This window comes from Parasphingorhabdus sp. (assembly GCF_036964675.1).
GTDB lineage: Bacteria > Pseudomonadota > Alphaproteobacteria > Sphingomonadales > Sphingomonadaceae > Parasphingorhabdus.
On sequence record NZ_JBALTF010000011.1, the window covers coordinates 1 to 45,974 of the forward strand.

The window sequence follows — 45,974 nt, forward strand, 5'->3', positions numbered from 1 at the left end:
GGGCTAGTCATCCGCCTCGCCGCCGGCATCGATGGCAAAATGTTCGGCAACCAGGGCCCGGATATCGATCCTGACTTTCAGCCGCGCCGCGAGCAGCGCCATGCCGCTGATTTTGCGCTGCACGAACAGCAAATCGGTCGGCGGGATATGCCACGCCGCCTTGTCTGCCGCCACATCCATGGTCTGATCGCGCAATGTGCCGACGAAACCACGATCGCCAAAATCGAACCTGCCGGGGCGATTGAGTTCGCCGACAACGACATCAATCATCCTGTCGATCCGGTCGCGATGTCTGGTGATTGCTGCCGCGCCGACAAAGCCGGTTGCCTGCGCTGCCTCTCGCACCCCGTCGCGATCACCATTGAGGGCCGCGATGATCAGCGTCCGGTAACCATCAGCCAATTTGGCATCAATCCGCCTGGTCGCGCCAAAGTCGAGCAGCACAAGCTTTCCTGTTTCCGGTTGATAGCGATAATTGGCGAAATTGGGATCCGACTGAATGATCCCGAATTCAAATATTTCCCGCATCACCAGCTTGAACAGCAAGCGCATGGCTGCGTCCCGGATTTCCTGCGGCGCATCCACCAGAGTCTCGATCGCCTTGCCCTCGACAAAGCTCATCGCCAGCACCTGATCGGTGGTAAATTCATCATCGAGAAGCGGAATGACATAATCGGGCGCTTCCGCAAGCAGCGCGCCGAACTTGCTCAAATAACGACCTTCCCGGACATAATCAGCTTCCTGATGGAGCTGCTTCTTGGCCTCGGCCAACAGCGGCGCAATGTCCAATTCACCCGGCAACAGATTTGAAAGCCGCAACAAGGTCGCGACATTGTCTACATCCGCATCGATGCTTGCTCTTACGCCGGGATATTGAACCTTTATCGCCAGGTCGCGACCGTCGGGTGTCTTTGCCCTGTGGACCTGACCAATGGATGCTGCCGCAATTGGCGTGGCTCCAAAATGCGCAAATCGCTTGCGCCAATCCCGTCCCCATTGCTCCTGCAATACGCGCTGCAATTGCTGGGGCGGCATCCGGTGGGCATTGTCGCGCAGCCGCGCCATGATCTCGGTCAATTCTGGCGGAAGCATATCTCCCGCATCCAGCGAGATCATTTGTCCGAGCTTCATCGCCGCCCCGCGCAAATGCGACAGCCGGTCAGCGACCCTGGCCATATTGCCTGGCGTGAGCATCATGTCGCGCATCGCCGGGCGTTCGCCATCAGCCAGTCGCCGCGCACCTTCGGCAATCATGCCGCCCGCCACCCCACCGGCCAACCGGCCAAAATGGCTCAGGCGGGAAAATCGGCTGTGCGGGACGGCTCGGTTCTTGTGATCGCTGCTATTGTCAGTCACTATCTTACCATCCCCGGCTTCCCGGCACGCCTTTGAACGGGCCAGCGAGATTGCTGGTTATCCAGCCACCGTAAAAATCACCGGGCTGCGGGATCGCGGTTTCACCGTTGACACTGCACCGGTCAAACGGTCCGGCATAAAAAGCGACATGATCTTGCAAGATCAGAAAGTCTGCGCTGGGGCTTGGATAGCTCCAGCCAATGCGCGGCAATATGCTGTCGCCGATGACCACATCCCAATAGACTGCCGCGCCTTTCCACTCGCAAAAGGAACTGCCCTCCGCCCGGCGCAGCAGTCCGGGCGTAATATCCGATACCGGAATATAATAGCTGGGCGGATGGCTGGTCTCGAGCGTGCGCACACTGTTGCGGGTATTGGCGACAATCTGTCCGCGATGTTCGATCATGATCCGGGCCGGGCAAGGCTCGGCAACCGCCGGACGGGGATAGTGCCAGACGCTCTCTTGTCCGGGTTCGATCGGATCTGGTTGCGGCATCATGTCGGTAACCGCCTGCCAGCATAGCGGACTGTAATCTTGTTCATATTGTTCTTCTCGCCCATTGGGACATATTGCGAACTGCAATCATCTTGGTGAAAGCCCAGCCTCCAAACGCTCGGCGGACCGAATTTTCCTGGTCCTCCCTGTGACCTTATTCCGCGCAAGGCCATACGGCTGAAAGACCTATGTTATGAAAATTGCTATTGTTGGTTCAGGCCTGTCCGGCCTCGCCTGTGCGGACCAATTGGTTGCCGCCGGCCATCGGGTCAGCCTGTTTGACAAGGCCCGCGGGCCGGGAGGGCGAATGTCGACGCGGCGGCTGGACACGGTCGTTGGCCAGGTCAGCTTTGACCATGGGGCGCAATATTTTACCGCCCGCGATCAAGCCTTTCAAACAGTGGTCAACCAATGGCAGGATAACGGCATAGCGGCCCGCTGGCCCGGCGCTGGTCCGGACGCATGGGTTGGCGTGCCGGCGATGAACGCGCCGATCAAGGCGCTCGCCGCCCGGCATGATGTCACATGGTCGCTGCGCATAGATGGCTTGGTGAAAAATGATGATGGCTGGCAATTGCAAAGCGACGGCCAGATCATCGAGACCTTGTTTGATAACGTCATTCTTGCCATTCCCGCCGAACAGGCCGCTGATTTATTGGCATCGTGGGACAAGGATTTTCTGGCGGTCGCAGCGCACACGGTTTCTGCCCCCTGCTGGACATTGATGCTGGCCTTTGCCGAATCGCTGCAGACGGACAAAATAGCCGTTAGAGACGATCCCGTCATTGGCTGGGCTGCGCGCAATTCCGACAAACCCGGTCGGACAGGACCGGACAGCTGGGTCATTCAAGCCTCCCCGGACTGGTCTCTGGAACATCTGGAAGACAGTCAGGACCAGGTTATCTCGATATTGTCCGCTCGTTTGGCGGATATTTTGGGTGTTGCGCTGCCCGATCCACTGGTCGCATCCGCGCACCGGTGGCGCTACGCCCGATCGGGCAAAGCAGATCAAAACGCGCTCTATAACGAGGATTTGAAAATGGGCGTTTGCGGAGACTGGTTGATCGGTCCGAGAGTCGAATGTGCCTGGCTATCCGGGACGGCGCTGGCCAGGATAATCCTTGCCTAAAGCGCTGCCAGGGCGAGTGTGGTTACGCCCAGACCGGCAGATAATATTATCCGCAGGCGGAGCATCCAGTCCGGCATTATATTCAGGCGGTTCAGCCTGACATCCACCCACAGGGCTGCGATCAGGGCAATGCCAAGCAACGCCAGCGACGGGCCAGGCCAGGTTGAGCCGATCATCCAGGGGATGCCGCTGACCAGCGCCAGCAGACTGGGCAGGACAGCGACGCTATACACCCATCGCGGCGCTCCCGGACTGGCAACCGCCAGGCCCCACCAGAAGCCACCGAGAAAGCTGAAGATCAGAGCCGCATATAGAAATGCTGCGCTCAGCGCGATGTAACGGGTGTTTTCGTCAAACACGGCGACCAGGCACAGGATTTGCGGCAATAGTCCGGCCAATCCGAGCAGGCGAGCGGAAGGAGGAAGTTTGGTTTGCACATGATTTCCCATTAGCGGACGCGGTTCTTGGTCACCTGGGGGGCTCAGCACTTTCGTCCAACAGCAGAATCACTTCATGGCCGGACGACCAAATTCCCCAGATGCTTTCCGTTGAATAGCATGAACAGGGCCTCGGGAAAATTATCTATTCCTTCGACCACATGTTCGGGCAGAACAAGGTCACCGGATCGCATCAAATCGGAAATTTCTCTCATCGCTTCGGGATATTTTGCGGCATGATGGCTGACCACAAAACCCTTCATCATCGCGTTTCGTTCGGCGAGCCGTAGATATAATTTGGGTCCACGCACATCCGCCAGATTTTGATATTGCGAAATCGCACCACAAATCACCACACGCGCTTCCGCAGCTGCCAGATTGTCGAGCACATGATCGAGAATTTCGCCGCCAACATTGTCAAAAAAGACGTTTACACCATCGGGAGCCGCCTGTTTCAGTTGCTCGCCAACATCACTATTCTTGTAATCAATCGCAAAATCGGCGCCGAGCTCATCAGTGAGATATTGGCATTTGGCCGGCCCGCCGGCGATGCCGATAACCCTCGCGCCCCGCATTTTTGCCAGCTGGACGACAATCGATCCGACGGCGCCTGCAGCGCCTGACACAACCACGACGTCATTCTCTTGCACTTCACCGACGGCGACCAGTCCAACCCATGCGGTCAAGCCTGTGGTGATGCCCAGAGGTCCGGCAAACGCGCTTGGTGCGATACCTTCTTCCGGAACAATCCTGGTCACGGCACTGTCGGGCAAAAGCGCAAAAGTTTGCGCCGACATAAGCCCATAGACCCAGTCACCGACCGCCAGATTGTCGCTGTTGCTCTCGACAATCTGACCGACACCTAGCGCTCGAATGGTGGTGCCAATCTCGCCAGCCTCATGCATCCCTTCATCGTTCAATGTCGTCCGGATCCAGGCGTCCATCGACAGCGTATCCACTTTCGCCACAATATGATCGGCGGGGATGGCGTCGATATTGACATCCTCAACACCGAAGTCATTGATGGTTGGCATGCCGTCAGGACGTTGCTTTATGAAGACTCTGCGGTTCTGGATAGTGATGGCCGAACTCCTGCCAAAAGATGAGGGATATCCGCTTGTTTATGATCATCACCATTGGCCGCAAGTAGCATTTTGAGTAGCTGCCCGGCTCGATCTTGATGTTCGAGTCCATTGCCAGATTTGCGGCACTTGCGGGCGATAGTTTGTAAGCCGGTTTATCCTGAAAGCGGACAGTGGGACCGGTGAAATTTCAGTAAAACTACGATCGAGCGACTCTATTCCTGGTCGTCAGCATCCATATCCTTCTTGCCGCACAGGCCATCGATTTGAGCCTGGCGCTTTTGCAAATAATATTCGCGCGCCGCGACATAGGGGTCGTCTGAATTCTGGACCTTTTCCAAATCCTCGTCAAATTCCACCCGTTTGTCCAGTTCGCGAGCAACGCCAGTTGGAACGGTGAAAGCAAGCTGGTTGAATGGTTTCCCAGCAAAATGCGGCAGCAAAAAGCCGTCCAATCCACCGCCGATCAAGTCGCGAACGCTCGTTGCGCCGACGATCGGCAGAAAGAGAAATGCCCCCGGTTTGACACCATAGCATCCCAAGGTATCGGCAAAGCCATTTTTACGCTGCGGCAAGTTGATCGGTTTCCGTCGGGCAATATCAAAAAGTCCGACCACGCCGATGGTCGAGTTTATTATGAAACGACCTGCGGTTTCTGCGGCCTTGCCGGGCTTGAGCTGCAGCAGGAAATTCACGAAGACTGCGGGTTCATGGAGGTTGTTTGCGAAATTCCGCAGGCCATTGCGGATCGGTTCCGGAACTGCTTTTTCATAAGCATCCGCGGTTGGCGCAACCACGGCTGCATCAATGGCTTGGGCGATGGCGTAAGATTCGACGTTGATATTCTGCAATGGATCGCCGGGCGTGCGGATTTGCCCGGTCACAACGATCACGCCAGCCTCTGGGCTTGCCGCCGCTGCCGGTTGCATCGGCTCCACCTGTTGCACGGGCGTAGTCATCTCATCCGGTGCCAAATGAGATGTTGCTGCGAGGGGCGTTGCTTCAATGGGGGTTGCTGGCAGCAGAACCAATGCAACGGCTGCGTCAGGCGCCGGCACTATCACCAGAATTTCTGTATTTACGATCGAAACCGGGCGATCCGGTACCGCTTGATCGCTCAACATCGGTGCCGCTAAAGCGTCGTTCGACGAAGCGATCTCCGACGGTGGAATGCCGTCAGAATATGCCGGTGCGCTGGCCAGTAGCAGCACACTTATTAAACCTGCCATGCTCATCCGCCCGCCCTTTTTATGCTTTTTGTCGACTTGAGGCCAGACTTCAGGCTCCGGATTATTGGTCAGCCGTCGCTGACGGCATCACCTGCAGATGGAATATTTTCACCCGCACCAAGCATGGTCCTACACGCAGAAAGCGCAAGAAAGGAAATTACATTTACGGCCAGGCATGATTGTTTGAAAATATCTGGCTCCTTTCCGCGGAGTTGCGGGCGCTAGCGCCGTTGGGCCGGGTTGAAAAAACTTCCAGTTCATCAACAAGATCACCTTCGGCCCAGGCTGCATTTGATGCCATTTCTCCATCTCTGGCAGCCATATATGCGTGGCAGGAAGCGAGCGAAGCCGTGAAAAGCTTGTTCATCATTCAGGTCGAAGGAAGGTTGAACGCGATCGCTGCTCTTGCAGCTGGTGCCGAAGCACGACCACCAATGTTGACGGTGGAGCGGGTGAAGGGAATCGAACCCTCGTCGTAAGCTTGGAAGGCTTCTGCTCTACCATTGAGCTACACCCGCATTTCCAGATCGACCGGATGGGCCGCTATTGCCACTGCTTTTGTGGTGCGTCAATCAGGAAAGGTCGAGATTTGCCTTTGTCCTTTGGTCTTGTTGAGCAAACCATAGGGCCACAACCTGTTGCTCCGTGTCGCTCATATGCAATCCCAGTTTCGAGCGCCGCCAGAGGACATCCTCGGCGGTGCAGGCAAATTCACGATCAATCAGCCAGCGGATCTCTATCTCATAGAGGCCAGCGCCGAATGGCTGGCCCATATCGGCAATATTCTGGATGTCCTTGAGCAGGATTGCGACATCGGTGCCATAGGCCCGCACCAGTCGGTGCAGGATGGACCGGTCGAGAAAATTCCACTGTTCGGCATATTGATCGACCAGAACATCAAAACCATCCGGCGCAAAATCACCCCCGGGGAGATGCGCCTCCTTGGTCCAGTCGTCGCCGTCAACATCCAGCGCTTCCGACAGCGTCCGGATCGCCTGCAGGGCCAGCACCCGATAGGTGGTAATCTTGCCGCCAAAGATCGACAGCACCGGCGCGCCATTTTCATTGTCATAGTCGAAGACAAAGTCGCGGGTGACCGTGGCGGCGCTGCGACTGTGATCGTCGAACAGCGGCCGCACGCCGGAATAGGTCCATTCTATGTCATCCGGGGTCACCGGTATCTCGAAATATTCGCTGGCCGCGTCGCACAGATAGGCAATTTCGCCATCGCTGATCTTGGCGTCGCCTTCGGCATAGCTCCAGGGTTCGTCGGTGGTTCCGATCAGCGTGTATTCGCCTTCATAGGGAATGGCAAAGATGATCCGGCCATCCTTGTTCTGAAAGATATAGCTGTGCTCACCCCGATATTTGCGCTTCACGACGATATGACTGCCCTTGACCAGACGCAGTTTCGCCGCATGGTTGCTGCGGTCATATAAGGCCGTGACCGGATCAACCCAGGGGCCGGCGGCGTTCACCAATATCTTTGCCTGTTCGGTTATTGTCTCACCATTCTGCTTGATTTGCAGATCCCAGTGATCCGCATCGCGCTGCAGTCCCACGCATTCTGCACGGGTCCGGATGTCGGCACCCCGATCTGCGGCATCACGGGCGGTCAGCGATACGAGCCGGGCATCCTCGACCCAGCAATCGGAATAGGCGAATCCCTTTTTCAGCCGCTTTTGCAGCGGGTCGTCGCGACGGTCCTTCCGCAAATTCAGGCTCTTGGTGGCTGGCAATATATCGCGGCCGCCAAGATGATCATAGAGGAACAGGCCGAGACGCAGCAGCCAGGCCGGACGCATGCCTTCGTCTACCGGCAGAACAAAGCGCATCGGCCAGATGATATGCGGGGCCGCGCGCAGCAGGACTTCCCGTTCTTTCAACGCCTTGCGCACGAGGTTGAATTCATAATGTTCAAGATAGCGCAGGCCGCCATGGACCAATTTGGTGCTGGCCGACGAGGTATGCGATGCCAGATCGTCGCGTTCGACCAGCAGGACCTTCAATCCCCTGCCCGCTGCATCGCGCGCAATTCCGACGCCATTTATGCCGCCGCCAATAATGGCCAGATCATACATCGCAGCCGTCATAAAGTAACCGGCGATTCGCGCAATGCTGCAATGCAATATATCCGGCTATGGCTTGGCTTTTGCTTGCCTTTTGGATGCCAGCTTATAGCGTGGAATGTAGAAAAAGGAGCGGATGATGTCGGCACAGCATATATTGGTCATCGATGAAGGAACGACGTCGACGCGGGCGATGCTGTTTGGCGTCGACGGTAAATTGCAAGGCTCGCAGCAGGAAGAATTGCTGCAATATTATCCAGCGCCCGGCCTCGTCGAGCATGATGCTGTCGAAATATGGGACAAGACGCTGCGCTGCTGTCAGAAAATGATCGAGCAAGTCGGCGGCGCCGACAAGATTGCCGCCATTGGCATTGCCAATCAACGCGAAACGGTGGTCGCCTGGGACAAGCGCACCGGCGAGCCGCTTTGCAAGGCGATTGTCTGGCAGGATCGCCGGACCGCAAAAACATGCGACCGGATGAAAGCCGAGAGTCTCGAGCCGATGGTCCAGGCGAAAACCGGCCTGCTGCTCGACCCCTATTTCTCCGGCAGCAAAATCGGCTGGATGCTTGAAAACTGGCCAGAGGTGCGCGCTGCGGGAGATAATCTGGCCTTTGGAACGATCGAATCCTATCTGATCTACCGGCTGACCGGCGGCCAGCATGTCACCGACGCCAGCAATGCCAGCAGAACGATGCTGTTGGCGCTTGATGGCAATGACTGGGATGACGAACTGCTGTCGCTGTTCGATATTCCGAAACAGGCACTGCCGCAGATTGTCGACTGCGCCGGCGAACTTGGCACCACTGCCGCGGACTTGTTCGGGAGCAGCATCGCCATTGCCGGTTCCGCTGGCGATCAACAAGCGGCGACCATCGGCCAGGGATGCCTGGCGGTGGGCCAGACAAAGGCTACCTTCGGGACCGGCGCCTTCGTTCTGACCAATAGCGGAGACACGCCGCCGCAGTCGGACAACCGCCTGCTATCGACGATTCTCTATCAATATCAGGGCCAACGCATCTACGCCCTTGAAGGGGCCATTTTCGTCGCCGGAAGTCTGATTCAATGGTTGCGCGACGATATCGGCTTGCTGAAATTTGCGGGAGAGAGCGAGGAACTGGCGCGCTCGGTCGCAGATAATGGCGGCGTCTATCTGGTCCCTGCCCTGTCTGGCCTTGGTGCACCCCATTGGCGCGCCGATGCGACAGCGACCATCTCCGGCCTAAGCTTTGCTTCGAAAAAGGCGCATATCGCCCGCGCTGCGCTGGAATCGACGGCCTATCAATGCCAGGATCTGAAAACTGCCTTTTCCGCCGATGGTGTCGACTGGCACCGTCTGCGGATTGATGGCGGAATGGTGGTCAATGACTGGATGGTCCAGGATTTGGCCGACATATTGGATATCACGGTCGAGCGGCCGGAGTTTTTCGAAACCACAGCGCTCGGCGCAGCCATGCTCGCGGCGGTCGGATGCGGCATCTATCCATCGCTCGAGGCAGCCTCGGTGATGATATCGGGACTGGATGTCCATCAACCGGATATCGATCCTGAAACCAGACGTCTGCGTCTGGCGGGATGGAAGCAAGCCATAGACTCGGTTTTGGCGCGCTAGGCCCAGTCGGGGCATAAAAAAGCCCGCATGAAGCGGGCTTCTCTAAATTTTTATCGGCAACCGATGCTAAGCGTCGGAAACTTTCTTCTTTTTCTCGGCCTTCACGTCCGCCCAGATCGTCCGGTAGGACAGATAGGCGAGGATGGTCGCGATCAGCAGGAAGGCGAGAACCGCCCAGCCAGCTTGATGACGCTCTTCCAGCTTGGGTTCGGCGGTCCAGATCAGGAAAGCGGAAACATCGGCTGCCATCTGATCAATGCTGGCCTTGGTGCCATCGGAATAGCTGACCTGGTCTTCAACCGCCAACGGTGGTGCCATCGCCAGGTTCAGGTTCGCAAAATAGGGATTATAATGCAGTCCCGGTCCCGGTTGGTTGGCTTCCGGCAGATTGGCCGGTGGATCGATGTAGCCGGTCAGCAGGGAGTAGACATAAGGTGCGCCGCCTTCACGTGCCTTGGTCATCAACGACAGATCAGGCGGGATCGCGTTATTGTTGGCAGCGCGCGCAGCGATATCATTGGCGAATGGCAGAGGGAGTTTGTCCGCTGGCAAACCAGGGCGCGTGGTCATTTCCCCGGTATTCGGATCCGCGTCAGGAACGCCGATCGACCAGTTGGCAGCAATCGCCTTCACTTCGTCTTCATTATAGCCGATTTCTTCCAGATTGCGGAAGGCAACCAGACGGAGAGAGTGGCAAGCCGAGCACACTTCCTTGTAAACCTGGAAACCGCGCTGCAGTTGCTGGCGATCAAATTTGCCGAGCGGGCCGTCTGAAGCGAAGGATATTTCTTTCGCCTCTCTGTGGAACTCATGCTCCGCTGTTTCAGCAGGCGGATTTGAAAAATATTCAATTGCGCCCATGCCAGATGAGATCAACAGCCAGCCCGAAAAGAACAGGCCAATCAAGATTCCGATAATTCTTACCATTGCGACAGGTCCCTGTTTCTTAGCTGGCGGTTGTGAGTGGCTTGCCGGTTACCGATTCCGTAATACTGTTCGGCAAGGGCTCAGGCTTTTCCAACCGAGACAACAGCGGCAATATGATGAGAAAATGTGCAAAATAATAGGCGCTGGCGATCTGGCTGATCATCACGAAAGGTTCCGCTGCCGGTGCGCCGCCACAATATCCGAGCACCAAGATATCAACCACAAGAATGCCGAAGAAGATCTTGAACTTGGGCCGGAACATTCCGGAACGAACCGGTGATCTGTCCAGCCAGGGCAGGAAGAACCAGACCAGGATTGCAGAGAACATCGCCAGCACACCAAGCAACTTCGCCGGAATGAACAGGAAGTCGACGGTGAAGGCGCGCAGAATCGCATACCAGGGCCAGAAATACCATTCGGGAACGATATGAGCCGGCGTGGAGAGCGGGTTCGCCGGGATATAGTTGTCTGCATGTCCCAGAGCATTGGGCAGGAAGAACACCAATATCGTGAAGAAGATCAGCGCCACGCCGAGCGTCCAGCCGTCCTTGGCTGTATAATAAGGGTGAAACGGAACCGTATCCTGTGGCCCCTTCACATCGACGCCAGTCGGATTGTTGGAACCCGGAATGTGCAGCGCCCAGATGTGCATGATAATCACGCCGGCGATGACGAATGGCAGCAGATAGTGAAGCGAGAAGAAACGGTTCAGGGCTGCGTTATCCGGCGCAAAACCACCGAGCAACAGTTCCTGAATCGGCTTGCCGACCAGCGGGATCGCCTCGAACAGGCCGGTAATCACCTTGGCACCCCAGAAGCTCATCTGACCCCAGACCAGCGAGTAGCCCATGAAGGCGGTGGCCATCATCGCCAGGAAGATGAACACGCCGAGGATCCAAATGATCTCGCGCGGCGCTTTGTAAGAGCCGTAGAAAAGACCGCGTCCGATATGGAGATAGATGGCAATGAAGAAGAAGCTGGCGCCATTGGCATGGGCATAGCGGATCATCCAGCCACTGTTCACGTCGCGCATGATATGTTCGACCGAATCAAACGCAATATTTGCATTGGCCGCATAATGCATGGCCAATATGATACCGGTGACGATCTGAACGACCAGAAATATTCCGGCCAGAGAACCGAAGTTCCACATATAGTTCAGGTTGCGCGGGGTTGGATAGCCAGCGCCCAGACTATTGTAGATCAGCCGCGGAACGGGAAGTTTTTCGTCCATCCACTGACCGAATTCGGTTGATGGTGTATATTGTTTTGCCCAAGGAAAGCTCATTTTTCTCTGTCCTTTAGCCGATTTTCACGACGGTGTCTGATTGGAATTCATATTCTGGCACATCCAGATTTCTGGGCGCCGGACCTTTGCGGATGCGGGCTGCCGTATCGTAGCTCGAACCATGGCAGGGGCAAAAATAGCCGCCAAACTCGCCCTTGTTCTCGCCCTCGGCCGCACCCAGTGGAACACAACCCAAATGGGTGCAAACACCCAGAGTGATCAGCCAGTTTTCCTTGCCGACCTTGGTGCGTTCCTGCAGAGTCTGCGGATCGCGCAGCGATGAAATATCCACCGCATTGGCTTCCGTGATTTCGGTGTCCGTCAAATTACGGACAAACACAGGTTGCTTGCGCCACAACAGCTTTATCGCCTGTCCGCGTTCGATGGCGGACACATCAACTTCAACCGATGCGAGAGCGAGAACGTCCGCGCTCGGATTCATCTGATTGACCAACGGGAAAACGGTAGCAACCGCCCCGGCACCAGCGAAACTCACTGCTGCGATATTGATAAAGTCCCGGCGGCGAACGCCGCCTTCTTCTGCGACTGCCGTTTCAGCTGTTTCAACCGTTGCCATGCAAACAAGCCCTATGAATTAGTTATGACCCCCGCTGCCCGAATGTTCGATGCTGCTTAACAGCGATTTGAACAGGCAGTGATTTGCGCGCCTGATAGCCGTGAAGGATAGGGTTTGCCAACAGGGAATTTTCGATTGACCAAACATTCACTTGTCGGTCATGGTGAGCGGCCCATGAGGATAGCATTGTATCAACCCGAGATTGCGGGAAATTTAGGAACGATTTTAAGGACTTGTGCATGTCTGGACGTGCCGGTTGATATCATAGAACCTTGTGGATTTCCGTTCAGTGATCGCAGTCTGAAACGGGCCGGAATGGATTATTTCGAGCATGTTCGCTATACCCGGCATGCCGACTGGGATACGTTCCGTGCGACCGTTGATTCCCTTGACGCCAGGATTATCCTGCTTTCCAGCAAGGCGGATGCACCGCATCATGGATTCGCATATCGCAAAAATGATATTCTTCTGTTCGGATCGGAAGGATCAGGAGTTCCCCTGACTGTACAGGAGCAATGCGATGGTAGAATCACCATCCCGATGAAACCTGGCATGCGTAGCTTGAATCTGGCAGTTTCGGCTGGCATGGCCTTGGGGGAAGCACTCAGACAAACAGGACAATTTCCGGAATGACGACAATATTAGATGACCAGCAGCGCACGGCCCAGACCTGGTTCAAGGAATTGCGTGACCAGATATGTGCGGAATTTGAGAAAATTGAATCGGAAGCGGATAGCGACGCGACCTTTGATTATCTGCCCTGGGATCGCGAGAATCCGGACGGCAGCCCTGGCGGCGGCGGCATCCAGGGGCTGATGAAAGGCAAGATTTTTGAAAAAGTCGGCGTGAATATTTCCACTGTTGACGGCTCTTTCAGCGAAGAATTCCAAGCCCAGATCAACGGCGCAGAGGATGATCCGCGCTTTTTTGCCACCGGCATCAGTCTGGTCGCGCATATGGCGAATCCGCATGTGCCCGCCGTGCACATGAATACGCGATTCCTGTGCACGACCAAACGCTGGTTTGGCGGTGGTGCCGATCTTAACCCGGCGATCGTCTATGACGAAGATACCGAAGAGTTTCATGCCCGATTCCGCTCGGCCTGCGCGCCGCACAACCCGGAATATTATCCCCGGTTCAAGAAATGGGCGGATGACTATTTCTACATTCCCCACCGCAAGGTGCACCGCGGCGTCGGCGGCATATTCTATGACCATATCGAACTGAACAAGGAATTGGACTTTGATCGCCATTTTGCCTTCACCCAGGATGTCGGCCGGGCTTTTCTCGACATATTTCCGAAACTGGTGCGCAAACGGATGGCAATGGAATGGACCGCGGAAGAAAAACAGCAGCAGCTGGAATGGCGCGGTCGCTATGCAGAGTTTAATCTGGTCTATGACCGGGGCACGACCTTCGGTCTCAAGACCGGCGGCAATGTCGACGCGATCTTGATGAGTCTGCCGCCCGAAGCCAAATGGACCTGAAGTCGAATGGACCCGAATGATGTGACGGAGCAGCTTCAGGATGTTCCCAGGGGTCATGTCGCGACGATCGTGACTCATCTGGAGATGCTGGAAAAACCGGCTTTGCCAGAGACCAATTCCAGCCTTGTTCTGGAAAGCTGGCCCAATCCGGCTACTGAGGACTATCGCGCGCTGTTCCGGAGGGTCGGCGAACCATGGCTGTGGATTTCGCGGCTATTGATGGATCAGGCAGAACTGAAAGCGATAATTGATGATCCGGCGGTTGAAATTTCGATCGTCCGCGATGGCGCAATGCCGGTCGGTTTTATCGAACTGGATTTCCGGCAATCCGGCCAGTGCGAAATTGCCTTTTTCGGACTGGTTCCCGAGCAGAATGGCAGGGGCCAGGGCCGCTGGATGATGGAACAGGCGCTGAAACAGGCGTGGCGAGACGGGATCAGACGCGTCTGGCTGCATACCTGCACACAGGATTCGCCGCGCGCCCTGCCCTTTTACCAGCGCTGCGGCTTCCGCATTTTCAAGCAGGAAACAGGCATGATGAAGGATCCGCGCCTGACCGGCCATTTGCCCCAGTCAGCCGCGCCGCATGTGCCTATATTCAGTTGAAGACTTCGCCTACGTCGGCTTTCTTGCCGGTCAGCTCGATATAGATGGACATGATCACGACGCTGAGCACGAGCTGGAAAAGCGTCCCGGTCAGCGAAGCCACAAGATTTTCGACAAATGGCCAGCCGGTGCCGCCGGTAGCCAGACCGGCAATGACGCCGGTGACCGCTTCCATGGCACCAATGGCAATCGTGCCGACCACCACAATGATCAGCGCGAACAACAGGATGGAGAAACCATTATTCTTCGTCAACGACCAGCTTTGCTTGAGCAATTCCATCGGATTGCGCTCGCCCCGGTCGGCGATCAACGCCGGTACCAATATCAGTCGAGCGGTCAGATACAGGCCGGGAATGATGAACAGGATGAACCCCGGCAGAGTCACCAAAGCGGTCAGCAGATTGGCGATCAGATAGATCACGAACAGTTTCAGCGCGGCGACCAGGTCTTCGGCGACGGTATTGTTGCGCGACGGGGCAAGGGAAAGATAAATCGCAAGACCGCCAAAGCTGATGATCAGATTGGAGGCCATGATCGGAATGGCATTATCATTGAAATAGGCCGAATAAATGGCAACAAGCGCATTCATGTCTTCATCGCCGGTGAAAACGGGTTGAGCGACATATTGCGCGAACAACAAGGTCGGCAGAAAGAGGAAAACGCCTGCAATGGCAATCATTGCCTCTTTATGCGCGCCGAGCAGGGCCATCGCGCCATTCCAGCATTGCATATAGTTGAGCTTCATGTTTTCGTTCCCGGATCCATTTCTCGATAGCCCGCCCTTGCCACCCGGCCAGCAAAAGTGCACGAAATTTCTATGAACGGTCCCAATGACATTGAATGGCGCATTTCGTCCGAAAAGGTCGATTATCCGGAAGCGCTCGCGGAAATGGAGCAGCGCAACGCCGCGGTTCACGCGGGGGACGCGAACGAGCTGATCTGGCTGCTCGAGCATCCGCCGCTCTATACCGCCGGAACCAGCTCCGATCCGGCGGAGCTGCTCAGCCAGGCCTTCCCTGTCTACGATACGGGCCGTGGTGGCCGGCATACCTATCATGGCCCGGGCCAGCGGGTTGGCTATATCATTCTCGACCTGAAGAAACGCAACGCGGATGTGCGCGCTTTTGTCCATGCGCTGGAGTACTGGGTGATTGCGGCGCTGGCCGAATTTGGCGTCGCAGCGCGGGCGGTGGAAGGCCGCGTCGGCATCTGGTGCGATACCCCGGACGGGCAGGAAGCCAAGATTGGCGCAATCGGGATCCGCATTCGCAAATGGGTGACGATGCACGGCTTCTCGGTCAATGTTGATCCCGATCTCGGCCATTTCAGCGGGATCATCCCCTGCGGGATCAGCGAATATCCCGTGACCAGCCTGGCCCAACTGGGTATCGCGATAGAGCTTCAGGAGTTTGACGAAGCGTTGCAAAAAACGGTTGGCGGTTTCCTGAAGGCGATTGATCACGACTGATTACAGGCTATGAAACCCAAGTTACCCATCGAAGATGAGAGGACAAGATCATGATCAAACTGACGAAAATTGCCGCTGCCGCAGCGGTAGCCCTGACGATTACTGCCTGTTCCGGCAACGACGCGCCGGATGCCGGTGACGTTACCGAAACCCGGATGGACGATGTTGATGTCATTGATGGCACGATCAGCGACGACATGGTCGATGTCGATACGATCAAGGAAGTCGACGCTACCGGCGCTGAAACGGACGATACGGCGGACAAGAAAACAGAGGCGGCGTCCGGGGAGAAAACTGATTCTTCGGAAAAGCCGTCAGAATAAAATATCAGGCCAGGCCGAGAATCTTGTGATTCTGTAATGACAGGCGCCATTTTGGATGGGCCTGGACAAAGGCGATCGCCTGTTCAAGATGGGCCTGACTGGCGGCCGGGTCTGCAATCGCGTCCTTGGGTTGCAGCAACAGATTGGCGAAGCTCCAGCCCTGCATTTCCTGCCAGTCGCTGCCGTCCTGCGGCCAGACCAGTTTCAGCTCATCACCCGAGCGCTGGACCGTCTCGCTTTGCGCCTTCGGGCTGATGCAGATCCAGTCAATCGTGCGCGGAACCGCAAGCGTGCCGTTCGATTCTATGGCGATGAAAAAGCCCTCGGCGTGCAGCGCGTCGATCAGAGCCTCGTCGACCTGCAGCATCGGTTCGCCGCCAGTCAGAACCACGAAGCGGGATTCGCGCTCGTCACCCCATGTCTCGGCCGCAGCCGTGGCGAGATCGCTGGCCGTCTTGAAACGCCCGCCCCCCTCTCCGTCCAGCCCGACAAAATCCGTGTCGCAAAACTGGCAGATCGCGGTGGCGCGATCCCGTTCCAGCCCGGACCAGAGATTGCAACCGGCGAAGCGGACAAACACCGCCCGGCGCCCGGCATGCACGCCTTCGCCCTGCAGGGTCAGGAATATTTCTTTGACCGCATAGCTCATGGGGCCGCGTATCGCGTCGGGTCGATTATACCGGCTTCTTCGAACCCCTTTTGCCGCAGGCGGCAGCTGTCGCACAGCCCACAAGGCAGATTATCGGCGGTCGGGTCATAGCAGGACCAGCTCCAGGCAGGGTCGAGGCCAAGCCGGATTGCTTCCTTGGCTATGTCTGCCTTGGTCATATATTGAAGCGGTGTCCGGATGTGAAAGCCGCTACCCTGATCTCCGGCCCTGGTGGCCAGATCGGCCAGTCGCTCGAACCCCTCGATAAATTCGGGGCGGCAGTCCGGATAGCCGGAATAATCCAGCGCGTTCACACCGATGAATATATCCCGTGCCTCCCTGGCCTCAGCCAGTCCGAGAGTCAGCGACAGGAAAATCAGGTTGCGGGCGGGCACATAGGTCACCGGAATATCATCGGTAACCCCGGTCTTTGGCACATCAATATCAGCGGTCAGCGCCGATCCGCCAAAGCGGCTGAGATCGAGCGGCAAGGTGATATGTTCGACCACGCCGAGCTTGGCGGCAATTTTCTGCGCCGATTGCAGTTCGATCTTGTGCCGCTGATTATAGTCAATGGTCAGCGCAATCAGCCGATAGCCCTGCTCTGCAGCGAGCGCTGCAGACACCATCGAGTCCAGTCCACCGGACAATAATATGATCGCTGTTTTTGATTCGGAAGTCATGATGGGTCCCGCTAATGACCTTACCCGCGCGGTGCAAGTTTTGCGCGTGTATCGTGCCTAGCAACTGCCGGTGCGGCGGCCTTCGACAGTGAAGGAAAATGGCGCATTATTGCGGATACCCTGAGAGAATATCTGCACCAGACCGCTGGATTCCTTTTTGATTTCGGTAACGCCCTGGCCGGCACTTCCGCATTTATAGCTGACGCGAAGCTTCTTCGGGTCATTTTCTATAACGTAGCGGGTACAATTTGCGTTGCCATGCTGGATTTGCAGCAGCAATTCGGGATTTCCCAGGCAGATTTTTTGGCCGGGTTCGCGAGAACCCCGTTCTTTCAATGTCCACTCCCCCTGCGTGAGCCCGTCGAGCAAGGCAAAACCAGGTGTCTGTGCCGGGGCAGCAATCGCAAATCCGGACAGGACGGCGGCTGTTGCGCTGATGAATTTGATCAGTTTCAAGCCTTTCATTGATATTCTCCGTTCTGTTGTTTGCGTCGTCAATCTCTTGCAAATATTGTCATAAATGCGAATTGTGGCCTATTTCGTCTATAATTGCGGCAAATCATAGGAGGTTTTCGACAATCCTTGCTGATTGCCATATCCGCTGCGGCCCTCAGTTGTTCAGGCTGGCGCGCGTAATCATGAATGTCTTGCTGCAAAATGCGCAATCAATTGCAATATTTCCTGATTCGTCGACCATATCTTCCTTATCTTCTTTCGGGAAACGCGCGATCACGTCCCGGATATGATCTTCATTACAGCGGCATCCCTTAACGCACGGTTTACCGCTCAAAAGCCTCACTTCGTCGCTCTCGCTGAAAAGGCGCCACAAGATATCCTCCAGCGGCAGCGTGATATCGGTCAGTTCTGCTGCGCGAACACTGCCGCCCATGATCTCGACATGTTCCCATTCCGGGTGGTCCAGTTGCACATGCAGCCGTTCGCGGCCTTCTTCCCCTTCGGGAAGATGCTGCACCAAAAGCCCGCCAGCGGATATCCGCCCGGCGGTCTCGTCGACGGCAACCCGGATCAGCGTTGGAATCTGCTCTGACTGGAAGAAATAATTCTGTACCGCTTCCGCGAGACTGGCTCCTTCCAGCGGCACGATGCCCTGATTGCGGCCACGGGGCTCTGGCAGATCAAAGGTAATCGCAAGATAGCCTTTGCCAAACAGCGCCATCAGGCTGGGTTCGACCGGTTGAGCGGCGAGCCGGTCGCGATCGAATTCAACATAACCGCGCAGAGCGCCGTCCTTATAGTCACAGGCGAGCAGGCTGATCACGCCGGCTTCGGTTTGCGCCTGCAATGTCAGTTGCGACCCCTCATCCTTGAGCAAAGCGCCCAGCATGGCGGTCAGGCAGACAGCTTCCGCCAATATGTCCCGGATCATCGGCGGATAGTCATGGGCCGCCAGAATATCGTCAAGCACAGGGCCAAGCCGGACCACTCGCCCCCGGCAATTTTTCGCCGGGATCGCAAAGGATAATATGTTGTCGGTCAGTGCCATATCCACCATCAGATCTGACCAAAACACCAGCGAAGCACCGATTTTTGCGCATGAATCCGGTTTTCCGCTTCGTCCCAGACCACTGACTGCGGACCATCGATGACCGATGGCATGACTTCCTCGCCCCGATGCGCGGGCAGACAGTGCAGGAACAGCGCATCCGGCTTGGCCTGCTCCATCATCACGTCATTGACCTGATAGGGCATCATCGCGGCGAGCTTGTCGTCCGCATGTTCCTGACCCATCGACACCCAGGTATCGGTGACAACGACATCCGCGCCAGCCACCGCTTCATTCTCGTCGCGGTGGATCGAGATATTGGCACCGGCGGCCCGGGCTTGTTTTATGAACTCCGGGTCGGAATCATAGCCTTGCGGGCAACCGATCCGGACATTGAACTTCATCAGGCCGGCGGCTTCGACAAAGCTGTTGAGGACATTATTGCCATCGCCCAGCCAGGCAATTTCGAGACCCGGCAAGGCTTTGCCATGTTCGACCAAAGTCAGCAGATCGGCAATGATCTGGCAGGGATGCGACAAGTCGGTGAGGCCGTTGATCACCGGCACGCTGGCATTTGCTGCCATATCCTCGATTTTCGCATGATCGTCGGTCCGGATCATGATCGCGTCGCACATGCGGGAGAGGACCTTGGCGGTATCCGCCACGCTTTCCCCGCGCCCGAGCTGCATCGAGCCGCTGTCCATGACGATACTGGTACCGCCAAGCTGACGGATGGCGATATCGAACGACACCCGGGTCCGGGTGCTGCTCTTTTCAAAGATCATCGCCAGCGCATGATTGGCCAGAGGCTTGTCCGCATCCGGCTTGCCCTTGAGCCAGCCTGCGCGCGCCGCCTTGCGATCAATCGCATCGGATATCATGGCGGCAACCGCATCGCCGCCGGCATCGGCGAGATTGAGGAAATGCCGGCTCATGCTGCTGGAGCCACATAATCAGCCGCACCAGCGGACAGTTTCTCGATAAACGTCGCAATGTGGCTGTCATCAATATTCAGAGGCGGCAACACTCGGAACGTATTGTCCCCGGCAGCCACCGTCAGCAGACCGTGATTGTCGCGGAGATGAGCGACAAAGGATCGTGTTTCCTGTTTCATCATGATGCCGAGCATCATGCCCTTGCCGCGCACGCCAATGAACAGGTCAGGATAATTGCCGATAAACTGTTCGATCGCCGCGCGCAGCTTGTCGCCGGTCGACCGGACATTTTCCAGAAATTCATCATTGGCAACCACGTCCCAGACCGCATTGCCAGCGGCCATCGCCAGCGGATTGCCACCATAGGTGGAACCATGGGTTCCAACCACCATGCCGCGCGCCGCGTCTTCGGTCGCCAGACAGGCACCCAAGGGGAAGCCGCCGCCGATACCCTTGGCGGTCGCAACAATGTCTGGGGTGACGCCATATAGTTCATGGGCATAAAGTGCGCCGGTGCGCGCGACGCCGCATTGCACCTCGTCAAGCACCAGCAAGATGCCATGTTTGTCGGCCAGATCGCGCAAGCCCTTCATGAACTCGTCCGAGGCGGGACGGACGCCGCCTTCACCCTGAATCGGTTCGACCAGAAACGCAGCGGTTTTGTCGGTGATGGCGGCAGCAGCCCCTGCGAGATCATCAAAATCGACATATTTGAATCCGCCAAGCAACGGCGAAAAGCCGTGATGCATTTTTTCCTGATTGGAAGCCGAGATGGTTGCCATCGTCCGGCCATGAAAGGCGTTTTTGAATGTGATAATCTCGAACCGGTCGCTGCCTGCCGATTGATGATAGGCACGAGCCGCCTTGATCGCGCACTCGACGGCTTCGGCACCGCTATTGGTGAAGAACACAGTGTCGGCAAAGGTCGTGTCGACCAGACGTTGTGCGAATTTCTCGCCTTGCGGGCTGCCATAGAGATTCGAGACATGCATCAGCGTCGCTGCCTGATCCTGGATCGCCTTGGTCAGATGCGGATGGCCGTGGCCGAGCAGATTGACCGCAATGCCGCTGGCGAAATCCAGCGCCCGCGATCCGTCTTCGGAAATCAGCCAGGCGCCCTCGCCTCGGACAGGACGAAAACCACACCGAGGATATACGGGCATGAGCGGGGTAATCGTCATCTTATTTTCCTTCCAACAACGGGACGCAAACAAAATAGAAAAGGCGACCCGACTGGCCGCCTCTCGAAACAGGCGGCTCTTATATGCCGCTTCATGAAGGTGGTCAATCGTGGTAGAGTGCAGCATCCGTCATGCCGCGAACGATCGGCCTGATTGACTGTTCTGATCACACAGACAGGGATAATTCGTTTAGCGCGCCGATCGGCCTATAGTAAGTAATGCGATGGGTGACCAGCGACAGAGACGCGGCACCAACACAGGAGATGTTCACATGGATATGAAAACAACCGATTCCCCCGAAGGTTGCCCATTGGGTTTTGACGGCGGCGTCCGCGCCCTGCTCGGCAGGCAGAACCGCGACTGGTGGCCGAACCAGCTGCAACTCGACATATTGACCCAGAACGGCATTTCCCCCGATCCGATGGGCCCTGATTTCGACTATGCCGAAGCTTTCAAGTCGCTTGATTACACAGCGCTGAAGAAAGACCTGACGGCATTGATGACCGACAGTCAGCCCTGGTGGCCCGCCGATTATGGCCACTACGGCCCATTCTTCATCCGCATGGCCTGGCACGCGGCGGGCACCTATCGCACCGCTGACGGCCGCGGTGGTGCCGGCGAAGGGCAGCAGCGTTTCGCCCCGCTCAACAGCTGGCCGGACAATGCCAATCTCGACAAGGCGCGCCGGCTGCTCTGGCCGATCAAGCAGAAATATGGCGAAAAGATCAGCTGGGCCGACCTGATGATCCTCACCGGCAATGTCGCCATTGAATCGATGGGTGGCCCGACATTCGGTTTCGGCGGCGGTCGCAATGACAGCTATGAACCGCAGCGCGACATCTATTGGGGCAGCGAGGATAAATGGGTCAATACCGGAGCCGAGACCCGGATCGCCGAGGACAAGACGCTGGAAAATCCGCTGGCAGCGATCCAGATGGGCCTGATCTACGTCAATCCGGAAGGCCCGGGCGGCAATCCCGATCCGGCGCTTTCGGCGCGTGACATTCGCGAAACCTTCGATCGTATGGCGATGAATGACGAGGAAACCGTCGCGCTTACCGCTGGCGGCCATACGTTCGGCAAATGCCACGGCGCCGGCGATGCCGCTCTGCTCGGCCCTGAACCAGAAGGCGAAGATATTGCAGCGCAAGGCTTTGGCTGGAACAGCAAATATGAGAGCGGTGTCGGTGGACATGCTATCACCTCGGGCCTCGAAGGCGCGTGGACCCCGACCCCGATCCAGTGGACGATGAACTATTTCCACATGCTGCTCGATTATGAATATGAGCTGGTGCACAGCCCGGCTGGTGCACAGCAATGGCAGCCGATCGGCCAGAAACCGGATGATATGGCCCCTGCGGCGGACGATCCATCGAAAAAAGTTCCAACGATGATGACCACCGCCGACATGGCGATGAAGGTCGATCCTGCCTATCGCAAGATATCGGAACATTTTCGCGACAATCCCGACGCCTTTGCCGATGCCTTTGCCCGCGCCTGGTTCAAGCTGACCCATCGCGACATGGGGCCGAAGGTCCGCTATCTCGGTTCGGAAGTGCCGGCAGAAGACCTGATCTGGCAGGATCCGGTTCCCGCCGGTCATGTGCCGAGCGACAGCGAGATTGCCGACATGAAGCAGGCAATACTCGGCAGCGGACTCAGCGTTTCCGAACTGGTGAAAGCAGCCTGGGCCTCGGCCTCGACCCATCGCCATTCGGATCACCGGGGCGGCGCCAATGGCGCGCGTGTCCGGCTTGCCCCGCAGAAAGACTGGGCGGTCAATGATCCGGCAGAACTGGCGAAAGTCCTGACGAAGCTGGAAGAGATCAAGGGCGACAGCCCGATCTCGATGGCCGACATGATCGTGCTTGGCGGCACGGCTGCGGTCGAGAAGGCAGCGAAAGATGCCGGCATCGATATCGTCGTTCCATTCACTGGCGGTCGCGGCGATGCCACCGACGAAATGACCGATGCCGACAGCTTCGATCCGCTCGAGCCCAAGGCCGATGCCTTCCGCAACTATCTGTCGGCAAAACATTCGGTGCCAACCGAGGAATTGATGCTCGACCGGGCGTCGCTGATGCAACTCAGCCCGCCGGAGATGACGGTGCTGGTCGGTGGCCTGCGCGTTCTTGGTGCCAATGCCGGGAATATTCGGGATGGCATATTGACCGACCGGGTCGGCCAGCTGACCAATGATTATTTCGTCAATCTGCTCGACATGAAGACAGTATGGAACGTCGTCGAAACCAGCAATGACGAACAATATATCGGCAGCGATCGTCAATCCGGCGAGCAAAAGTGGACGGCAACGCGGTCCGATCTTGTCTTCGGTTCCAATTCGCAGCTGCGTGCCATTGCCGAAGTCTATGCCGAGAACGGCCATGAACGGAAGTTCGTCAGCGACTTTGTCGCCGCCTGGACCAAGGTCATGAACGCCGACCGCTTTGATCTGGCCTGATATTGGCTGACTGAAATCAATCGAATACCCGCAGAAACGGCCCGCTGGAAAAATTCAGCGGGCCGTTTTTGTGGCAGCTTGCAAGCATCGATGATCTATGCCGATCCGGCTTTCGCGGCTTCCCAGTTCTGGCCGTCAAATTTTGTGATGGTCGGGGTCAGCCCGTGACCGTCATCAAGGCAGTGATAATTCACGCTCCAGCAATCCGGATGGGACCTTGGCTGATAGAAGCTTTTGACGCCGCAATATTGGCAAAACAGATGATCCGCCTGCCCGCTGCCAAATCTGTAGCTGGTCAGATCATCTGCGCCCTTCAGCAAGCTGAATTCCTGATGCGGGACGAACATATGCAGAAAGCCGGTCCGCGCGCAGATCGAGCAATTGCAGTCGAGCATTTCCGGGGAATTTTCGACAGAGGCTTCAAAGCGGACAGCGCCGCAATGGCAACCGCCGGTGACCCTGGCCTTCACTCGGCTTCACCCGGATCGGCCATTTCCCGAGGCCGCGGCTGAAAGCGCAATGATAGCGGCGTGATGTAACCACTGTTGTTGATGCGGATGCGAACAATGCCCTGCAATTTTGCATTGGCCAGCTTTGTTTCATAATCGCCAGCGGCTTGCTGCGGCACGTAAATCCGGTCGCGGATCAGCCCGTCATCGCCTTCTTCGCTCCACGGATTTGCATTTGCCGTTGCATCGCAGACCGACGCCGATGATGGATCCGGTACAGTCAGGTCCTGCACTTCCACGCTCTCGATAGCTGGCGCAGTTCCGATGATGCACAGACTTGTCTGCGATACCGACCATGCCGGAACCTCATCCTCCTGAACGGCGGGCCAGTCGTAGCGAAACTGCACATAATGTCCGCGCAGCAAATCCCGCGGGTCATAGCCGGCAATCGGCACATCCCACTCGGTCCCCTGATCCGATTCTCTTTCCGCCAGCAACCAGATCAGGCCAAGCCCGACCAGCGGCAGCAGCAACGCCAGCGGCAGGAAGAAGCGACGATAGCGGTTCATTGGTCGCCTCCATCACTGGTCTGCTGGGCAGCCGGTGCTTTGCTCGGAGCGAGCGCTTTGGAAATGCGATAGGCGATAACGGCAATGGCAATGGTGATCGCACCCGCGAATATCAGCCCGAGCCCGCTGCTCAAAAGATCTGATGCCAGTTCAAAACTCAAAACGATCAGGCGCAGCGCCATGATCGCGACGACCGCCTGGAACAGATTTCTCCGTCCGGAATATATCGCGCTCCAGCCAATGGCAGCCCAGAATGCCATGAACAATATCGCGTTGACCAATGGCTCGGCAGATTGTGTGATGCTGCTGACGAAACTTATGATGGCGGCAGCGATCAGAATCACGGCCATGCTGATGCCGGAGGCGGAGCGCTTGAAGACATAGATGAATATCGCAGCAGCGCTCCATAGCCCCAACTGGATGGCAGCGACCGTAGCGATATTATCTTCTGATCCGGAAAAACCGCCTTCGGTCAAGCCATCTGCTATTAGTTTGAGCGTCACGCCGGCAACAAATGACGCCAGCGAGAATTGGCCAACTTGCTTCCAGAAATCCTGTCGGGAGCTGATTTTCATCACGAAAATCGCGACGAGCAGCGCCAGGATTGGCACGCTGGTGATGACTGCGATGTAGATCGACGGCGGCTCACTGATCTGTTGAGAATACCAGCTCAAATGCGCGATAGCGGTGCCCAGAAGCCCCACCATCCAGAGCAGGGAAATCAGCCAGCCCCGGCCCGCCAGCAGCAACAGCGGCGAAAATAGCAACAGCCAGGTCGCCAACGGCTGCCATAATGGCGAACTGGTTTGATAGACCTGGCCGAGATGGCCGAAAAAAGTCGCGCCAAGAACCGCCAGGATGAACAGCAATACATCCTTCAAATATAGGCCGAGAAAGCCTTTGCGTGGCTGGAGGAGAAAAATTGCTGCGGCAATGCCCGCGATCAACAAGCCGTGAACCGCGAGGCGGACCATCCCCGGAATGTCGTCCCAATTGGCTGCAACCAGGGAGACTATGCCCAGGCCGATAGCCAGAGCGCCCAGTCCAATCAGCGACCAGAGCCCCAGAGGCCGTGAACGATCGGCTTCATATTCCCGGATGCGCCGCGCTGTGTCCGCGTCGATCAGACCCGCATTCAGCCAAATTTTTACTTTTCTGTCAGACAATCGCTAATCCCTGCTGCACCAAAAAAGCTACGCGAGACTGGAAGCTAAGGCAAGTTCAGCTGTCACAAGCAGCTTCTGCCTGCGGTTGCCGGATCAATCCCGGACCTCGGTGGTATGGATGTCAATCCTGTTTTCCAATGTCCGGTGGACCGGGCATTTCTGCGCGATTCCAAGGAGCTTTTGGCGCTGCTCTTTGGTCAGGTCGCCTTTCAGGGTGATGGAACGATCGATCACATCGATCCGGTTGTCCTCATTGTTGCAGCTGCGGCAGTCTTCGACATGTTCGCGACTATGTTCGAGCACGATATACACGCCCTCCAGCGGAATGCCCTTGCGGTCGGCGTACATTTTCATCGTCATCGACGTGCAGCTACCCAGCGCCGCGAGCAGCAGGTCATAAGGCGATGGACCGCTATCTGTGCCGCCCAATGACTCGGGCTCATCAGCAAGAAAGACATGTTTGCCAACCCGAACCGTCTGCTGGAACTTGCCGCTGGCGGTCTCGACCGACACGAGAGAGGGATTGGTGGCCATGATTATTCCACCGTGACCGATTTCGCGAGATTGCGGGGTTGATCAACATCGGTGCCCTTGATCACTGCGACATGATAAGCGAGCAACTGAACCGGCACGGCATAGACCAGCGGTGCGATCAGCGGATGAACTTTCGGCATTTCGATGGTGGCCATGCAGCCTGTTCCGGCTTCGGCAATACCTTCGGCGTCGGAGATCAGCACGACCTTGCCACCCCGGGCCATGACTTCCTGCATATTCGAGACGGTTTTTTCGAACAACGGACCGGATGGTGCCAGCACGATCACCGGCACGGCTTCGTCGATCAGGGCGATCGGGCCATGTTTCATCTCGCCCGAGGCATAGCCTTCGGCATGAATATAGCTGATTTCCTTGAGCTTGAGCGCGCCTTCCAGCGCCAGCGGATATTCCGGACCACGCCCCAGATAGAGGACGTCCCGCGCAGGCGCGATGAGATGCGCCATATTGGCAATATCCTCATCATGGGCCAGCGCGGCGTTCAGCGCCGCCGGAGCTTCGGTCAGATGCCTGACCACATCGCGTTCCTCGTCCCGGGTCATCTTGCCCTTCACCACAGCGAGATGCGCGGCAAGCGCTGCCAGAACCGCAAGCTGACAGGAGAATGCCTTGGTCGAGGCGACGCCGATTTCCGGGCCAGCATGGGTGGGTAGCAACAGATCCGCCTCACGCGCCATGCTGCTGGTCGGAACATTGACGACCACCGCGATCTTCTGGCCATTTTCTTTCGAATGGCGCAGCGCCGCCAGCGTATCGGCGGTTTCGCCGGATTGGGAAATAAACAACGCCAGACCGCCTGGTTCGTAAACCGGATCGCGATAGCGAAATTCCGAAGCGAAATCCAAATCGACCGGCACCCGGGCAAAGGATTCAAACCAATATTTGGCAACCATCCCGGCATAATAGCTGGTTCCGCAGGCAACGATGGTGATCCGCTTGATATCGCGCAAATCGAAATCCATTTGCGGCAGCGCCACTTGCTGTTCGAGAGAGCGGATATAGCTTTGCAATGTTTGCGCGACCACGGTCGGCTGCTCGAAAATCTCCTTCTGCATGAAATGGCGATAATTGCCCTTTTCGATAGTCGCAGCGGATACGCCGGATGTGGTGATTTCGCGCTCTACCAGAATATTGTCCTTGTCATAGATGGACGCGCCATCCCGGGTGATGACCACCCAGTCGCCTTCTTCGAGATAGGCAATTTTCTGGGTCAGCGGTGCCAGCGCCAGGGCGTCGGAACCGAGATACATCTCGCCATCGCCATAGCCGACCACCAAGGGCGATCCGAGCCGCGCGCCGATCAACAGGTCGGGCTGCGCGCGGAAGGCAATGGCCAGGGCAAAGGCACCGCGCAATAAAGGCAGTACCGCTTTGACCGCCTCTTCCGGGGATTTTCCCGCTTCAACCTGTTCGCTGACCAGATGCGCCACCACTTCAGAATCGGTCTCACTCTCGAACGAGCGACCGCGCGCGCTCAGTTGCTGACGCAGGCTCTTGAAATTCTCGATAATGCCATTGTGCACCAGCGCCACTTCGCCGGTGGCATGGGGATGGGCATTGTTGGTGGTGGGCGCACCGTGGGTCGCCCAGCGGGTGTGCGCAATCCCGATATTGCCCGCGGCATCATCACTTTTCAGCACCTGCACCAGATTGGCAAGCTTGCCCTCCGCCCGGCGGCGGATCAGCTGGCCGTCGTGCACGGTGCAGACACCGGCGCTGTCATAGCCGCGATATTCCATGCGCTTCAAACCGTCGACGAGACGATCCGAGACAGCTTCCTTGCCAACAATTCCAATAATTCCGCACATGGCTTTTCGGGCTTTCTTCTAAAGTGTATAGGGTACGCGGATTCCCGGCATATTGGCCGGAAAATCCTTTACATTACGAGTTACCAATACGCGGCCGCGCGTCATAGCGGTTGCGAGGATGATGGCATCGGGCGATTTGAGCCGGGGTCGCTGGCGGCGCAACTGGGCAGCGCGTTCAGATATTTCTTCGTCAATCTCGTCGATTCCGAAACCGGACAGAAGGATCAAGGCCCTGCGCAGCTGCTCGTCGGTGCCTTTCGACAATGTTTCAATCCAGACCATGCGGCTGACCCAGGGGCGTGATCCGCCCTCGGTTGCCCGCCTGATTTCCGCGCGCGCCTGTTCATAGCCCGCAAATGCATCGATAATGATATTGGAATCGAAGGTAAAGCCGCTCACTGCGTTGAAGGCTTCTTCGGCTCGGGATATTTTCCAGCCAGCATATTGCTATAGATTTGCCGTTGCCGGTCATCCTCTTCATCAAAGAGATCGGGAAATTCAGCCTTCACCTCTTCATAGTCATCGTCCCATGGGCGCGTCCAGCTGGCCCGCTCGCGCCGCTGCCATTCGACGGAATCGCCGATATCCGTGCGATCCTTCCACGCGCCGAAACCAATATCCAGCCAGTCTTTCGGTGCTTCGGAACGGTAGGCGCTCACCGCCTCGCGCAGCAATTGCGCCCGCGACTTGCCCTGCTCCGCCGCCTGCGCGTCAAGCCATTTTACATCGTCTTCGGGAAGGTCAGCGAGGATACGGGTCATGATATATTGATATCATATCATGATATCATGTCAAGAATCATTCAAAACAGCTGTGAACCATCCTTCTCGAAACCGACTCTAACCCGAATTTCTTGTCGTTATTCGCCTCTGCAAGGCGCGATTTCCTGAGGACAAGCTCCACCACCCCCTACTCACCGGGCATGATAAAGGCTTCATCCGAATGATTGGCATATTCTTCGGCCAGATCATAATCGATCGGGACAACATCAGGATCTGCGCAAACCAGATCGCTGACCATTTCATTCCCTTTCAGCACCATTATGCCGTCGGTCATTTCGGGGTAATTCGGCTCATCTGCCTTGAAGTTGGTTCTGATCATCCGGCTGTAGACGGCATAGGTCACATCACCGCGCGAGAAGCTGAGCTGTTGCTCGCCGCCACCGGAATAGGGCACTCTGGCATAGGTCAGCGCGTCCTTGCCTGCAGCTTCCGGCCAGACCAGTTCGGGCGATTTCCCCAGCATGCCAAAACGATATTGCGCGCTCTTCGCGCCGGCACCGTCTTCTCTTCCGCAAACGGATATGGTTTTCCGGCTTTTCAGCTGGCAGGAAAATATGACCGGCTCACTGGCGCTGCACCATCCGGTTGCCGTGGTGTTTTTGGCAGCATCCTGACCAGCGTCGTCCGTAGCTGCCGGAGAATCGACCGCAACCGCATTCTCGGTTGATTCAACCAGCGCGTCTGCCCCGTCTACAGGTGTCTGAGCGCTGCATGCAGCGATGCTGAAGATGATCGGCATAACAGAGGCCAATCCTATGACTTTGGTCCGGTTCACGATTTCTTCTCCCTGGATTTCTTTTTGGCACTGGCCTCGTTGAACCGATCAGCCCAACCCGCCTTCACGGTCTGCTGTGCACGAACCAGCGCCAGATCACCAGCAGCAACATCCTTGGTCAGCGTCGCGCCTGCGCCAACAATCGCGCCGTCACCCACCGTCACCGGCGCCACCAGCGCACTGTTTGAACCAATGAAAGCGCGCTTGCCGATCACCGTTTTATATTTGAAATAGCCGTCATAATTGCAGGTAATCGTACCCGCACCGATATTGGCCCCCTCGCCCACTTCGGCGTCACCAAGATAGGTCAGATGATTGGCCTTGGCGCCCTTGCCGAGCGTGGTTTTCTTCATCTCGACGAAATTGCCGACCTTGGAACCTTCTTCCATTACCGAACCGGGGCGCAGCCGGGCAAATGGTCCAACATTGGTGTTCGGCCCAATGGTCGCGCCTTCGATATGGCTATGGCCATATATTTTCGCGCCGGATGCAATAGATACGCCGGGACCGAAAATCACATTTGGCTCTACCACAACATCTGAAGATATCTTCGTATCATGCGAGAACCACACCGTTTCCGGTGCAATCAGGCTGACCCCATCGGCCATCGCTCTGTCGCGCCGGCGGGCCTGCCATTCGCCTTCCACGGCGGCGAGTTCGGCGCGGCTGTTCACCCCGGCGACCTCGGCGGGATCATCAACTTCGATCACGGCGCTTTGCTGACCCGGCAGCATGACGATGTCCGGCAGATAATATTCACCCGCCGCATTATCATTGCTGATCTGATCGAGCAGGATGAACAAGTCGGTCGAGCGCACCGCCATCAGGCCGCTGTTGCACAGATTTGCCGTGCGCTCCGCATCATTGGCGTCCTTAAACTCGACCATTTTCTCGATTTCGCCCTGATCGTCGGCGATGATCCGGCCATAGGCGCCCGCGTCATCGGGCCGGAAGCCGAGCACGACGGCCCGCGGATCGGAGCCATTGTTCAGCCGGAAGATCATGTCGCGCATCGTGTCGGCGCTGACCATCGGCACATCGCCGTAGAGGATCAGCACATCACCGGCGAAGCCCTTGAGCGCGTCATGCGCCTGCGCCACCGCATGGCCCGTGCCCAATTGATCTTCCTGCACCGCTATTGCGACATTGCGGCCTGCGACACTCGCCTCAATCTGCTCGCGGCGCGCGCCAACGACTATGACGGTGCGCTCGACGCCAATGGAATCGACGGTATCGAGCAGATGGTGGAGCATCGGCTTGCCGGCGATCGGGTGCAGCACCTTGTGCATCTCCGATTTCATCCGCGTGCCCTGTCCGGCGGCGAGGATGATTGCGGCTAGCGGACGATCTGTCATCGGGTTACTCCGGAGCAAGTTGGTCATTAGCGGCCTTATCACAGCCATTTGCAGCGGCTAATGCCATGCAAAGCGGGCTTAAGCCAGCCTGTTTATTTGCCTCATGGCGGGTTCAATTCGATGGTTTTCCACCTTTGCCCCACTTGGTCCACAAATGCCGGGCCAGCATCGCCGGCGGCATCCTGAGCCAGTGGGAACGGACGTAAAAGGCGAAGCGGGTCAGCTTTCGGGTTTCCCGGCCATAGCCGTCGCGCGCCAGCAGGCGGCGGACGTAGAGATAGTCGGCAAATTTGGTTTGACCAGCAGAGAAGCTGTAGACTGGTGTGTCGTACAGGCGCGCCGCCAGACGCAAGGCTCTCGCCATCTCCTTGACCAGGTCATGGGTTTTTGCACGGACATTCAATTCCATCCAGAATTCCTCGTCCGCTTGGGAAAATTGCCGAACCAGCAAGTTGATATCCCACAGGTTTCGTAATCCGCCAGCCAGATCGCCATCGGCGAACAAATGGGCGATGGAATGCAAGACCATATCGGTCGGGGCCATGACATGGAGCCCATTGTCCAGACCAATAGCACTGTCCAACATCGCTTGGGCATCGGGGGTCCGGCGCGCGGTCAGCGGCAGGGTCGTATGATGCACATCAATCATCCGGTCGCGTTCGCGGTGAATCAGCGGTGGCAGTTCGTGCATATGATCGCGATAATATTGGTCATCATAGGGATCGGGCTTGACCCACTGCCACCCGGCATCGAGCAAGGCGGCTTCGACGAACGGCAAATCTTCCCGCTCCACCATGATATCGAGATCACCGATGCTGCGGCCCACGCCAGCGTCGAGGTCTGCCGCAACATAGGCGGTGCCCTTCATCAGGACGATCTTTCCGGGATAATCGGCGAGCGCTCGTCGGGCACAATCGGCTTCCCACAAGGCCTGCTGCCGCGCCAGATCATGCGCCTCGATGGCATCCTGCAGAACCGCGCGAACGCGATCGGGCACAGCCACTTCCTTGAGCCGATGGGCAAGCGAACCGATCAGAGATTCCGCCCGGGCGATGCTGATCAATTCTGTCCACTGGCCGCTGTCGAGCGCCTTGACGCTTGCCGGTTCCCGCAGGGCACGGACCAGGGCGCGCGCATCGCGCATCATGGCAATTGGCTCCACAGGCTGTCGATCAGTTCTTCCGCCTGTTCAACCGATTGATAATCCATTGCCTTGGTCGGGATCTGGTCGACGAACCGGGTCAGCGCATGAAATCCAGGCTCGCCCAGCGCGACATAATTGGTCGAAGCCTGAGTCAGCCGAACGAATATTTCCGAAAGTCCCATGTCCCGCAATATCGGTGAATGACCAAAGCGGGGGAATAGCAGCAGCGCCGGTTTCGCGGACTCGTCCATCCGGGCAATCGCGTCTTTAGGCGGGACAAGATGACGGATATCGCCCTTGGGCGTGGCCTTCATCTCCGGACCAAAGCGGTTTTCCGCAACAACGTTCTGCATTGCACCAATTGCGTCGTTTTTTAGACTGATTAGGCGCGGAAATGGTACGATTTGTCCGGATTCGAGGCATAATAGAGCAAATTCGTCACCCATGAAGCGCCAGCCTCTCTCGGCCAGCATGGCAGACAATGTCGATTTTCCCGAACCGGACAGGCCGGTCATGATCAGCGCTTTTCCGTCTTTTTCAACGCTGCTGGCATGGAGCAATAAATGCCGCCGCCAGCCCAGCGCCATTTGCAGGTTCATCCCCATTTCTGCAGCCAGCAACCCCTGACTGAGCGGCAACGGTGCCGCATCGGGCAACCAGAAATCACCGCCAATATGCACCGACGGGCAAATATAGCGGCGCCAGGGCTTTTCGGGTTCCAGACGAACCGTGAAATCGACGCTTCCGCCGGGCGGTGCCGGATAATCCTGATAAAGTGCTTCCAATTGTTCCAGCGGCCGTCGCCATGCCGAAGCGATCCGGAAGGCGGCAGGCCCGATTTTGAGCAGGATCTGATGCATCTCCCCCATCAGCCAGAGACCCGCGTTACCAGCCCCAGCGCGGAAAGCTCTTCGAGACGGGCAAGAATGATGTCTTCCGCATCGGTGCCTGCTTCGACGTCGAATAAAACCGTCAATCGTGATGCGATTTCAGCAGCGGTAAGCGGAGCGTCTTCCATCACCTCGATGATCGCAGGCGCGGGATCGGCCAGCATGTGGGTGATCCCGGATGGCCGGTGAAATAACAGCATCATGCTGTCCAGATCATGCCAGATCAGATCATCTTTCGCCGCAGCTTGATATTTTTGGCTCATGATGGATTACCTGCGATTCTGGTACGACATCCCGGATTGATAGCAGGCAAATGTTAAAATTGGTCGGTTATGTCAGCGCGGCATTTGCAGCGAGGCATAGCAGGTAAATCCACTCTGTCCGGCTTGCAGCCTGCGGATATAATTTACATAGGCCTGCGACTGGTCATAGGAGGTGCCCGGCAATGTCCGTCCGTTCATCGCCTGGAGCACTTCTTCACCGGTGAAATTGCGTCCCGCTGCCGGAAAAGCGCCCGGTGTGTCAGCTGTAACCACCCTACCATCGGCAGCAATATAACCGCCCGCAGCATGGTTGCCGGGGACTGGAATTTCACAATTGAGCACCGAACCTGCGGTTTGGGCCAATGCGGGCTTGATACTGACCACCGCAGAAGCCGTGATCGCACCCATCATCAAGGCACGCCGACGGGTTACGATTCCGTTCTTCTGGTCAGTATTGACTGACGGTTCGGATGGAAGGTCCTCTTTCATCGCATTTCTATCCATGGTTTCTGTTGCTTCAGATATCCGCACATAAGCAGAAATCGGGTAAAAAGCGAGTAAACAGTCCATCGCCTCAAACCGCGTCTACAATCGGGACATAGACACGCAATTCATTAACATCATCTATATATCGGCACAGCCAGATTTGGGGCACGAAACATTCCCATTGCCGATCCTGCACAGCACCGCCTAAATGGACGATATGAAAATGTCAGAATCGACCAGATGACTTCGGTTTCCCCCTTTCGTTTGCTTGTTGCCCTGGCATTCATCGTCGGCGGCGCCATTTTGGCTGGCCAATTGCCGCAATCCGGGCAACAGTTGATTGTCGTTATCGCCTCCGGGGCGATCGCATTGTTCACGGTATTGCAGGACCGGCCTGCCCCGCCCTTGCCGGACCCGGCGACGCTGGAACGACAACGCAAGCGGATCCTGTATCAAGGCCGGTCGGAAGCCTATCAGGATATTATCGACCCGATTACCGATCCTATATTGCTGGTCCGCAACGCCAAGGTTGCAGCGGCGAATCCGGCGGCGGCCAAAGTTCTCGGGGATCATATCGTCGGCGAGGATGTGCGCATTGCGATTCGTCATCCCGCCGCCGCTGACCGGCTCGCTAACCCCGACGCGAAGCACACAGGAGAGCCGATCCTGTTGGTTGGCGTCGGCAGCACCAATCAAAGGTGGGAATTGCGGATTCATACCCTGCAAGACGGTCTAAAACTGGTCCAGCTCTCGGATCGCAGCAGCCGCTACGCGGCCGAAAGAATGCGCACGGATTTTGTCGCCAACGCCAGCCACGAACTGCGCACGCCGCTGGCCGCGATCAAAGGATTTCTGGAAACACTCCAAGACCCGAAGGCCGGCAAGGATGATGAGACACGCGCACGTTTCCTGACAATCATGTATAATGAAGCCGACCGCATGCAGCGACTGATCGAAGATCTGATGTCACTTTCGCGGATCGAGGCAGAAAAATTCGAACTGCCTTCCGATGAGATTGATCTGAGCGAACTGGTCGAAGAAGCGCGCGATTTCTATATCAACAGTCGAGGCAAAAAGGCGAAGGACATCCAGGTTCATCTGCCGACCGATATACCGATGATTCACGGCGATCGGGCGCAACTGGCCCAGGTCGTGAACAATCTGCTCAGCAATGCCTTCAAATATGGGAAAAAGGGAACGCCGGTCACGATAAATCTCGCACCCAACAAAGCCGGAACGATGTTGTGTCTGGCGATTAGCGATGAGGGGGATGGCATTGCTCCCGAACATATTCCCAGGCTCACCGAGCGCTTTTATCGAGTCGACAAAGGGCGCAGCAAATCCATTGGTGGGACCGGTCTGGGACTGGCGATCGTCAAACATATTTCCGAGCGGCACGGTGGACGGATGGAAATCAACAGCGAAGTGGGCCGCGGCACAACCGTTTCCGTTTTGCTGCCAATCGCGAACAAGCTGCCCAAACGCAATGATGTCCGAAATGATGCCAAATGAATCGATCATTCCGTTGAATATTTTTCTGGAAAAGCGCGCCCTGCCCCGCTGTCACATATTTGTAACATAACTGTAATGATCAGGACATTGCACCTCCCTAGAAGCCTCCCGAACAAGCCTGTGAATCCGGCCACTGGCGCTATTCGCCATCGACCGAACGCAGACGAACTAGGGATTTATTCATGTTAAGAAAACTCGCTTTCCTGGCGACCGCCGCTCTTGCGGTGTCCGCCTGTCAGGATCAGGCTTCCGGCGGCCAAGGCGGCACCCGAAGCGAAATCCGGATTGTCGGGTCTTCAACCGTTTTTCCCTTTGCCAAGGCAGTAGCCGAGCAATTCAGCATCAACGGAGCCAATCCGTCTCCGATATTGGAGTCGACCGGAACCGGCGGCGGCATGAGCCTTTTCTGCGCTGGCGTTGGCGCGGATAGCCCCGATATCGTCAATGCTTCCCGGCGGATCAAAGCGTCTGAATTCGAATTGTGCCAGAGCAATGGTGTTACCGAAATCGTAGAAGTACAAATCGGCATCGACGGAATTGCCATAGCCCAGGCGAACAATGGCGAGTCCTTTTCGCTCACCCCGGTCCAGATGTACAAAGCCATTGCGGACCGCCCGTTCGGAAAAGAAAATACCGCAAAAAAATGGTCGGATATCGATCCATCGCTGCCGAATTTTGCGATCAGCGTTTATGGACCACCGTCAACTTCCGGCACGCGCGATGCGCTCACCGAACTGATCATGGAAGTGGGCTGTATCACCGATCCGGCGACCAAGGCACTGAAGGAAAGCGACAAAGCGGCATTTGATGCGGTTTGCCATGAAGTGAGAGCGGATGGTGCCTATATCGACGCGGGTGAAAATGACAATCTGATCGTCCAGAAGCTGAAAGCCAATCCCAATAGCGTGGGCATTTTTGGCTATAGTTTTCTCGAAGAGAATCTCGACAGCGTTCGCGGCATTTCGGTTTCAGGCGTCAACCCGACTTATGAAGCCATTGCATCGGGAGAATATCCTGGCGCTCGGCCGCTCTATGTTTACGTAAAAAATCAGCATGTCGGCGTGATACCCGGACTGAAGGATTTCATGCTGGAATTCATCAACGCCGGGACGCGGGACGGTTATCTGGTAAAAGCGGGATTGATTGCGTCGCCAGACGATGTACGAGAAAAAATGACGGAAGTGGTTCGCAACATGACACCGCTTGCGATTAGCGAACTTAAATAAACGCGTCTTAACAGGCGTATTTTGCAGATGATTTTGATACAAGGGCGGAACCAGATATTGTGACAAGTGCGACGCTCCTTTTTCTCATCATTGGCCTGGGTCTGTTCGCCTGGTTTTTTGGCCGCCTGAAGGCGTCCGGACTGAAAGCAAACGGCAAAAGCTCCCGTTCAGCGCTGCATTCCCTGCCCAATTATCATGGCTGGTATGTTGCTTTATGGGCGATTGTTCCTGCCGCGATTTTCATGGCTGTCTGGAGCTTCGTCAGTCCGGCGCTGATAACCGATGCCGCGCTGACCAGCCCCGCTGCCGCGCAATTGCCGCTAGATTCTTTTGCCCGGGCAGCGATTCTATCGGAAGCGCGCGCCATTGCTTATGGCAATCAGGTCAACGCGTTTAATCCGCTATCCCAGTCGATGGTCGAACCCTATCGCGATGCAATCTCTTATTACCAGATGATCGGAGCTATCGCAGCTCTGCTGATGGTCTTCGCTTGCGGCGTCTATGCCTGGCTTCAGATCAAGCCCGATCTGAGAGCTCGCACAAAGATCGAGCGGGTGACGATGGTCGTCCTGTTGCTCGCGTCGCTGATCGCAATCGTCACCACCGTTGGTATTTTCCTGTCGCTGGTTTTTGAAACCGCCCGGTTTTTTTCCATGGTATCGCCGATCGACTTTCTGTTCGGCACCGAATGGAACCCGAGGGCGGTGGCTGGTCCGAGAGGCGAAACCGGATTTGGCGCGATTCCGCTTTTCTGGGGCACGGTGTTTATCGGAGCGATTATCGCAATGATCGTGGCGATCCCGCTTGGACTGATGAGCGCCATCTATCTGACCCAATATGCGCCGGCAAGATTGCGGGCCTGGATGAAACCGATATTGGAGGTGCTCGCTGGCGTGCCAACCGTTGTCTACGGCTATTTCGCTGCCTTGACCGTGGCTCCCGCGCTCCGCGATTTTGCTGTCTCGATCGGCATTTCGGGCGCCTCTTCCGAGTCCGCTCTGGCGGCCGGCGTGGTGATGGGCATCATGATCATTCCCTTCGTCTCTTCGATGGCCGATGACAGTATTGCCGCCGTGCCCAGCGCGATGCGCGACGGTTCGCTGGCGATGGGTGCAACGCATAGCGAGACCATCAAGAAGGTTCTCATCCCCGCCGCTCTGCCGGGCGTCGTTGGCGGTGTCTTGCTGGCCGTCAGCCGGGCGATTGGCGAAACCATGATCGTCGTGATGGCTGCCGGTCTCGCAGCCAATATGACAGCCAATCCTTTCTCAAGTGTCACGACCGTCACCACGCAGATCGTGCAGCTGCTCACCGGTGATCAGGAGTTTGACAGCCCCAAGACTCTGGCTGCATTTGCCCTGGGCCTTGTCCTGTTCATCGTGACCTTGCTGCTCAACCTCATCGCTTTGCGCGTCGTCAAAAAATATCGGGAAGCATATGAATAGTCTCACCGAAACCAAGCGCCGCCCGACCGACTGGCAGGGAAAAGAAATGCAGCAGCGCATTGCGCGTCGCTATGCGGCCGAACGCCGATTCAAGGCTTTGGGCATGGCTGCGGTCATGCTGTCAGCGAGTTTTCTGGCCTTTTTGCTGGTGGTGATGGTGGGCAATGGATTCCTCGGCTTCACGCAGACGGAATTGCCCGTCGAGATAGATTTTCCTGCCGTCACCGGCGGCGCTTCGCCCAGTCAATTTCAAGGACCCAATGCAAATGCCAATTTGCAGACCATGGGACTGCGCGAAATCGTCGATAGCAGCATCGAAATCCAATATGGCCCGAAAGGCACCAACTTGTTCTCGCCCGGCGGCTGGACAGCGGTCAACGCAAAGATCCTGAACAACCCCGACATTGTCGAACAGAAAGCAACCGTATATCTGCCGGTCACTTCGGATATAGACGTCGCCTACAAGGACGAGGGCAATCCCGAATCCGAACAGAAAGTCCGGGAATTGGGCGATAAATTCTCAACTGGATTCAACTGGAATTTTCTAAGCAATTCAGACGCCACGGACCCGATGCAAGTGGGGATCTGGGGGGCGTTCAAAGGCTCGCTGATCACCATGATCGTGACCTTGCTGCTGGCCTTTCCCGTCGGCGTGTTGGCGGCGCTCTACCTTGAGGAATATGCGCCGAAAAACCGGTTAACCGACCTGATCGAGGTCTCGATCAACAATCTGGCCGCAGTACCGTCGATTATCTTCGGTCTGCTGGGTCTGGCGGTCTTCCTGAACTTTTTCGGCATGCCGCGATCCGGCGCGCTGGTCGGCGGCCTGACGCTGGCCCTGATGACCATGCCGGTGATTGTCATTACGGGTCGCAACGCGGTAAAATCGGTGCCACCTTCGATCCGCGAAGCGGCGCTTGGCATTGGTGCAAGCCCGCTGCAAGTGGTGTTCCACCATGTTTTGCCGCTCGCGCTTCCCGGCATATTGACCGGAACCATTATCGGCATGGCACGGGCGCTGGGCGAGACTGCTCCCCTGCTGATGATCGGCATGCGGGCATTCATTGCCACGCCGCCCAGCGGTATTACCGACCCGGCGACGGTATTGCCGGTCCAGATATTCCTGTGGTCCGACGAAGTCGATCGCGGTTTTGTCGAGAAAACATCAGCGGCAATCATTGTTTTATTATTGTTCCTCCTGACCATGAACGCACTGGCTATCTATCTGCGCAATCGCTTTGAAACCCGCTGGTAGGTGCCCGGATGAATGATGATCAGAAAATGCAAGAACCGAGTGAAAGCGTAAATATGACAGATTCGGCCACAACAGGCATGACAAGCGACGGCGGCACGCCGAAAATGACGGCGCGTCATGTCGACGTATTCTACGGCGACAAACAGGCGATCAACGACGTGTCTATCGATGTGAACATGGACAGCGTGACCGCCTTCATCGGACCATCCGGCTGCGGCAAGTCGACCTTTTTGCGCTGCATGAACCGGATGAATGACACCATTCCGATTGCCCGGGTCACCGGCGATATCATGCTGGAAGGCGAAGATATTTATTCATCGCAAATGGATGTCGTCCAGTTGCGTGCGCGGGTTGGCATGGTGTTTCAGAAACCCAATCCCTTCCCCAAGTCCATTTATGACAATATTGCCTATGGCCCGCGTATCCATGGTCTCGCCACCGGCAAGGAAGAGCTCGACAATATTGTCGAATCCTCCTTGCAGCGTGCTGGACTCTGGGGTGAAGTGAAAGACCGGCTGCTGGACAGCGGCACCGCATTATCGGGTGGTCAGCAGCAGCGCCTGTGTATCGCCCGCGCGATTGCGGTTGATCCCGAAGTGATCCTGATGGACGAGCCCTGCTCGGCGCTCGACCCCATCGCCACCGCGAAAATCGAAGAGCTGATTCACGAATTGCGCGGGAAATATGCTATAGTCATAGTGACGCACAACATGCAGCAAGCCGCACGCGTTTCGCAAAAAACGGCCTTTTTCCACCTCGGCACTCTGGTGGAATATGGCGAGACGACCGATATTTTCACCAATCCGCGGGAAGAGAAAACGCGGGATTATATCACCGGTCGCTACGGCTGATACAAAGATGATTAGGAACAATAATGGTCAATAGTGGCACAGAACATACCGTCAAAGCCTTCGATTCCGACATCAACGAATTGCGGGGCATGGTTGCCGAAATCGGCGGGCGCAGCGAGCAGGCGATCGCCAAGGCGATGCGCGCGCTGGAAAACAGCGACCTCGATCTGGCGGCTGAAGTTGTCCGGGAAGACAAGCTGATCGACGATCTCGAGAAGCGGATCGACGAACTGACATTTCAGACGATCGCGCTGCGCGCGCCGATGGCCGACGACCTGAGGGAATTGATTGCCACGTTCAAAATATCCGGAGTGGTTGAGCGGATCGGCGATTATGCAAAAAATATCGCCAAACGGGTGCCGCTGGTTACCAAGACTCATCGGCTGACGCCAATTTCGCTGCTGCCCTCCATGTCGAAAATTGCCAGTGAGCTGGTCCGGGATTCGCTTGATGCTTTCGCGCGGCGCGATGCGGAACTGGCGATGGAGGTAAACCGGCGCGATCAGATCGTCGACGATTTCTACAACAGCATCTTCCGCGCCGTGATCACCCATATGATCGAAAATCCGAAAGATATTGGCGAGGCGGCGCATCTGTTGTTCATCGCCAAAAATCTGGAACGGATCGGCGACCATGCAACCAATGTTGCCGAGATGGTGTATTTCGCCGCGACCGGTGAACCGATGCCCGAACGCACACGCGGAGAAAATCCAACGACTCCGCTGGATGACGCCCTGAGCGATGGGGCCGACTGATGGTGAATGCAAAATTATTGCTGGTCGAAGATGATGCCGCGCTTGCGGAACTCTTGACCTGGAACTTCAAAAAAGAAGAATATGATGTCATCCACACACCGGATGGCGAGGAAGCGCTGCTGCTGGTCCAGGAACACCGGCCAGACGTGATATTGCTCGACTGGATGCTGGAAAGCCTGTCCGGTATCGAGGTCTGCCGCCGCCTGCGACGGTCTTCGGAAACCGCCAATATTCCGATCATCATGCTGACCGCACGGGGGGAAGAGGAGGACAAGATCCGCGGCCTCGAAACCGGCGCGGACGATTATATCACCAAGCCGTTCAGCCCCCGCGAACTGATCGCCCGGGTAAAGGCCGTGCTGCGCCGGGTGCGACCCGCGCTGGCCGGTGAGAAACTGACCTTTGGTGATCTGGAAATGGATACTGTTGGTCACAAGGTCAAACGCGGCGGCGATACCATACCGCTCGGCCCAACCGAATTTCGCTTGCTCCGCCATTTTCTGGAACATCCCAACTGGGTATTTTCCCGCGAACGTCTGCTCGACAGCGTCTGGGGTCAGGATAGCGATATCGAACTGCGCACCGTCGACGTCCATATCAGACGCTTGCGCAAAGCGCTGAATGCCAATGACAGATCCGACATCATCCGCACCGTGCGGTCGGCCGGCTATGCGCTGGATACCGATGCTGTAGACGGATAATAATACCGTCTGTCCGGCGCGATGCGACCGGATTTGGCGGGCTAATCAGCGACCAGTTTCATAAGCTTGCGCTCAACCGGTGCCAGCACGCCGGCAAGATCATGGCCGCGCTTCAATATCTGCCCCTGTTCGCCGTGCAGCGACCACATGCCCTGGCGATTGCGTTCCGCCGGACGTTTTTCAATCCGGATCTGAGGCCGCTCCGAAGCACGGCGGAAGGCCGCAAATATCGCGACATCGCGACGCATGTCCATCGCATAGTCTTTCCAGTGGCCTGCGGCGACCATGCGGCCATATAGATTGAGTATGCGGTCCAGTTCCCGCCGCTCAAAACCCACTTGCGACGGAGTGCCTCGTTGCGGAAAGGCCGATACATTGGAATCGGTAAACCGCATCAAGCGCTATCACGCCCCTTGGTCTCGATTTCAGCATCATCGCCGTTCCGTTCTTTGGCGAATGCCGCTATTCGCTTCTGCAATTGCTCCATTTCGCATTGCAATATTTCCAGCTTTTGCGTCGATGGATCGAAAATATCGCTGCAGGGCGTTCCGTAGGGAACAAATTCTTTCTGATAATCCTTTGCCTCGACCAATGTTGGTCGGGCGCGGACGCCAACCATGGTGGCGCCTTCCGGTACATTCTGGGTGACAACCGCATTGGCGCCGACTCGCGCCCGTTTGCCGACGGTGATCGGACCGAGCACCTGGGCTCCGGAGCCCAGGATGACATCATCTTCAATGGTTGGATGGCGCTTGCCACCAACACCATTGGTCGGATTGGTACCGCCCAGGGTGACACATTGATAGATCGTCACATTGTCGCCAATTTTAGCGGTTTCTCCAATCACGGTAAAACCATGATCGATAAACAGGTGCCTGCCGATTTTTGCCCCCGGATGGATATCAATAGCCGTGAAAAATCTCGCAATATGGTTGATCAGGCGAGCAAAGAAATAGAGTTCCCCCTTGAACAGCCAATGCGCCACTCGATGCAGGCCGATGGCCAGTACACCGGGATAGAGCAGCACTTCCCAGCGCGACCGCGGAGCCGGGTCGCGAGCCTTGATGGAATCCAGATAAGCGCCCAGTTCCCGAAACATATATTTCCTCCGGATGTTGCGAAGACTATAAACTAGGCACGATAGGTCCTGATTTCCAGTCTTTTTTTGCAACCGAAACCGGACGGTGCTTTTCAAACGTCTCGTAATCACTATATTAGATCAATATCCTTCTACTGATCGAAAGCTTCGATAATGTCGACCTACCTTCCCACGCTCAAACAATTGCAATATCTGGTGGCGCTGAAAGAACATGGCCATTTCGGCAAAGCCGCCGAATCCTGCTTTGTCACCCAGTCAACATTGTCCGCCGGCATAAAGGAACTGGAAGCATTGCTCGACATCGTTCTGGTGGAGCGCACCCGCAGGGTTGTTCGCTTTACGGATTTGGGAAATCAGATGGTGGAAAAAGCCTATCGTATCTTGCGCGAGGCAGAAGAGCTTTCCGAAATGGCGCGATCTGCGGGCAAGCCGCTCTCCGGAGATATAAGGATGAGCGTCATTCCCACCATAGCACCCTTTCTTTTACCCCGCTTGTTGCCGCAATTGCGCAGAGAGCGACCGGAACTGAAACTTTATCTGAAAGAGGAAACCAGTCAGGCGGCTTGCGATTCATTGCATCATGGCCATGCCGATTGTGTCTTGCTGGCGCAGCCATTTCCCTGCGGCGATGTCGAATCCGAGGTCCTGTTCAGCGATGAAATATTCGTGGCTTTCCCGAAAGATGATCCGCGCGATCCTCCATCCGAAGTTGATCCGGCGACCATCGACGAGACCCAATTGCTGCTCCTCGAGGACGGCCATTGCCTGAAGGATCATGCGCTGGCAGCCTGCAATCGTCCTGAGTTGAGAGCGTCCGCCCGGATGATGGGAACGTCGCTGCACACGCTGGTCCAGATGGTGGACAATGGTCTTGGCCTGACCCTGCTACCAAAAATGGCGATCGACAGCGGTATCTTAAATTATACCGACATTGTCGCAAGACCGCTGAAATCGGATCGGGCCACGCGCGACATTGCCCTGGTCTGGCGCAAGAACAGCCCGCGACGGAGCGAATTTCAACTGTTGGCGGAAATCATGAAGGGTGCGCAGAACTGGGTTTCGAAAGCCCATTCCTAGGAGATTTTCCTATTTTCCCCATTTTTCCGACGCTGCGACATCGGATGCCCGTTCCTCGATCCATTTTGTTTCGCCGTCAGCGCGGGTTTCTTTCTTCCAGAACGGCGCCACCGTCTTCAGCTTGTCCATAATGAAGGAGCAGGATTCTATCGCCGCCTTGCGATGATCGGATCCGGTCACCACAAGTACGATATTCTCACCAACCGATAATTTGCCGACCCGGTGGATAATCGTGACCGCATGCAGTGGCCAGTCGGACAGCGCGGTTTCAGCAATCTCGCGCAGCGCCTTTTGCGTCATCGCCGGATAATGTTCCAGTTCGAGCGATAACAGATTGCCATCATCGCGGACCTGACCGACAAAACTGGCTATGGCTCCGCCGCCTTGCCCGGCGACCTTCAGCGACTCGTCACCGATGTCAAAATCGTCCGTTCCGACTTCTATCCTTATCATCCGCCGGTCACCGGCGGGAAGATGGCCAGTTCCTTGGCCGATCCGATCAATGACGTCGGGAGACCATAATCCTGGTCGAGCGCGAAGCGCAATTTTTCGACCGCGGCGAAAATTTCTGCATGGGCCGCGCTTCGATCGCTGAGCATCGTCAGGATATCGCCGATCGTCTCGATCCCCTCGCTCAGCTTCACTTGTTCCTGGTCAACGCCAAGCCGTTCGCGCACCCAGGCGAAATAAATTATGGTGATCGAGCGATCCATCAATCCATGTGCTTCAAGCCGACGCGCAGATAATCCCATCCGGTGATCAGCGTCAGAATCGCGGCGGCCCAGAGCGTCCACAAGCCCACGGTTTGAACGATTGGAAAGTCCGGCAAGCCGCCCGCCAATATCAGGGCGCCGAGCGAGATCATCTGAAATCCGGTTTTCCATTTGGCCAATTGGGACACCGGAACGCTGATCTGCAAGCCGGCAAGAAACTCCCGCAGCCCCGACACGGTGATTTCACGCAACAATATGACAATCGCGGCGATGGTATGCCAACCGTTGATATCCCGCGTGAATATCAGCATCAGCACAACTGCGGCGATCATGATCTTGTCGGCGATCGGATCCAGAAACATCCCGAGCTTGGAAACGGTACCCTGCGACCGGGCAAGATAGCCGTCGAAATAGTCGGTGACCGCCATCAGACAATAAAGCCCGAAGGTCAGCAAATAGTCGATCGCCAGTGGCTGGGGTCTGGCCACATCGAAGTTCGGCCAGAGCAGAAAAACCAGAATCGGCACCGCAAATATCCGCGAGAGTGTCAATATATTCGGCAAGTTCCACATAATGTTTTCGCATAGACATATTTGTACAAAATGAAAATTGATTCAACGAACTAGGGCGCAAATTCATCGCGCGCGCGCCGGTCATTGGATTTGACGCCGAGGCTGAATGGGCTAAGGATGGATTGACGCTCATTTTTCCGCTCGAAAAGAGATTTTCACTTTATGCAAAATACTGCGCATTTGCTGCGAACCAGAAGATTTTTGCCGCTGTTCCTTACGCAGCTTCTCGGGGCTTTTAACGACAATCTGTTCAAATTCTCGATGGTCATTCTGGTGACCTACGGCATTTACGACAGTGAATCCGAGGATTTCGCATTCAACGCACTCGCATCCGGCCTCTTCATCCTGCCCTTTTTCCTGTTTTCGTCGCTGGCAGGCCAGTTGGCTGACAATTATGACAAGGCACGGATCACGAGATTCGTGAAAACGCTGGAGATTTTCATTGCCGTTGTCGGCGGGGTCGGGCTTTGGCTGCATAATATTCCGATCATGCTGACCGCCTTGTTCCTGCTTGGCCTGCAATCCACCTTTTTCGGTCCGATAAAATATGCGGTTCTCCCGCAGCATCTGGAGAAAGATGAAGTCCTGGCCGGCACCGGCCTGGTCGAAGCCGGAACCTATATCGCCATTCTCGCCGGTACGATTCTCGGGGGCATCATCATTGACCGCAACGGAAACGGCGTCGAGATTGCCGTGGTTGCGGTCTTCATCGTGGCGCTCATTGGTCGCGTCGCAGCCCAGTTCATGCCGCCGGCACCGGCACAAAAGGAAGTCGAGAAAATCGACTTTAATTTTGTCCGCTCGTCGATCCGCCTGATCTCGGCCACCTTGCATGTACGCCGACTCTATCTGGCGATTATTGCGATAAGCTTTTTCTGGACCATCGGATCGGTCATGATCATTCAATTTCCGCCGCTGGTGGAAAATGTTCTGACCGCGACACCGGAAGTTGCCAGCCTGTTCCTGGGGGTATTCTCGATGGGCATTGCCATTGGTTCGATCCTGGTCAACCGCCTGCTGAAAAGTGAAG

At 56.5% G+C, this 45,974-nt stretch carries 52 protein-coding genes and 1 tRNA gene; 18 read left to right on the top strand and 35 right to left on the bottom strand.

Features of this window, described 5'->3' with window-relative positions:
* Positions 1–3: 3 nt before the first annotated feature.
* Positions 4–1,356, bottom strand: coding sequence for an ABC1 kinase family protein (locus V7665_RS03460; RefSeq protein ID WP_335663140.1), 1,353 nt, complete (start codon positions 1,354–1,356; stop codon positions 4–6).
* A 4-nt stretch (positions 1,357–1,360) separates the two neighbouring features.
* Positions 1,361–1,855, bottom strand: coding sequence for a DUF427 domain-containing protein (locus V7665_RS03465; RefSeq protein ID WP_335663141.1), 495 nt, complete (start codon positions 1,853–1,855; stop codon positions 1,361–1,363).
* 190 nt (positions 1,856–2,045) lie between these two features.
* Here V7665_RS03465 and V7665_RS03470 point away from each other — a divergent pair, with 190 nt between their 5' ends.
* Positions 2,046–2,981: an NAD(P)/FAD-dependent oxidoreductase gene (locus V7665_RS03470; protein WP_335663142.1), complete on the top strand. Its 936-nt coding sequence runs from the start codon at positions 2,046–2,048 to the stop codon at positions 2,979–2,981.
* On the opposite strand, the gene V7665_RS03475 is transcribed toward V7665_RS03470, so the two are convergent.
* The 3 genes from V7665_RS03475 to V7665_RS03485 all read right to left on the bottom strand — a co-directional run bounded on the left by V7665_RS03475 (position 2,978) and on the right by V7665_RS03485 (position 5,729).
* Entirely contained in the window at positions 2,978–3,418 is a 441-nt protein-coding gene (locus V7665_RS03475) for a DUF3429 domain-containing protein (protein ID WP_335663143.1), read from the bottom strand. The genes V7665_RS03470 and V7665_RS03475 overlap by 4 nt on opposite strands.
* A 74-nt stretch (positions 3,419–3,492) precedes the next feature.
* The gene (locus V7665_RS03480; RefSeq protein ID WP_335663187.1) at positions 3,493–4,500 is read right to left on the bottom strand and encodes an NADP-dependent oxidoreductase; all 1,008 of its coding nucleotides are present in this window, start codon (positions 4,498–4,500) and stop codon (positions 3,493–3,495) included.
* A gap of 215 nt (positions 4,501–4,715) precedes the next feature.
* Positions 4,716–5,729, bottom strand: coding sequence for an MlaA family lipoprotein (locus V7665_RS03485; protein WP_335663144.1), 1,014 nt, complete (start codon positions 5,727–5,729; stop codon positions 4,716–4,718).
* A 179-nt stretch (positions 5,730–5,908) separates the two neighbouring features.
* Here V7665_RS03485 and V7665_RS03490 point away from each other — a divergent pair, with 179 nt between their 5' ends.
* On the top strand, positions 5,909–6,208 hold the full coding sequence (locus V7665_RS03490; protein ID WP_335663145.1) for a hypothetical protein: 300 nt from the start codon (positions 5,909–5,911) through the stop codon (positions 6,206–6,208).
* Here V7665_RS03490 and V7665_RS03495 read toward each other — a convergent pair.
* Positions 6,174–6,247 (bottom strand) — tRNA-Gly (locus tag V7665_RS03495). The two genes, V7665_RS03490 and V7665_RS03495, sit on opposite strands and share 35 nt — an antisense overlap.
* 54 nt (positions 6,248–6,301) lie before the next feature.
* The gene (glpD, locus tag V7665_RS03500; RefSeq protein ID WP_335663146.1) at positions 6,302–7,822 is read right to left on the bottom strand and encodes a glycerol-3-phosphate dehydrogenase; all 1,521 of its coding nucleotides are present in this window, start codon (positions 7,820–7,822) and stop codon (positions 6,302–6,304) included.
* A gap of 115 nt (positions 7,823–7,937) precedes the next feature.
* Between glpD and V7665_RS03505 the strand changes: the two genes are divergently transcribed.
* Positions 7,938–9,410, top strand: coding sequence for an FGGY family carbohydrate kinase (locus V7665_RS03505; RefSeq protein WP_335663147.1), 1,473 nt, complete (start codon positions 7,938–7,940; stop codon positions 9,408–9,410).
* Positions 9,411–9,476: 66 nt separating this feature from the next.
* Here V7665_RS03505 and V7665_RS03510 read toward each other — a convergent pair whose 3' ends face one another.
* From V7665_RS03510 to petA, 3 genes are read right to left on the bottom strand one after another with little or no spacing between them, the layout of a single operon-like run.
* Complete coding sequence (locus V7665_RS03510; protein ID WP_335663148.1) at positions 9,477–10,337, bottom strand: cytochrome c1; 861 nt, start codon at positions 10,335–10,337, stop codon at positions 9,477–9,479.
* 19 nt (positions 10,338–10,356) lie between these two features.
* Positions 10,357–11,625, bottom strand: a complete 1,269-nt coding sequence (locus tag V7665_RS03515; protein ID WP_335663149.1) for a cytochrome b — start codon at positions 11,623–11,625, stop codon at positions 10,357–10,359.
* A 13-nt stretch (positions 11,626–11,638) separates the two neighbouring features.
* Positions 11,639–12,202, bottom strand: a complete 564-nt coding sequence (gene petA / locus V7665_RS03520) for a ubiquinol-cytochrome c reductase iron-sulfur subunit (RefSeq protein WP_335663150.1) — start codon at positions 12,200–12,202, stop codon at positions 11,639–11,641.
* Between the two features lie 174 nt (positions 12,203–12,376).
* On the opposite strand from petA, the gene V7665_RS03525 reads away from it, so the two are divergent.
* Genes V7665_RS03525 through V7665_RS03535 form a run of 3 tightly spaced genes read left to right on the top strand, consistent with a single transcriptional unit; the run spans position 12,377 to position 14,295 of the window.
* Positions 12,377–12,835: a tRNA (cytidine(34)-2'-O)-methyltransferase gene (locus tag V7665_RS03525; RefSeq protein ID WP_335663188.1), complete on the top strand. Its 459-nt coding sequence runs from the start codon at positions 12,377–12,379 to the stop codon at positions 12,833–12,835.
* On the top strand, positions 12,832–13,689 hold the full coding sequence (gene hemF / locus V7665_RS03530; protein WP_335663151.1) for an oxygen-dependent coproporphyrinogen oxidase: 858 nt from the start codon (positions 12,832–12,834) through the stop codon (positions 13,687–13,689). The genes V7665_RS03525 and hemF overlap by 4 nt, the downstream gene beginning before the upstream one ends.
* A gap of 6 nt (positions 13,690–13,695) precedes the next feature.
* Positions 13,696–14,295 carry a GNAT family N-acetyltransferase gene (locus V7665_RS03535; protein ID WP_335663152.1) on the top strand — a complete coding sequence of 200 codons (600 nt, stop codon included), beginning with the start codon at positions 13,696–13,698 and terminating at the stop codon, positions 14,293–14,295.
* Here the strand turns inward: V7665_RS03535 and V7665_RS03540 are convergent.
* The gene (locus V7665_RS03540) at positions 14,288–15,040 is read right to left on the bottom strand and encodes a hypothetical protein (RefSeq protein ID WP_335663153.1); all 753 of its coding nucleotides are present in this window, start codon (positions 15,038–15,040) and stop codon (positions 14,288–14,290) included. The genes V7665_RS03535 and V7665_RS03540 overlap by 8 nt on opposite strands.
* Before the next feature lie 72 nt (positions 15,041–15,112).
* Here V7665_RS03540 and lipB point away from each other — a divergent pair, with 72 nt between their 5' ends.
* Positions 15,113–15,763, top strand: coding sequence for a lipoyl(octanoyl) transferase LipB (gene lipB / locus V7665_RS03545; protein ID WP_335663154.1), 651 nt, complete (start codon positions 15,113–15,115; stop codon positions 15,761–15,763).
* Positions 15,764–15,813: 50 nt separating this feature from the next.
* Positions 15,814–16,086, top strand: coding sequence for a hypothetical protein (locus V7665_RS03550; protein ID WP_335663155.1), 273 nt, complete (start codon positions 15,814–15,816; stop codon positions 16,084–16,086).
* A 4-nt stretch (positions 16,087–16,090) separates the two neighbouring features.
* Here the strand turns inward: V7665_RS03550 and queE are convergent, their stop codons facing one another.
* From queE to V7665_RS03580, 6 genes are all read right to left on the bottom strand, one after another.
* Positions 16,091–16,735 carry a 7-carboxy-7-deazaguanine synthase gene (queE, locus tag V7665_RS03555; protein ID WP_335663156.1) on the bottom strand — a complete coding sequence of 215 codons (645 nt, stop codon included), beginning with the start codon at positions 16,733–16,735 and terminating at the stop codon, positions 16,091–16,093.
* Positions 16,732–17,418 carry a 7-cyano-7-deazaguanine synthase QueC gene (gene queC, locus V7665_RS03560; protein WP_335663157.1) on the bottom strand — a complete coding sequence of 229 codons (687 nt, stop codon included), beginning with the start codon at positions 17,416–17,418 and terminating at the stop codon, positions 16,732–16,734. The genes queE and queC overlap by 4 nt, the downstream gene beginning before the upstream one ends.
* A gap of 57 nt (positions 17,419–17,475) precedes the next feature.
* Positions 17,476–17,883: a DUF3617 domain-containing protein gene (locus V7665_RS03565; RefSeq protein ID WP_335663158.1), complete on the bottom strand. Its 408-nt coding sequence runs from the start codon at positions 17,881–17,883 to the stop codon at positions 17,476–17,478.
* Between the two features lie 145 nt (positions 17,884–18,028).
* Complete coding sequence (gene hslO / locus V7665_RS03570; RefSeq protein WP_335663159.1) at positions 18,029–18,922, bottom strand: Hsp33 family molecular chaperone HslO; 894 nt, start codon at positions 18,920–18,922, stop codon at positions 18,029–18,031.
* A gap of 8 nt (positions 18,923–18,930) precedes the next feature.
* Positions 18,931–19,857, bottom strand: coding sequence for an ornithine carbamoyltransferase (argF, locus tag V7665_RS03575; RefSeq protein ID WP_335663160.1), 927 nt, complete (start codon positions 19,855–19,857; stop codon positions 18,931–18,933).
* Entirely contained in the window at positions 19,854–21,038 is a 1,185-nt protein-coding gene (locus tag V7665_RS03580) for an aspartate aminotransferase family protein (RefSeq protein WP_335663161.1), read from the bottom strand. Before V7665_RS03580 ends, argF begins: the two co-directional genes overlap by 4 nt.
* A gap of 271 nt (positions 21,039–21,309) precedes the next feature.
* Between V7665_RS03580 and katG the strand changes: the two genes are divergently transcribed.
* The gene (gene katG, locus V7665_RS03585; RefSeq protein WP_335663162.1) at positions 21,310–23,499 is read left to right on the top strand and encodes a catalase/peroxidase HPI; all 2,190 of its coding nucleotides are present in this window, start codon (positions 21,310–21,312) and stop codon (positions 23,497–23,499) included.
* A gap of 95 nt (positions 23,500–23,594) precedes the next feature.
* Here the strand turns inward: katG and V7665_RS03590 are convergent, their stop codons facing one another.
* The 13 genes from V7665_RS03590 to V7665_RS03650 form a co-directional block, all read right to left on the bottom strand.
* Positions 23,595–23,969, bottom strand: a complete 375-nt coding sequence (locus V7665_RS03590) for a GFA family protein (protein ID WP_335663163.1) — start codon at positions 23,967–23,969, stop codon at positions 23,595–23,597.
* Positions 23,966–24,517, bottom strand: a complete 552-nt coding sequence (locus tag V7665_RS03595; protein WP_335663164.1) for a GDYXXLXY domain-containing protein — start codon at positions 24,515–24,517, stop codon at positions 23,966–23,968. The genes V7665_RS03590 and V7665_RS03595 overlap by 4 nt, the downstream gene beginning before the upstream one ends.
* Entirely contained in the window at positions 24,514–25,683 is a 1,170-nt protein-coding gene (locus V7665_RS03600; RefSeq protein WP_335663165.1) for a DUF2157 domain-containing protein, read from the bottom strand. Before V7665_RS03600 ends, V7665_RS03595 begins: the two co-directional genes overlap by 4 nt.
* 93 nt (positions 25,684–25,776) lie before the next feature.
* Positions 25,777–26,217, bottom strand: coding sequence for an OsmC family protein (locus tag V7665_RS03605; RefSeq protein WP_335663166.1), 441 nt, complete (start codon positions 26,215–26,217; stop codon positions 25,777–25,779).
* A 2-nt stretch (positions 26,218–26,219) separates the two neighbouring features.
* Entirely contained in the window at positions 26,220–28,043 is a 1,824-nt protein-coding gene (glmS, locus tag V7665_RS03610; RefSeq protein ID WP_335663167.1) for a glutamine--fructose-6-phosphate transaminase (isomerizing), read from the bottom strand.
* A gap of 18 nt (positions 28,044–28,061) precedes the next feature.
* On the bottom strand, positions 28,062–28,442 hold the full coding sequence (locus V7665_RS03615) for a type II toxin-antitoxin system VapC family toxin (protein ID WP_335663168.1): 381 nt from the start codon (positions 28,440–28,442) through the stop codon (positions 28,062–28,064).
* Positions 28,439–28,804, bottom strand: a complete 366-nt coding sequence (locus V7665_RS03620; RefSeq protein ID WP_335663169.1) for a ribbon-helix-helix protein, CopG family — start codon at positions 28,802–28,804, stop codon at positions 28,439–28,441. The genes V7665_RS03615 and V7665_RS03620 overlap by 4 nt, the downstream gene beginning before the upstream one ends.
* A 148-nt stretch (positions 28,805–28,952) precedes the next feature.
* Entirely contained in the window at positions 28,953–29,600 is a 648-nt protein-coding gene (locus tag V7665_RS03625) for a hypothetical protein (RefSeq protein WP_335663170.1), read from the bottom strand.
* Positions 29,597–30,955 carry a bifunctional UDP-N-acetylglucosamine diphosphorylase/glucosamine-1-phosphate N-acetyltransferase GlmU gene (gene glmU / locus V7665_RS03630; RefSeq protein ID WP_335663171.1) on the bottom strand — a complete coding sequence of 453 codons (1,359 nt, stop codon included), beginning with the start codon at positions 30,953–30,955 and terminating at the stop codon, positions 29,597–29,599. Before glmU ends, V7665_RS03625 begins: the two co-directional genes overlap by 4 nt.
* 112 nt (positions 30,956–31,067) lie before the next feature.
* The gene (locus tag V7665_RS03635) at positions 31,068–32,099 is read right to left on the bottom strand and encodes a nucleotidyltransferase domain-containing protein (RefSeq protein ID WP_335663189.1); all 1,032 of its coding nucleotides are present in this window, start codon (positions 32,097–32,099) and stop codon (positions 31,068–31,070) included.
* Complete coding sequence (locus V7665_RS03640) at positions 32,099–32,959, bottom strand: HprK-related kinase A (protein WP_335663172.1); 861 nt, start codon at positions 32,957–32,959, stop codon at positions 32,099–32,101. The genes V7665_RS03635 and V7665_RS03640 overlap by 1 nt, the downstream gene beginning before the upstream one ends.
* 8 nt (positions 32,960–32,967) lie before the next feature.
* Positions 32,968–33,252, bottom strand: coding sequence for an HPr-rel-A system PqqD family peptide chaperone (locus V7665_RS03645; RefSeq protein ID WP_335663173.1), 285 nt, complete (start codon positions 33,250–33,252; stop codon positions 32,968–32,970).
* A 72-nt stretch (positions 33,253–33,324) separates the two neighbouring features.
* On the bottom strand, positions 33,325–33,741 hold the full coding sequence (locus V7665_RS03650; RefSeq protein WP_335663190.1) for a hypothetical protein: 417 nt from the start codon (positions 33,739–33,741) through the stop codon (positions 33,325–33,327).
* Positions 33,742–33,978: 237 nt separating this feature from the next.
* On the opposite strand from V7665_RS03650, the gene V7665_RS03655 reads away from it, so the two are divergent.
* The 7 genes from V7665_RS03655 (at position 33,979) to phoB (ending at position 41,483) form a co-directional block, all read left to right on the top strand.
* A complete protein-coding gene (locus tag V7665_RS03655; RefSeq protein ID WP_335663174.1) occupies positions 33,979–35,250 on the top strand; it encodes a sensor histidine kinase in 1,272 nt (423 codons plus the stop codon).
* A gap of 182 nt (positions 35,251–35,432) precedes the next feature.
* A complete protein-coding gene (locus V7665_RS03660; protein ID WP_335663175.1) occupies positions 35,433–36,476 on the top strand; it encodes a substrate-binding domain-containing protein in 1,044 nt (347 codons plus the stop codon).
* Positions 36,477–36,535: 59 nt separating this feature from the next.
* Positions 36,536–37,921, top strand: coding sequence for a phosphate ABC transporter permease subunit PstC (gene pstC, locus V7665_RS03665; protein ID WP_335663176.1), 1,386 nt, complete (start codon positions 36,536–36,538; stop codon positions 37,919–37,921).
* The gene (gene pstA / locus V7665_RS03670) at positions 37,914–39,176 is read left to right on the top strand and encodes a phosphate ABC transporter permease PstA (protein ID WP_335663177.1); all 1,263 of its coding nucleotides are present in this window, start codon (positions 37,914–37,916) and stop codon (positions 39,174–39,176) included. Before pstC ends, pstA begins: the two co-directional genes overlap by 8 nt.
* A 53-nt stretch (positions 39,177–39,229) precedes the next feature.
* Positions 39,230–40,027: a phosphate ABC transporter ATP-binding protein PstB gene (gene pstB / locus V7665_RS03675; protein WP_335663178.1), complete on the top strand. Its 798-nt coding sequence runs from the start codon at positions 39,230–39,232 to the stop codon at positions 40,025–40,027.
* A 23-nt stretch (positions 40,028–40,050) separates the two neighbouring features.
* Complete coding sequence (gene phoU / locus V7665_RS03680) at positions 40,051–40,782, top strand: phosphate signaling complex protein PhoU (RefSeq protein ID WP_335663179.1); 732 nt, start codon at positions 40,051–40,053, stop codon at positions 40,780–40,782.
* A complete protein-coding gene (phoB, locus tag V7665_RS03685) occupies positions 40,782–41,483 on the top strand; it encodes a phosphate regulon transcriptional regulator PhoB (RefSeq protein WP_335663180.1) in 702 nt (233 codons plus the stop codon). Before phoU ends, phoB begins: the two co-directional genes overlap by 1 nt.
* A 41-nt stretch (positions 41,484–41,524) precedes the next feature.
* Here the strand turns inward: phoB and V7665_RS03690 are convergent, their stop codons facing one another.
* Positions 41,525–41,878 carry a DUF2794 domain-containing protein gene (locus tag V7665_RS03690; protein WP_335663191.1) on the bottom strand — a complete coding sequence of 118 codons (354 nt, stop codon included), beginning with the start codon at positions 41,876–41,878 and terminating at the stop codon, positions 41,525–41,527.
* Complete coding sequence (gene epsC / locus V7665_RS03695) at positions 41,878–42,582, bottom strand: serine O-acetyltransferase EpsC (protein WP_335663181.1); 705 nt, start codon at positions 42,580–42,582, stop codon at positions 41,878–41,880. Before epsC ends, V7665_RS03690 begins: the two co-directional genes overlap by 1 nt.
* Positions 42,583–42,735: 153 nt before the next feature.
* Between epsC and V7665_RS03700 the strand changes: the two genes are divergently transcribed.
* The gene (locus V7665_RS03700) at positions 42,736–43,659 is read left to right on the top strand and encodes a hydrogen peroxide-inducible genes activator (RefSeq protein ID WP_335663182.1); all 924 of its coding nucleotides are present in this window, start codon (positions 42,736–42,738) and stop codon (positions 43,657–43,659) included.
* 9 nt (positions 43,660–43,668) lie between these two features.
* Here V7665_RS03700 and V7665_RS03705 read toward each other — a convergent pair whose 3' ends face one another.
* The 3 genes from V7665_RS03705 to pgsA are packed head-to-tail and all read right to left on the bottom strand — an operon-like array spanning position 43,669 to position 44,944.
* Positions 43,669–44,112: a molybdenum cofactor biosynthesis protein MoaE gene (locus V7665_RS03705; protein WP_335663183.1), complete on the bottom strand. Its 444-nt coding sequence runs from the start codon at positions 44,110–44,112 to the stop codon at positions 43,669–43,671.
* Complete coding sequence (moaD, locus tag V7665_RS03710) at positions 44,109–44,372, bottom strand: molybdopterin converting factor subunit 1 (RefSeq protein ID WP_335663184.1); 264 nt, start codon at positions 44,370–44,372, stop codon at positions 44,109–44,111. Before moaD ends, V7665_RS03705 begins: the two co-directional genes overlap by 4 nt.
* Positions 44,372–44,944, bottom strand: a complete 573-nt coding sequence (pgsA, locus tag V7665_RS03715) for a CDP-diacylglycerol--glycerol-3-phosphate 3-phosphatidyltransferase (RefSeq protein ID WP_335663185.1) — start codon at positions 44,942–44,944, stop codon at positions 44,372–44,374. Before pgsA ends, moaD begins: the two co-directional genes overlap by 1 nt.
* A 162-nt stretch (positions 44,945–45,106) precedes the next feature.
* Between pgsA and V7665_RS03720 the strand changes: the two genes are divergently transcribed.
* Positions 45,107–45,974 (top strand): MFS transporter (locus V7665_RS03720; RefSeq protein WP_335663186.1); only part of this gene is annotated, 868 nt, incomplete at its 3' end.

What these genes read in the sequence shown, in the direction of transcription:
- V7665_RS03465 (WP_335663141.1), bottom strand. Translation starts at nt 1,855, where the DNA reads ATGATGCCGCAACCAGATCCGATCGAACCCGGACAAGAGAGCGTCTGG.
- V7665_RS03470 (WP_335663142.1), top strand. Translation starts at nt 2,046, where the DNA reads ATGAAAATTGCTATTGTTGGTTCAGGCCTGTCCGGCCTCGCCTGTGCG.
- V7665_RS03485 (WP_335663144.1), bottom strand. Translation starts at nt 5,729, where the DNA reads ATGGCAGGTTTAATAAGTGTGCTGCTACTGGCCAGCGCACCGGCATAT.
- glpD (WP_335663146.1), bottom strand. Translation starts at nt 7,822, where the DNA reads ATGACGGCTGCGATGTATGATCTGGCCATTATTGGCGGCGGCATAAAT.
- V7665_RS03505 (WP_335663147.1), top strand. Translation starts at nt 7,938, where the DNA reads ATGTCGGCACAGCATATATTGGTCATCGATGAAGGAACGACGTCGACG.
- V7665_RS03510 (WP_335663148.1), bottom strand. Translation starts at nt 10,337, where the DNA reads ATGGTAAGAATTATCGGAATCTTGATTGGCCTGTTCTTTTCGGGCTGG.
- V7665_RS03515 (WP_335663149.1), bottom strand. Translation starts at nt 11,625, where the DNA reads ATGAGCTTTCCTTGGGCAAAACAATATACACCATCAACCGAATTCGGT.
- petA (WP_335663150.1), bottom strand. Translation starts at nt 12,202, where the DNA reads ATGGCAACGGTTGAAACAGCTGAAACGGCAGTCGCAGAAGAAGGCGGC.
- V7665_RS03525 (WP_335663188.1), top strand. Translation starts at nt 12,377, where the DNA reads ATGAGGATAGCATTGTATCAACCCGAGATTGCGGGAAATTTAGGAACG.
- hemF (WP_335663151.1), top strand. Translation starts at nt 12,832, where the DNA reads ATGACGACAATATTAGATGACCAGCAGCGCACGGCCCAGACCTGGTTC.
- V7665_RS03535 (WP_335663152.1), top strand. Translation starts at nt 13,696, where the DNA reads ATGGACCCGAATGATGTGACGGAGCAGCTTCAGGATGTTCCCAGGGGT.
- V7665_RS03540 (WP_335663153.1), bottom strand. Translation starts at nt 15,040, where the DNA reads ATGAAGCTCAACTATATGCAATGCTGGAATGGCGCGATGGCCCTGCTC.
- lipB (WP_335663154.1), top strand. Translation starts at nt 15,113, where the DNA reads ATGAACGGTCCCAATGACATTGAATGGCGCATTTCGTCCGAAAAGGTC.
- V7665_RS03550 (WP_335663155.1), top strand. Translation starts at nt 15,814, where the DNA reads ATGATCAAACTGACGAAAATTGCCGCTGCCGCAGCGGTAGCCCTGACG.
- queE (WP_335663156.1), bottom strand. Translation starts at nt 16,735, where the DNA reads ATGAGCTATGCGGTCAAAGAAATATTCCTGACCCTGCAGGGCGAAGGC.
- queC (WP_335663157.1), bottom strand. Translation starts at nt 17,418, where the DNA reads ATGACTTCCGAATCAAAAACAGCGATCATATTATTGTCCGGTGGACTG.
- V7665_RS03565 (WP_335663158.1), bottom strand. Translation starts at nt 17,883, where the DNA reads ATGAAAGGCTTGAAACTGATCAAATTCATCAGCGCAACAGCCGCCGTC.
- hslO (WP_335663159.1), bottom strand. Translation starts at nt 18,922, where the DNA reads ATGGCACTGACCGACAACATATTATCCTTTGCGATCCCGGCGAAAAAT.
- argF (WP_335663160.1), bottom strand. Translation starts at nt 19,857, where the DNA reads ATGAGCCGGCATTTCCTCAATCTCGCCGATGCCGGCGGCGATGCGGTT.
- V7665_RS03580 (WP_335663161.1), bottom strand. Translation starts at nt 21,038, where the DNA reads ATGACGATTACCCCGCTCATGCCCGTATATCCTCGGTGTGGTTTTCGT.
- katG (WP_335663162.1), top strand. Translation starts at nt 21,310, where the DNA reads ATGGATATGAAAACAACCGATTCCCCCGAAGGTTGCCCATTGGGTTTT.
- V7665_RS03595 (WP_335663164.1), bottom strand. Translation starts at nt 24,517, where the DNA reads ATGAACCGCTATCGTCGCTTCTTCCTGCCGCTGGCGTTGCTGCTGCCG.
- V7665_RS03605 (WP_335663166.1), bottom strand. Translation starts at nt 26,217, where the DNA reads ATGGCCACCAATCCCTCTCTCGTGTCGGTCGAGACCGCCAGCGGCAAG.
- glmS (WP_335663167.1), bottom strand. Translation starts at nt 28,043, where the DNA reads ATGTGCGGAATTATTGGAATTGTTGGCAAGGAAGCTGTCTCGGATCGT.
- V7665_RS03620 (WP_335663169.1), bottom strand. Translation starts at nt 28,804, where the DNA reads ATGACCCGTATCCTCGCTGACCTTCCCGAAGACGATGTAAAATGGCTT.
- glmU (WP_335663171.1), bottom strand. Translation starts at nt 30,955, where the DNA reads ATGACAGATCGTCCGCTAGCCGCAATCATCCTCGCCGCCGGACAGGGC.
- V7665_RS03635 (WP_335663189.1), bottom strand. Translation starts at nt 32,099, where the DNA reads ATGCGCGATGCGCGCGCCCTGGTCCGTGCCCTGCGGGAACCGGCAAGC.
- V7665_RS03640 (WP_335663172.1), bottom strand. Translation starts at nt 32,959, where the DNA reads ATGCATCAGATCCTGCTCAAAATCGGGCCTGCCGCCTTCCGGATCGCT.
- V7665_RS03645 (WP_335663173.1), bottom strand. Translation starts at nt 33,252, where the DNA reads ATGAGCCAAAAATATCAAGCTGCGGCGAAAGATGATCTGATCTGGCAT.
- V7665_RS03650 (WP_335663190.1), bottom strand. Translation starts at nt 33,741, where the DNA reads ATGAAAGAGGACCTTCCATCCGAACCGTCAGTCAATACTGACCAGAAG.
- V7665_RS03655 (WP_335663174.1), top strand. Translation starts at nt 33,979, where the DNA reads ATGACTTCGGTTTCCCCCTTTCGTTTGCTTGTTGCCCTGGCATTCATC.
- V7665_RS03660 (WP_335663175.1), top strand. Translation starts at nt 35,433, where the DNA reads ATGTTAAGAAAACTCGCTTTCCTGGCGACCGCCGCTCTTGCGGTGTCC.
- pstA (WP_335663177.1), top strand. Translation starts at nt 37,914, where the DNA reads ATGAATAGTCTCACCGAAACCAAGCGCCGCCCGACCGACTGGCAGGGA.
- pstB (WP_335663178.1), top strand. Translation starts at nt 39,230, where the DNA reads ATGACAGATTCGGCCACAACAGGCATGACAAGCGACGGCGGCACGCCG.
- phoU (WP_335663179.1), top strand. Translation starts at nt 40,051, where the DNA reads ATGGTCAATAGTGGCACAGAACATACCGTCAAAGCCTTCGATTCCGAC.
- phoB (WP_335663180.1), top strand. Translation starts at nt 40,782, where the DNA reads ATGGTGAATGCAAAATTATTGCTGGTCGAAGATGATGCCGCGCTTGCG.
- V7665_RS03690 (WP_335663191.1), bottom strand. Translation starts at nt 41,878, where the DNA reads ATGCGGTTTACCGATTCCAATGTATCGGCCTTTCCGCAACGAGGCACT.
- epsC (WP_335663181.1), bottom strand. Translation starts at nt 42,582, where the DNA reads ATGTTTCGGGAACTGGGCGCTTATCTGGATTCCATCAAGGCTCGCGAC.
- V7665_RS03700 (WP_335663182.1), top strand. Translation starts at nt 42,736, where the DNA reads ATGTCGACCTACCTTCCCACGCTCAAACAATTGCAATATCTGGTGGCG.
- V7665_RS03705 (WP_335663183.1), bottom strand. Translation starts at nt 44,112, where the DNA reads ATGATAAGGATAGAAGTCGGAACGGACGATTTTGACATCGGTGACGAG.
- moaD (WP_335663184.1), bottom strand. Translation starts at nt 44,372, where the DNA reads ATGGATCGCTCGATCACCATAATTTATTTCGCCTGGGTGCGCGAACGG.
- pgsA (WP_335663185.1), bottom strand. Translation starts at nt 44,944, where the DNA reads ATGTGGAACTTGCCGAATATATTGACACTCTCGCGGATATTTGCGGTG.